General features: G+C 69.2%; 48 protein-coding genes and 1 pseudogene (2 of these 49 cut by a window edge). 15 read left to right on the plus strand and 34 right to left on the minus strand.

Going from position 1 to position 57,246, the window contains the following annotated elements; genetic code table 11:
* Positions 1-573 carry the 3' portion of a TetR/AcrR family transcriptional regulator gene (locus tag ATK30_RS10355; protein ID WP_101435407.1) on the plus strand. Its footprint begins 51 nt before the window's first position, so only the last 573 of its 624 coding nucleotides appear in the window; its start codon lies beyond the left edge, outside the window; the stop codon is at positions 571-573.
* 177 nt (positions 574-750) lie between these two features.
* Here ATK30_RS10355 and ATK30_RS10360 read toward each other — a convergent pair.
* The 3 genes and pseudogenes from ATK30_RS10360 to ATK30_RS10370 all read right to left on the minus strand — a co-directional run.
* Positions 751-1,725, minus strand: a pseudogene (locus tag ATK30_RS10360) (MFS transporter); the annotation flags it as partial.
* Between the two features lie 62 nt (positions 1,726-1,787).
* Positions 1,788-2,387 carry a TetR/AcrR family transcriptional regulator gene (locus tag ATK30_RS10365; protein ID WP_101435408.1) on the minus strand — a complete coding sequence of 200 codons (600 nt, stop codon included), beginning with the start codon at positions 2,385-2,387 and terminating at the stop codon, positions 1,788-1,790.
* A 42-nt stretch (positions 2,388-2,429) separates the two neighbouring features.
* Positions 2,430-3,449: an AraC family transcriptional regulator gene (locus ATK30_RS10370; RefSeq protein WP_101435409.1), complete on the minus strand. Its 1,020-nt coding sequence runs from the start codon at positions 3,447-3,449 to the stop codon at positions 2,430-2,432.
* An 80-nt stretch (positions 3,450-3,529) separates the two neighbouring features.
* Between ATK30_RS10370 and ATK30_RS10375 the strand changes: the two genes are divergently transcribed.
* Positions 3,530-4,621: a winged helix DNA-binding domain-containing protein gene (locus tag ATK30_RS10375; protein ID WP_101435410.1), complete on the plus strand. Its 1,092-nt coding sequence runs from the start codon at positions 3,530-3,532 to the stop codon at positions 4,619-4,621.
* 81 nt (positions 4,622-4,702) lie between these two features.
* Positions 4,703-6,178, plus strand: coding sequence for a flavin-containing monooxygenase (locus tag ATK30_RS10380; RefSeq protein WP_101435411.1), 1,476 nt, complete (start codon positions 4,703-4,705; stop codon positions 6,176-6,178).
* Here the strand turns inward: ATK30_RS10380 and ATK30_RS10385 are convergent.
* The gene (locus ATK30_RS10385) at positions 6,150-7,643 is read right to left on the minus strand and encodes a chitinase (RefSeq protein WP_208637314.1); all 1,494 of its coding nucleotides are present in this window, start codon (positions 7,641-7,643) and stop codon (positions 6,150-6,152) included. The two genes, ATK30_RS10380 and ATK30_RS10385, sit on opposite strands and share 29 nt — an antisense overlap.
* 168 nt (positions 7,644-7,811) lie before the next feature.
* Here ATK30_RS10385 and ATK30_RS10390 point away from each other — a divergent pair, with 168 nt between their 5' ends.
* Positions 7,812-10,181: a Tex family protein gene (locus ATK30_RS10390; RefSeq protein ID WP_101435412.1), complete on the plus strand. Its 2,370-nt coding sequence runs from the start codon at positions 7,812-7,814 to the stop codon at positions 10,179-10,181.
* A gap of 111 nt (positions 10,182-10,292) precedes the next feature.
* On the opposite strand, the gene ATK30_RS10395 is transcribed toward ATK30_RS10390, so the two are convergent.
* Entirely contained in the window at positions 10,293-12,020 is a 1,728-nt protein-coding gene (locus tag ATK30_RS10395; RefSeq protein WP_101435413.1) for an acyl-CoA dehydrogenase, read from the minus strand.
* A 12-nt stretch (positions 12,021-12,032) separates the two neighbouring features.
* Positions 12,033-13,361: a serine hydrolase domain-containing protein gene (locus ATK30_RS10400; RefSeq protein WP_101435414.1), complete on the minus strand. Its 1,329-nt coding sequence runs from the start codon at positions 13,359-13,361 to the stop codon at positions 12,033-12,035.
* Positions 13,362-13,639: 278 nt separating this feature from the next.
* Here ATK30_RS10400 and ATK30_RS10405 point away from each other — a divergent pair, with 278 nt between their 5' ends.
* The gene (locus tag ATK30_RS10405; RefSeq protein WP_101435415.1) at positions 13,640-15,172 is read left to right on the plus strand and encodes a DEAD/DEAH box helicase; all 1,533 of its coding nucleotides are present in this window, start codon (positions 13,640-13,642) and stop codon (positions 15,170-15,172) included.
* A gap of 62 nt (positions 15,173-15,234) precedes the next feature.
* Here ATK30_RS10405 and ATK30_RS10410 read toward each other — a convergent pair whose 3' ends face one another.
* The gene (locus ATK30_RS10410; protein ID WP_143271362.1) at positions 15,235-15,516 is read right to left on the minus strand and encodes a hypothetical protein; all 282 of its coding nucleotides are present in this window, start codon (positions 15,514-15,516) and stop codon (positions 15,235-15,237) included.
* A 41-nt stretch (positions 15,517-15,557) separates the two neighbouring features.
* Positions 15,558-15,950, minus strand: a complete 393-nt coding sequence (locus ATK30_RS10415) for a hypothetical protein (RefSeq protein ID WP_143271363.1) — start codon at positions 15,948-15,950, stop codon at positions 15,558-15,560.
* A gap of 51 nt (positions 15,951-16,001) precedes the next feature.
* On the opposite strand from ATK30_RS10415, the gene ATK30_RS10420 reads away from it, so the two are divergent.
* Positions 16,002-16,217 (plus strand): cold-shock protein, encoded by a 216-nt coding sequence (locus tag ATK30_RS10420; protein WP_101435418.1) that lies wholly within the window; start codon positions 16,002-16,004, stop codon positions 16,215-16,217.
* On the opposite strand, the gene ATK30_RS10425 is transcribed toward ATK30_RS10420, so the two are convergent.
* From ATK30_RS10425 to ATK30_RS10455, 7 genes are all read right to left on the minus strand, one after another.
* Positions 16,218-17,207, minus strand: a complete 990-nt coding sequence (locus ATK30_RS10425) for a YdcF family protein (protein WP_101435419.1) — start codon at positions 17,205-17,207, stop codon at positions 16,218-16,220.
* A 47-nt stretch (positions 17,208-17,254) separates the two neighbouring features.
* Positions 17,255-18,139, minus strand: a complete 885-nt coding sequence (locus ATK30_RS10430) for an ABC transporter permease (protein ID WP_101435420.1) — start codon at positions 18,137-18,139, stop codon at positions 17,255-17,257.
* On the minus strand, positions 18,126-18,902 hold the full coding sequence (locus ATK30_RS10435; protein ID WP_101435421.1) for an ABC transporter ATP-binding protein: 777 nt from the start codon (positions 18,900-18,902) through the stop codon (positions 18,126-18,128). Before ATK30_RS10435 ends, ATK30_RS10430 begins: the two co-directional genes overlap by 14 nt.
* Before the next feature lie 25 nt (positions 18,903-18,927).
* Positions 18,928-19,983: an ABC transporter substrate-binding protein gene (locus tag ATK30_RS10440; protein WP_101435422.1), complete on the minus strand. Its 1,056-nt coding sequence runs from the start codon at positions 19,981-19,983 to the stop codon at positions 18,928-18,930.
* A gap of 114 nt (positions 19,984-20,097) precedes the next feature.
* On the minus strand, positions 20,098-21,123 hold the full coding sequence (locus ATK30_RS10445; RefSeq protein ID WP_101435423.1) for an S-adenosylmethionine:tRNA ribosyltransferase-isomerase: 1,026 nt from the start codon (positions 21,121-21,123) through the stop codon (positions 20,098-20,100).
* Entirely contained in the window at positions 21,120-21,794 is a 675-nt protein-coding gene (locus ATK30_RS10450) for an SDR family NAD(P)-dependent oxidoreductase (RefSeq protein ID WP_101435424.1), read from the minus strand. The genes ATK30_RS10445 and ATK30_RS10450 overlap by 4 nt, the downstream gene beginning before the upstream one ends.
* 44 nt (positions 21,795-21,838) lie before the next feature.
* Complete coding sequence (locus tag ATK30_RS10455) at positions 21,839-23,212, minus strand: purine-cytosine permease family protein (protein ID WP_101435425.1); 1,374 nt, start codon at positions 23,210-23,212, stop codon at positions 21,839-21,841.
* Positions 23,213-23,314: 102 nt separating this feature from the next.
* On the opposite strand from ATK30_RS10455, the gene ATK30_RS10460 reads away from it, so the two are divergent.
* A complete protein-coding gene (locus ATK30_RS10460; RefSeq protein WP_101435426.1) occupies positions 23,315-24,535 on the plus strand; it encodes an MFS transporter in 1,221 nt (406 codons plus the stop codon).
* 56 nt (positions 24,536-24,591) lie between these two features.
* Here the strand turns inward: ATK30_RS10460 and ATK30_RS10465 are convergent, their stop codons facing one another.
* Positions 24,592-26,553, minus strand: coding sequence for a S53 family peptidase (locus ATK30_RS10465; RefSeq protein WP_244194575.1), 1,962 nt, complete (start codon positions 26,551-26,553; stop codon positions 24,592-24,594).
* Between the two features lie 829 nt (positions 26,554-27,382).
* Between ATK30_RS10465 and ATK30_RS10470 the strand changes: the two genes are divergently transcribed.
* Both ATK30_RS10470 and ATK30_RS10475 read left to right on the plus strand, forming a co-directional pair.
* Complete coding sequence (locus tag ATK30_RS10470; protein ID WP_101435428.1) at positions 27,383-30,259, plus strand: AfsR/SARP family transcriptional regulator; 2,877 nt, start codon at positions 27,383-27,385, stop codon at positions 30,257-30,259.
* A 154-nt stretch (positions 30,260-30,413) separates the two neighbouring features.
* The gene (locus ATK30_RS10475; protein ID WP_341867343.1) at positions 30,414-31,100 is read left to right on the plus strand and encodes a hypothetical protein; all 687 of its coding nucleotides are present in this window, start codon (positions 30,414-30,416) and stop codon (positions 31,098-31,100) included.
* Positions 31,101-31,103: 3 nt separating this feature from the next.
* Here the strand turns inward: ATK30_RS10475 and ATK30_RS10480 are convergent, their stop codons facing one another.
* On the minus strand, positions 31,104-31,562 hold the full coding sequence (locus ATK30_RS10480; RefSeq protein WP_101435430.1) for a DUF4396 domain-containing protein: 459 nt from the start codon (positions 31,560-31,562) through the stop codon (positions 31,104-31,106).
* 231 nt (positions 31,563-31,793) lie between these two features.
* Between ATK30_RS10480 and ATK30_RS10485 the strand changes: the two genes are divergently transcribed.
* On the plus strand, positions 31,794-32,807 hold the full coding sequence (locus ATK30_RS10485) for an autoinducer 2 ABC transporter substrate-binding protein (protein ID WP_101435431.1): 1,014 nt from the start codon (positions 31,794-31,796) through the stop codon (positions 32,805-32,807).
* A gap of 5 nt (positions 32,808-32,812) precedes the next feature.
* On the opposite strand, the gene ATK30_RS10490 is transcribed toward ATK30_RS10485, so the two are convergent.
* From ATK30_RS10490 to ATK30_RS10500, 3 genes are all read right to left on the minus strand, one after another.
* Entirely contained in the window at positions 32,813-34,378 is a 1,566-nt protein-coding gene (locus tag ATK30_RS10490) for an esterase-like activity of phytase family protein (protein ID WP_101435432.1), read from the minus strand.
* A gap of 91 nt (positions 34,379-34,469) precedes the next feature.
* The gene (locus ATK30_RS10495; protein ID WP_101435433.1) at positions 34,470-35,699 is read right to left on the minus strand and encodes a DUF6923 family protein; all 1,230 of its coding nucleotides are present in this window, start codon (positions 35,697-35,699) and stop codon (positions 34,470-34,472) included.
* Between the two features lie 3 nt (positions 35,700-35,702).
* Positions 35,703-36,464, minus strand: coding sequence for a bestrophin-like domain (locus tag ATK30_RS10500; protein WP_101435434.1), 762 nt, complete (start codon positions 36,462-36,464; stop codon positions 35,703-35,705).
* A 507-nt stretch (positions 36,465-36,971) separates the two neighbouring features.
* Between ATK30_RS10500 and ATK30_RS10505 the strand changes: the two genes are divergently transcribed.
* Complete coding sequence (locus ATK30_RS10505) at positions 36,972-37,994, plus strand: family 2 encapsulin nanocompartment cargo protein polyprenyl transferase (RefSeq protein ID WP_101435435.1); 1,023 nt, start codon at positions 36,972-36,974, stop codon at positions 37,992-37,994.
* Between the two features lie 334 nt (positions 37,995-38,328).
* Here the strand turns inward: ATK30_RS10505 and ATK30_RS10510 are convergent, their stop codons facing one another.
* On the minus strand, positions 38,329-39,369 hold the full coding sequence (locus ATK30_RS10510) for an epoxide hydrolase family protein (RefSeq protein ID WP_101435436.1): 1,041 nt from the start codon (positions 39,367-39,369) through the stop codon (positions 38,329-38,331).
* Positions 39,370-39,406: 37 nt separating this feature from the next.
* Here ATK30_RS10510 and ATK30_RS10515 point away from each other — a divergent pair, with 37 nt between their 5' ends.
* Positions 39,407-39,967 carry a TetR/AcrR family transcriptional regulator gene (locus tag ATK30_RS10515; RefSeq protein ID WP_101435437.1) on the plus strand — a complete coding sequence of 187 codons (561 nt, stop codon included), beginning with the start codon at positions 39,407-39,409 and terminating at the stop codon, positions 39,965-39,967.
* Between the two features lie 138 nt (positions 39,968-40,105).
* Here the strand turns inward: ATK30_RS10515 and ATK30_RS10520 are convergent, their stop codons facing one another.
* The 6 genes from ATK30_RS10520 to ATK30_RS10545 form a co-directional block, all read right to left on the minus strand.
* Positions 40,106-41,227 (minus strand): CapA family protein, encoded by a 1,122-nt coding sequence (locus ATK30_RS10520; protein ID WP_463672403.1) that lies wholly within the window; start codon positions 41,225-41,227, stop codon positions 40,106-40,108.
* A 79-nt stretch (positions 41,228-41,306) separates the two neighbouring features.
* Positions 41,307-42,626 (minus strand): DNA polymerase IV, encoded by a 1,320-nt coding sequence (locus ATK30_RS10525; protein WP_101435438.1) that lies wholly within the window; start codon positions 42,624-42,626, stop codon positions 41,307-41,309.
* 1 nt (position 42,627) lies between these two features.
* Positions 42,628-42,933 (minus strand): winged helix-turn-helix domain-containing protein, encoded by a 306-nt coding sequence (locus ATK30_RS10530; RefSeq protein ID WP_101435439.1) that lies wholly within the window; start codon positions 42,931-42,933, stop codon positions 42,628-42,630.
* Positions 42,926-43,573 carry a hypothetical protein gene (locus ATK30_RS10535; RefSeq protein ID WP_101435440.1) on the minus strand — a complete coding sequence of 216 codons (648 nt, stop codon included), beginning with the start codon at positions 43,571-43,573 and terminating at the stop codon, positions 42,926-42,928. The genes ATK30_RS10530 and ATK30_RS10535 overlap by 8 nt, the downstream gene beginning before the upstream one ends.
* 54 nt (positions 43,574-43,627) lie before the next feature.
* Positions 43,628-44,362, minus strand: a complete 735-nt coding sequence (locus ATK30_RS10540; protein WP_101435441.1) for an ABC transporter permease — start codon at positions 44,360-44,362, stop codon at positions 43,628-43,630.
* Positions 44,359-45,261 (minus strand): ABC transporter ATP-binding protein, encoded by a 903-nt coding sequence (locus ATK30_RS10545; protein WP_101435442.1) that lies wholly within the window; start codon positions 45,259-45,261, stop codon positions 44,359-44,361. Before ATK30_RS10545 ends, ATK30_RS10540 begins: the two co-directional genes overlap by 4 nt.
* 395 nt (positions 45,262-45,656) lie before the next feature.
* On the opposite strand from ATK30_RS10545, the gene ATK30_RS44650 reads away from it, so the two are divergent.
* Both ATK30_RS44650 and ATK30_RS10555 read left to right on the plus strand, forming a co-directional pair.
* Positions 45,657-46,622, plus strand: coding sequence for a hypothetical protein (locus ATK30_RS44650; protein ID WP_143271364.1), 966 nt, complete (start codon positions 45,657-45,659; stop codon positions 46,620-46,622).
* A 185-nt stretch (positions 46,623-46,807) separates the two neighbouring features.
* Positions 46,808-47,974: a macrolide family glycosyltransferase gene (locus tag ATK30_RS10555; protein ID WP_101435444.1), complete on the plus strand. Its 1,167-nt coding sequence runs from the start codon at positions 46,808-46,810 to the stop codon at positions 47,972-47,974.
* Positions 47,975-48,013: 39 nt separating this feature from the next.
* Here the strand turns inward: ATK30_RS10555 and ATK30_RS10560 are convergent, their stop codons facing one another.
* From ATK30_RS10560 to ATK30_RS10575, 4 genes are read right to left on the minus strand one after another with little or no spacing between them, the layout of a single operon-like run.
* Complete coding sequence (locus ATK30_RS10560) at positions 48,014-49,741, minus strand: aminotransferase class V-fold PLP-dependent enzyme (RefSeq protein WP_101435445.1); 1,728 nt, start codon at positions 49,739-49,741, stop codon at positions 48,014-48,016.
* On the minus strand, positions 49,738-50,505 hold the full coding sequence (locus ATK30_RS10565; RefSeq protein ID WP_101440740.1) for an amino acid ABC transporter ATP-binding protein: 768 nt from the start codon (positions 50,503-50,505) through the stop codon (positions 49,738-49,740). The genes ATK30_RS10560 and ATK30_RS10565 overlap by 4 nt, the downstream gene beginning before the upstream one ends.
* On the minus strand, positions 50,498-51,391 hold the full coding sequence (locus ATK30_RS10570) for an amino acid ABC transporter permease (protein ID WP_101435446.1): 894 nt from the start codon (positions 51,389-51,391) through the stop codon (positions 50,498-50,500). Before ATK30_RS10570 ends, ATK30_RS10565 begins: the two co-directional genes overlap by 8 nt.
* Positions 51,378-52,328 carry an ABC transporter substrate-binding protein gene (locus ATK30_RS10575; RefSeq protein ID WP_101435447.1) on the minus strand — a complete coding sequence of 317 codons (951 nt, stop codon included), beginning with the start codon at positions 52,326-52,328 and terminating at the stop codon, positions 51,378-51,380. The genes ATK30_RS10570 and ATK30_RS10575 overlap by 14 nt, the downstream gene beginning before the upstream one ends.
* A gap of 99 nt (positions 52,329-52,427) precedes the next feature.
* Between ATK30_RS10575 and ATK30_RS10580 the strand changes: the two genes are divergently transcribed.
* Positions 52,428-52,814 carry a pyridoxamine 5'-phosphate oxidase family protein gene (locus ATK30_RS10580; protein ID WP_101435448.1) on the plus strand — a complete coding sequence of 129 codons (387 nt, stop codon included), beginning with the start codon at positions 52,428-52,430 and terminating at the stop codon, positions 52,812-52,814.
* 55 nt (positions 52,815-52,869) lie between these two features.
* On the opposite strand, the gene ATK30_RS10585 is transcribed toward ATK30_RS10580, so the two are convergent.
* From ATK30_RS10585 to ATK30_RS10595, 3 genes are all read right to left on the minus strand, one after another.
* On the minus strand, positions 52,870-54,081 hold the full coding sequence (locus tag ATK30_RS10585) for a GTPase (protein WP_101435449.1): 1,212 nt from the start codon (positions 54,079-54,081) through the stop codon (positions 52,870-52,872).
* Positions 54,082-54,652: 571 nt separating this feature from the next.
* Entirely contained in the window at positions 54,653-56,425 is a 1,773-nt protein-coding gene (locus ATK30_RS10590) for a dynamin family protein (protein ID WP_167441877.1), read from the minus strand.
* A gap of 97 nt (positions 56,426-56,522) precedes the next feature.
* Positions 56,523-57,246, minus strand: partial view of an IniB N-terminal domain-containing protein gene (locus ATK30_RS10595; RefSeq protein ID WP_101435451.1) — the 3' portion only. 617 nt of this gene lie beyond the right edge of the window; 724 of the gene's 1,341 nt are visible here — the last part of the coding sequence; its start codon lies beyond the right edge, outside the window; its stop codon occupies positions 56,523-56,525.

The following is a 57,246-nucleotide window of genomic DNA, read 5'->3' on the forward strand; positions in this document are numbered from 1 at the left end:
ATCCTCGCCGCGGCCCGGCGGTGCTTCGGCGCGGGCAGCTACTCTTCGGTGTCCACTTCGGACATCGCGGCCGCCGCGGGGGTCGCCCGTCCGCTGATCAACCACTATTTCGGCGGCAAACGCGAGTTGTATCTCGAAGTGGTGCGCCAAATGACGATCGTGCCCGCCCCGGTGGTCGACGCGCTTCCGGACGGTCCGCCCCGGCTGCGGCTGGAGGTGGGCATCGACCGGTGGATCGACGTCGTGGAACGCAATCGCGACGCCTGGCTCACCGTGATCGACGCGGCGCACGACCCGGAGGTCGAGCAGATCCTGCGGGAAGCGGACGAGATCGCCGCCGACCGCGTGCTCGCCGCGGCCCTGCTGCCCGCCCACGGACATCCGCAGCTGCGGGCGATGATCCGCGCGTACGGCGGGATGTTGCGCGCCGCGTCCCGGGAATGGCTGGTCCGCGGCACGCTGGACCGGGCCGAACTGCGCGCCTTCCTGGTGGAATCGCTGGTGCAGCTGCTGGAAACCACCTATCCGGCCGTGCTGGCGCAGCAGACCTCCGGAGCACGCGGCACCGGCTGAGCCGCACCCCGGCGCCAGGCGGGCAAAATGGTCAGGATTGCAGCCACGGCCATCGCGGCGCCGAGCACGATCGGCGCGCAGGCCGTACGGCTCGATCAGGCTCGCTCCGCCGGACGAGCCGAGCATGACCCCGAGCGTGATGAACGACGAATGCACCGTGTTGACCAGCGGACTGGTGTTCCCGGCCCGTTGCACCCGCACCGCCATCGCCGGGTTCATCGTCACGCCGGCCAGCCCGATCGCCAGCAGGAACGCCAGTGCCGCCGCGGGTACGTCGGTGAACAGCGCGAAGCCGGTGAGGAACGCCGCGTTCAGGAGAGTGCCGACCGCGAGCGTCAGCACGGTGTGCCGATCGGCCAGCCGGCCAACGATGCTGTTGCCGACGACGGTCGCCGCGCCGTAGCCGAGCAGCAGCACCGGAACCGTGTCCGGCGAAAACCCGCTGACCTGGGTCAGGATCGGGGTGAAAAAGCTGAACGCGGAAAACGTCGCGCCGATGATCAACGTGCTGGAGACGAGCGCGAGAATCAGCTGCGGACGGCGGAAAACGCGCAGGTCGGCGGTTTCCCGCGGCTGGGCCTGCCCGGACGGGGCGGGGTCGCGCACCTGGAACTGAGTCAGCAGCGCGGCGAGCACGGTCAGCAGGGTGATTGTCCAAAATGCCGCCCGCCAGCCGTAATATCCGCCCGCGAAGGTCGCCAGCGGCAGCCCGAGCAAAGTGCCGAGCATCAGGCCGTTCATCGCGACGCCGATCGCCCGGCCGCGCACGCGTTCTTCGACCAGCTGCCCGCACAGGGAAATCGCGATGCCGAAGAAGGCTTGCGAGGCGACCCCGCTGATCACCCGGGCGACCACCATCGCCGAGTACGTCGTCGCGAGCGCGGCCACCAGGTTGCCAGCCAAGAACACGGCGAAGACGACCATCAGCGCGGCTTTGGGCCGGATGCGCAGCAACGCCAGCGTCAGCACCGGACCGCCCACCGCCATCGCGACGGCGAACACGGTGATGAGGTAGCCGATCTGCGCGACGTCGACGCCGAGTCCGGCGGCGAGCTGCGGCATCAGTCCGGCGACCGCGAATTCGCTGGTGACCATGGCGAAGATGCCAGCAGCCAGTACGTAGACCGCGGGCGGCACTGGGGGCGTGGACATGGGAGGCCCTTTCCTGTAACGATCGGTTCAAAACTCGGCCAGCGCTAAGCCGCTCAAAGGGGTTACGGGCGAAGCGCGCGGGTGGCCGCCTGGACGATGTCGGCCAGCCGGGCCAGCGGCGCACCGCCTTGGGCGGAGATCCGCAGCCCGGCGACGCTGGCGTTCACATACGCGGCCAAGCCTTCCGCCGGAACCTCAGCGGTGACTTCGCCAGCTGCCTGACCTGCGCGTAACAGGTCGGTCAGCAGGCGCAACCGGGCCTCGGTATCGCGAGCGACCTGCTCCAGAAACTCCACATTCTCGGTGTCGCCAGCCAGCTCGGCGACGGAATTGACCGCGAGACATCCGCTCGGCGCACCGGCGCTCGACCGCTCGGCTTCCTCAAGGACCACGTTCGTCAGGTAAGCCTCGATGCGCGCCACCGCACCACCCTTCCTCGCGATCACCTCGGCCGTCGCCTGCGCGGTGGCGTCGAGATAGCGGGCGAGACACTCGGCGAACAGCGCACCCTTGCTGCCGAAGGTGTTGTACAGGCTGCTGCGGCCAAGACCGGTCACCTGGCACAGTTCTTCGGCGCTGGTCGCGTGAAAGCCCCGCCGCCAGAACAGGTCGGTGGCGGCGGTGAGCACTTGCTCGCGATCGAAAGTGCGCGGTCGAGCCATGCGGGGAGCCTACGACATTGTGTAACGAAGTGTCCATAACCACTAGCGGTGCTTGCGCCTCGCGTACGCCGCGGGCGTCGTGCCGGTCCAGCGCTTGAAGGCGTAGATGAAGCTCGACGCTTCGGCGTAGCCCAGGCGCAGGGCGACGTCGTCGACGGACAGCGCGCCGGTGTCGAGCATTTCTTCCGCGAGCGTCTGGCGAACCTCGTCGAGTAGCTGCCGGTAGCCGGTGCCCGCCTCGGTCAGCCGCCGTCGCAGCGTTCGCGTGCTGAGGGTCAGCTGACGGGCGATCTCGTCCATCCCGGCGTCTGCCCCGCCGAGCCGCACCAGCCGTTCCCGCACCAGCTGCGGGACTCCCGAGCGCGTACGGCGGCGGGCGACCAGGGCGTCGCACTGCGCGGCGCACAGCGCGACGGTTTGCTCGTTGGCTTGCGGCAACGGAAGATTCACCAGCGCCGGATCGAGGGTGACCCGGTGCTCGGCCGCACCGAAAACCGGGTCGACGCCGAAAGCAGTCCGGTAAGCGTCCACAAAGGACGACGACGGGAAGCGGAACTCCGTCCGCGCCAAGGAGATTTCCGGCAGAAGATCCCGCATGACGGTGCAGATCGCGGACAGGTCGCGCAAGGCGAGGAACCGGGCGACGTCGTCCGGCACCCGCGAATCGTCCAGCACCAGACGGAGTCCGGCCGAGTCCAGCTCGACGTGCGGAATGCAGAAGGTGAAGGACAAATCCAAGTAGCGCAAGGCGAACACCATCGCGTCGCGCATCGTCGGGCTGCTGATGCAGGCGAAACCGAAGATGCCGAACGTCGTCACGCGGTACCGGCAGCCGAGGCTGAGCGCGACGTCGTCGCCCGAGCCGACCGTCGACAGCAACGCGCGGACGACAGCCAGCTCCTGCCGAGCGTCGAGCTGACGGTCCGGCGCGCGCAGTTCCTCGACCGGCACCCCGGGCAGCGAGACGCCGTGTTCCTCGGCGAAGCGGTGCATGAGCAGCACACTCGCGGTGCCGCGCGGGAAGTCCCAGTCGCGGATGGCGGGTGCCGCTAGCTCGGCCATGGCCGAAATTATGGATCAACCGGCCATCCGCGTGCCGATCGAGGGCCAAAACTGTCCGGGTTGCTCGTTAAGCTCCCGCCGTGCACCTTTCCCACCGCGTCCTCAACCGCGCGACCCTCGACCGGCAGTTGCTCCTGAAGCCCGCCAAAATGCCGGTTCTCGACGCCGTCGCGCACCTCGCCGGGCTGCAGGCGCAAGCGCCGTTCCCGCCGTATTACGCGCTGTGGTGCCGCCTCCAGCGTTTCCGGCCGGACGATCTCTCGAGCCTGCTGCTCGACCGCAGCGTCGTGCGGATGGTGCTGATGCGCGGCACGGTGCACCTCGTCCCCGCCGCCGACGCGCTCGCTTGGCGGCCGCTGGTGCAAATCGTCATGGACCGCGCCCTGACTGCAGTCAACCAGCACCGGGAGGCGCTGGCCAAACTCGACCACGACGCAGTGGCGAAGACGACCCGCGAACTGCTGCGCGAACGGCCGTACTCGAGCGATCAGCTCGGCAAGGCGCTGGTCGAGCACTATCCGGAGACCCCGGCCGCGTCGCTGATGTTCCTGGTCCGCGCTGTCCTGCCGCTCGTGCAGATCCCGCCGCGCGGAGTGTGGGGCAAGGCCGGGCAGCCGACCTACCAGGTCGCGCACCACTGGCTCGAAGGCGTCGCCGCGCCCGAACCGTCCGCCGCCGAACTGATCCGCCGCTATCTCGCCGCGTTCGGTCCGGCGACGGTGGCGGACATGCAGACGTGGGCTGGCATCACGAAGCTTGGCGAGGTGGTCGAGCAGATGGACCTGCGCACCTACCTCGATCCCGCAGGCCGCACGCTCTACGACCTGCCGGACGCCACGATGCCCGACGAGGACACGCCCGCCCCGCCGCGGCTGCTGGGCCCGTTCGACCAGACGCTGCTGTCCTACGCCGACCGCACCCGGATGCTCAGCGACGAGCACCGCAAACGCGTCATCACCGTCAACGGCCTGGTGAAAGGCACCCTGCTGGTCGACGGCCGGGTCCGCGGGATCTGGGAAACCACGAGCACCCGCGAGTCGGCGACGCTGGTTCTCACACCGTTCGAACGCCTCCCGAAACGCGACACCTCCGCATTGGAGAGCGCCGGGCGCAAGCTGCTCGGGTGGGCCGAGCCCGGCAAGACCCACGAGGTCCGGCTCGTGCGCGAGTAGCCGCGTCCGCTGGCCGGAATTCTCGATCGAGTGGCCGTTCGTGCCCTTCCGCACCGGCGGCCGCCTGCGTAGCTTCGGGCTATGGACGACACCCCGTCGGTGCTGATCGTGGGCACCGGGTTCGGTGGAATCGGCGCCGCGATCGAGCTGAAGCGCGCCGGTTTCCCGAACATCACGATCCTGGAGCGGGCGGCCGAACCGGGCGGCGTGTGGCGCGAGAACACCTATCCCGGCGCGGCCTGCGACATCCCGTCGCCGCTGTACTCGTTCTCCTTCGAGCCGAATCCGGACTGGCCGAAGAGGTACGCGATGCAGCCGGACATCCATGCCTACCTCAAGCGCGTGATCGCGAAATACGGCATCGAACCGCACATCCGGTACGGCCGCGAGGTCACGTCCGCGACCTACGACCACGGCCGCTGGCGGATCGAGACCGCGCAAGGCGAAACCTTCGAGGCCGACGTCTTCGTGCCCGCCGTCGGCCAGCTTTCCCGGCCCGCCCGGCCGTCGATCCCCGGCCGCGAAACCTTCGCCGGCGCGGCGTTCCATTCCGCCGAGTGGAACCACGAAGTCCCGTTGGCGGGCAAACGGATCGCGGTGATCGGCACCGGCGCGAGCGCGATCCAGTTCGTGCCGGAGATCCGCAAGGAAGCCGCGCACGTCACCGTCTTCCAGCGCACCCCGCCGTACATCCTGGCCAAGAACGACGGCCGCTACGCGGACTGGCAGAAGCGGCTTTTCCGCCGCCTGCCGAAGACGCAGCTCTTCGGCCGCGCGCGGATCTTCCTGCTCGCCGAGTACGCGACCTACGGCATGACGCGGCACCCGTTGCTGACCAAGATGTTCGAACTGCGCGCCGCCCAATTGCGCCGTCGTCATCTCAGGGACCGCGCGCTGCGCCGCAAGGTCAAGCCGGACTATCCGTTGGGCTGCAAGCGGATCCTGTTCACCAACGACTACCTGCCCGCACTCGCCCAGCCGAACGTCTCGGTCGAAACGTCCTCGATCGAGGAGATCACCCCGCGCGGCGTGCGCACCGCGGACGGCGTTGAGCACGAGGCGGACGTGCTGATCTACGGCACCGGGTTCAAAGCGACGGAATTCCTCGGCCCGATGAAGGTGCTCGGCCGCGACGGCCAGTCGCTGGCCGAGGCGTGGCGCGGCGGCGCGCGGGCGTACCTCGGCATGACAGTGCCGGGATTCCCGAACATGTTCTGCGTCTACGGTCCCAACACGAACCTCGGGGCCGGTTCGATCATCTACATGATCGAGCGGCAAGCGCGCTATCTCCGCCAGGCCGTCGAGCACCTCGCGCGGCCGGACGTGGCGTCGCTGGAGGTGCGCGCCGAGGTCGAGGAGCGTTACGACCGCGAGGTGCAAGCGCGGCTCTCGCACAGCGTCTGGAGCGGGTGCACCAGCTGGTACCGGCAGGAAAACGGCCGGGTGAGCACCAACTGGCCCGGGCTGGTCACCGAATACGACCGCCGGACCAGGGCCCTCGACCCGGCCGACTACCTGGTGCGTTCGGTCAGGGCAGGTTCTTCAGCCCCGCGCTGACCGTGTTGGCGAAGGAGTAGCCGTTCGACGCGTCCCAGTTGATGGACCAGGTCATCGCGCCGCGGAACTCCGGGTACGTCGCCGACGGCTTGAAGGACGCGCAGTCGGTGCCCTTCGCCATGCAGTTCATCGCCGAGACGACGTTCGACGGCGATTGGTACCCGCCGCCGGCCGCCGAGCCTGAAGCAGGCAGCCCGAACGCGACCTGGTCGGCTCGCAGGCCGCCCTGCAGCTGGATGCACGAGAGCGCGGTGAGGAAGTCGACCGTGCCCTGGGAGTAGACGTTTCCGTTGCAGCCGTTCATCGCGCCCGAGTTGTAGTACTGCATGTTGACGACGGTGAGGATGTCCTTGACGTTCAGCGCCAGCTGAAAGTAGCCACCCTGGGTGGACTGCATGTCGATGGTCTGCGGTGCCATGGTGAGCACCGAACCGCCGCCGTCGTGAATGCTGCGCAGCGCTTGTCCCATGTAGGTGGCGTTGATGCCGTTCTCCAGGTCGATGTCGACGCCGTCGAAGCCGTACGTCGAGATCAGCTGCTTCACCGAGTTGGCGAAGTTGCTCGCCGACTGGCTGTCACCGACGCTGATCGTGCCCTTCTCGCCGCCGACCGAGATGATCACCTTCTGGCCGCGCGCCTGCACGGTCTTGATGTCCGCGCGGAACTGCGCGTCGGTGTAGCCGCCGAGCTTCGCCGACAGGTCCGGGTCGAGCGTGAAGCTCACCGCGCCGGGCGTGGTGGTGGCGTCGGCGAAGGCGACCGCGATGACGTTGTACGTCGTGGGCACGTCAGCGAGCTTCAGCGTCTTCGCGCCGTTGTCGAAGTTCTGCCAGTAGCCGGTGAGGATGTGCTTCGGCAGGTCGCCGTTGTGCGGCGGCGTACTGGTGGTCGTCGTCGGTGTCGTGGTCGAAGTGGTGGGCGTCGTCGGCGTCGTTGGGTTCGTGGACGTCGTGGGCGGGGTGCCCGGGCCGTCGAGGTTCACGTCGTCGGCGAGGTAGGCGGGCTGGCCGTACCAGCCGTGCAGGTACACCGTGAGGCTCGTGGACGCGCCAGTAGTGAAGCTCAGGCTGAGCTGCTGCCAGCCGGTCGTGCCGGGCGTCCAGGTGTTCTGCGAGGCCGAGCCGGAAACGCCGAGGTAGACGTAGCTGCCCTGGACCCACGCGGACAGCTGGTACGCGGTGTTGGGCTGCACGGTGACCTGCTGGGAGCACTGCCCGGTGTCGGAGCTGGAGGGCGCCGCGCTCAGCGAATGGCTGCCGCCGTGCGCCTGGGTCGAGACGACTGACGCGGTGCCGGTGCAGGTCCAGCCGGAGAGCGAGCCGCTCTCGAAGCCGGGATTGGCGAGGATGTTCGCGGCCGACGCGCTGGTGGTGCCGAGGACGAGCGTGACTCCGAGCGCGAGCGCGACCGAGGCCAGCAAGGACACCAGGGCAGGCAGCCGCCGGGGGGACGGGTGTGGGGACACGGGCAGACCTCCGCAGGGACAGTGAGCCAGATCACCTCAAAATGGACTAGACCAATACGGATGTCAAGGAACTTCCGGAGGTGCTTCGGCGGGCCATCCGCAGCGGGCCGGGCGGGCAGCGGCAGAATGCAGGCTCGGAGCAACCCGAGACGAAGCAGGAGCCTGGTTTTGAGCGTGCAGTCGGTCGAGCAGCGGATCGCCGAAGAGCTGGGGGTGCGCGAAGGGCAGGTCAAGGCCGCCGTGACCCTCCTCGACGAGGGGTCCACGGTGCCGTTCATCGCCCGGTACCGCAAGGAAGTCACCGGAGAGCTGGACGACGCCCAGCTGCGCACGCTCGAGGAGCGGCTGCGCTACCTGCGCGAGCTGGACGAACGCCGCGCCGCGGTCCTGGAGTCCATCCGGAGCCAGGGCAAACTGGACGAAGCGCTCGAGGCGCAGATCCTCGCCGCGGACACGAAGTCGCGGCTGGAGGACATCTACCTGCCGTACAAGCCGAAGCGGCGGACCAAGGCGCAGATCGCCCGCGAGGCCGGTCTGGAGCCGCTGGCCGACGGCCTGCTGAACGACCCGTCGACCGACCCGCAGGCGGCCGCCGCGGTGTTCGTCGACGCGGACAAGGGCGTCGCCGACGCGCAGGCCGCCCTCGACGGCGCGCGCGCCATCCTGGTCGAGCGCTTCGCCGAGGACGCCGACCTGATCGGCGAGCTGCGCGAGAAGATGTGGGCCGAGGGCCACCTCGTGTCGAAGGTCCGCGCGGGCAAGGAGACCGACGGGGCCAAATTCTCCGACTACTTCGACTTCTCCGAGCCCTACACCAAACTCCCCTCGCACCGGATCCTCGCGATGCTGCGCGGCGAGAAGGAAGAGATCCTCGACCTCACGATGGAGCCTTCCGAGCCGCCCGCCGAGGACGCTCCGCCCCGCGTCGGGCCGACCGAGTACGAACAGCGCATCGCCGCCCGGTTCGGGATCAGCCAGCAGGACCGCCCGGCGGACAAATGGCTCGGCGACACCGTGCGCTGGGCCTGGCGCACGAAGATCCTCCTGCACCTGGGCATCGACCTGCGGATGCGGCTGCGCCAGTCGGCCGAGGACGACGCCGTGCGCGTGTTCGCGGCGAACCTGCGCGACCTGCTGCTGGCCGCCCCGGCGGGCACCCGCGCGACGATGGGCCTCGACCCGGGCTTCCGCACCGGCGTGAAGGTGGCCGTGGTCGACGCGACCGGCAAGGTCGTCGACACCCACGTGATCTACCCGCACCAGCCGGCGAACAAATGGGACCAGTCGATCGCCGAACTGGCGGTGCTGGCCAAGAAGCACAACGTCGACCTGATCTCGATCGGCAACGGCACCGCGTCGCGAGAGACCGACAAGCTGGCGGTCGAGCTGATCAAGAAGCACCCGGAGCTGAAGCTCACCAAGGCGGTCGTGTCCGAGGCGGGCGCGTCGGTGTACTCGGCGTCGGCGTTCGCTTCGCAGGAGCTGCCGGGCATGGACGTCTCGCTGCGCGGCGCGGTCTCGATCGCGCGCCGGCTGCAGGACCCGCTGGCCGAACTGGTGAAGATCGACCCGAAGTCGATCGGCGTCGGCCAGTACCAGCACGACCTGTCCGAGGTGTCGCTGTCGCGTTCGCTGGACGCGGTGGTCGAGGACTGCGTGAACGCGGTCGGCGTGGACGTGAACACCGCGTCCGCCCCGCTGCTGACGCGGGTTTCGGGCATCACGACGTCGCTCGCGGAGAACATCGTGGCGCACCGCGACTCCCACGGCCCGTTCCGCACCCGCACCGCGCTCAAGGAGGTCGCGCGGCTCGGCCCGAAGGCGTTCGAGCAGTGCGCGGGCTTCCTCCGCATCCCGGACGGCGACGACCCGCTCGACGCGTCCTCGGTGCACCCGGAGGCCTATCCGGTCGTACGGCGGATCCTCGACCGCACCGGCGTCGGCATCCGCGAGCTGATCGGCAACGCCCGGACCCTGCAGGCGCTGAAGCCCGCCGAGTTCGTCGACGACACGTTCGGGCTCCCGACGGTCACCGACATCCTGGCCGAACTGGAGAAACCGGGCCGCGACCCGCGTCCGGCGTTCAAGACCGCGACCTTCGCCGAGGGCGTCGAGAAGATCGCCGACCTCAAGCCGGGCATGCGGCTGGAGGGCGTGGTGACGAACGTGGCCGCGTTCGGCGCGTTCATCGACGTCGGCGTGCACCAGGACGGCCTCGCGCACGTTTCGGCGCTGTCGAAGAACTTCGTGAAGGACCCGCGCGACGTCGTGAAGCCGGGCGACATCGTCAAGGTGAAGGTGCTGGACGTCGACGTGCCGCGCAAGCGGATCTCGCTGACGCTGCGCCTGGACGACGAGCCCGGCGCGGGCGCCAACCGCGGCGGTGGCGGCGGACGGGACCGCGGCCAGGGCGGCGGTCAGGGCGGCGGCGGTCAGCGCCGGAACCAGCCGCAGCAGCGCGGTGGCCGGGACCGTCGCGACTCCGGAGGCGGCGGCGCGATGGCGGACGCTCTCCGACGGGCTGGATTCGGCAAGTAGCACAGCGAACGTCCGTGAAGGGCTCCTTGAGGGAATCTGATTCCCTCAAGGAGCCCTTCACGGACCTCGGCGAAATCGGAGGGCCAGAGGGGCTCTAGCGAGCGGCGCGTATCAGGGGTTCATTTCGTACGCGCCGGAAAGCTCGCGCACCGTCCCCCACACGCGAGTGAACCGTTCGTGGTCCACCACCGGCTTCCGCAGCCCGGCCAGCGCCAGCTCCTGCTGCTTCTCGGTGGAGCTCGGCTTCCCGTGCAGTTCGACCGCCGCGACGCTGAAGTCCTGCACCAGCACCGCGAACAGCTGGTCCAGCACATCGTCTGACACGCCGGTCAGCTCAGCCTGCTCCAGGATCAGCTGGCCGTACACGACGAGGGTGAACAGCTCGGTCAGCGCGAGCCCGAAGTCCAGGTCCTTCTGCTGCGCTTCGTCCGGCGTCGCCTCGGAAAGCAGCCGCACCAGCACTTCGGCCTGTTCGGTGAACCGGGCGACGTTCGGCAGGTGCTTCGCGTTCTCGTACGCCGGTTTCCAGTCGTGGAACCGGATCTTCGACAGCCCGCGTGCCGGGCCTTGGCGGAACAAGAAATCGTCGTCGGAGGCGTCGTCGCGGGTCGGCACCGCCGGGTATTCCTGCGGCGCGAAGAGGTACGCGGGCATGAACTTGGCGATCAGCGCGAGGTTCACCGCGACCGTGCCCTCCAGCTTGGGCAGGCCGTCGATGTCGTTCTTGGCCATCGCGAGGTAGGTGTCGGCCTCGAAACCCTTGGCCGCCACGACATCCGCGACCAGCCCGATCACCTTCTGCGCCTCGGTGGTCACCTTCATCTTGGTGATCGGGTTGTACAGCAGGTAGCGGCGGTCCTGCTGGTTCGCCGAGCGGAAGTAGTCGATCGCGCGGTCGGAGAACAGCTTCATCCCGGTGAGCCGCGCGTAGGCCTCGACGAATTCGCGGCGCACGTGCGGGAAATCGGTAACCGGGTTGCCGTACAGGATCCGGTTCTGCGCGTGCGTTATCGCCTCGTACAGCGAATGCGTCGCCATTCCGATGCCGCCGAAGCACAGGTTGAACTTGCCGATGTTGACCGTGTTCAGCGCGGCGCTGAAGGCTTCCGGTCCAGTGTGGAGGATGTCCTCGGCGCGCACCGGGTAGTCCTCGAGCCGGAACTCCGCGACATACATCTGCGACGGCACGATGTTCTTGACGACGTGGTAGTTCGGGTGCTCGGAATCAGCGTAGAAGAATACGTACTGCTCCGGTCCTTCGACGCCGTCGATCCGGCCGAACACCGAAACCGTGCGCGCGCAGTTCCCGTTGCCGATATAGTACTTCGACCCGTTCGCGCGGTAGCCGCCCTCGCCGTCCGGGGTGAGCACGAGGTCGGACGAGTAGATGTCCGCCCCGTGCTCCTTTTCGGACAGTCCGAACGCGCCGACGCCGCCCTCGGCGAGCGCTTCCGCGGCCCGCTTGCGGGCGGCCGCGTTCCCGCTCTGCCACACCGGTCCGAGGCCGAGAACGGTGACCTGGAACGGGTACCAATAGTTGAGGCCGTAGAAGCCGAGAATTTCCGCCAGCGCGGCGATCCGGCTGGTGTCCCAGCGTTTATCCGGATCCCCGGCCGAATCCGCGGCGGGGGTGAGGAACGTGGCGAACAGGCCTTCCTTGCCCGCGAACTCCAGGAAGTCGGCGTAGAACTCGCGGTCGTGATACGCCTGCGCGAGACGGCGTTTGCCGCGCGCTTCGAACCAGTCGATCGTCGCCCGCAGGAGCCGCCGGGTTTCCGGGTCGAACTTCCGGGCGTCGTAGTCGCGCGGGTTCAGCAGCGCTGTCGCCGTTTCGCTCATCGCATCTCCAGGTCAGCCGATATTACTGCCCGGTAACTTTAGCGCGGTGCGGCCCCCGGACTCCACCGCGTCCACCCGGCCGAGGCTGTCGCGCCGGAAACGCGCGCTCGGCCTGCGGGTGTCGGAGGCACGGGCGAGCACGTCCTCGGCGACGAACGCGACCTCGAACGGCGGCGCGGAGAGGACGTCCGGCTGATCGGTGTCGAGGATCATCTGCGCCCAGAGCGAGCCGTCGCGTTCGGTGAATTCGAAGATGAGCGAGCCCGTCCGATACCGTCCAGGGCAGTCGCCCGGGTCGATCGCCTGAATCGGACGATTGCCCAGTTTCGGCAGGTCAGCCACGTTCTCCAGGCACCAGTCGACGACCCGCGGGCCGAGCGCGCCGCCGCCCGCGCTGTTGGTGAGCACGGTGACCGCGAAGTTCTCGCTCGGCACCATGACGAACTCCGACAGCTGCAGGTTGCTGACGTTGCCGCCGTGCCGCACCAGCTGTGCGTCGCCGTGGCTCAGCCGCAGCCAGGACAGCCCGATTTCCTCGAACGGCAGCGCGCCCTCGCGCTGCGCGGCGTGCATCAGGCGGCGGGTCTCGTCGCTCAGCACCTCCCCGCCGGACAGCTGGAATCGAGCCCATTTCAGCTGGTCACGGGCAGTCGACCAGAGACCGCCGGCCGGAGCGTCCGCCCGGGCGAGGCCAACGGTGTGCGCGACCGCCGGGCCGTCCTCGCGCAGCGCGTGCCCGACCGCGTGCCGCCGGGTCAGCACCTCCCAGGGCTGGAAGCACGAGTCGGTCATGCCGAGCGGCTCCAGCAGCCGGGTGCGGACCAGGTCCTCGTAGGTGCCGCCGGACACCGCCTCGGCGACCCGGCCGGCCAGCAGGAATCCGGCGTTGCAGTAGGAGGCCACCTCGCCGACCGGGAACACCTGCGGCAGTTCGTCGAACTGCTCCACCGCGCGGGCGAGCGCGTCGTCGCCCCAGCCGGTGTCGACCTCGATGTCGCCGAGGAAGCCGGGCGAGTGCGTGAGCAGGTGGCGCAGCGTCACGGTCTTGCGCGCGAGCGGGTCGGCGAGTCTCAGATCCGGGAGGTACTCGACCACCGGCCGGTCCAGTTCGAGCACGCCGTCCTCGACCAGCACGAGCACCGCGGTGGCGGCGAACGTCTTGCTGGTGGAGCCGATCATGAACAGCGTGCCGTCGTCCACCGGCGTTCCCGTGTCCACACTGGACACTCCTGCGGTCAGCAGGGTTTCCTTGCCCTCGTGGAAAATCCCGACCGAGACGCCGGGAACCCCGGCCTCCCGCGCCCATTCGCCCAGCAGTCCGCGGAGTTCGTCTGCGCTCATGCGGCCAGCCTCGCACCCGCCGGCGCGGCGGCGGTGGTGGAAACGAACGAACCTCGCGCACGCGCTTCGTCGGTTCGCGCGTGGCGGCCTGCGGGCGATATCACGTAGCCCGCTCGATCTTGGGACGGTATAGTCGGCCATGCGGTCCGCTCAGTTCTGCCTCGGGCCGCGTTTCACTGTTGTCGACGACCACGCGCCGCAGCCACCCGAGGCCGCGCCGGGCAGGACAACCGCGCTACGTACGGAGATATGGGACGCTTTCGCGTCCGCACCAGCCCATGACGACTTTCACTGAACTCGGCCTGCCCAAACCCCTGGTCGACGCACTCGCCGCGCAGGGCGTCACCGAGCCCTTCCCGATCCAGGCCGCCACGCTCCCGCACACGCTCGCGGGCCGCGACGTGCTCGGCCGGGGCCGCACCGGCTCCGGCAAGACCTACGGCTTCGTCCTGCCCGTGCTGGCCCGCCTCGCCGCCGGCCCGACGCGGCGCCGCCCCGGCCGTCCGCGGGCGCTGATCCTCGCCCCGACCCGCGAACTGGCCACCCAGATCGAGGCCGCGATCGTGCCGCTGGCGCGTCCGCTGGGCCTCATGGCCACCACGATTTTCGGCGGCGTGAGCGCGAACCCGCAGATCACCCGCCTGCGCGACGGCGTCGACATCGTCGTCGCCTGCCCCGGACGGCTCGCCGACCACATGCGCACCGGCGAGGCGAAGCTGGACAAGATCGAGATCACCGTGCTCGACGAGGCCGACCACATGGCTGACCTGGGCTTCCTGCCCGAGGTCAGGCGCATCATGGCGGCCACCCCCGAGCGCGGCCAGCGCATGCTGTTCTCCGCGACGCTCGACAACGGCATCGACGTGCTGGCGAAGCGCTTCATGAACGACCCGATGCTGCACAGCGTCGACTCGGCGCAGTCCCCGGTCTCGACGATGACGCACCACGTGCTGCACCTCGAGGAGACCCACCGGCTGCCAGTCCTGGTCGACCTGACCGCGGCTCCCGGCCGCACCCTGGTCTTCACCCGCACGAAGCACCGCGCGAAGGCCCTCACGCGCAAACTCGTCGCGAGCGGCGTCCCGGCCGTCGAGCTGCACGGCAACCTCGGCCAGAACGCGCGCACGCGCAACCTGGAAGCGTTCTCGTCGGGCACCGCGAAAACCCTGGTGGCCACGGACATCGCCGCCCGGGGCATCCACGTGGACGACGTCACGCTGGTGATCCACGCCGACCCGCCGGTCGAGCACAAGGCGTACCTGCACCGCTCCGGCCGCACCGCGCGTGCGGGCGCGTCGGGCACCGTGGTCACCCTGATGACCGACGAGCAGGTCTCGGACGTCCGCGCGCTGACCCGGAAGGCGGGGATCTCGCCGACCACCACGCGGATCTCGCCTTCGCACCCGCTGCTGGCCGAACTGGCTCCGGGAGACCGGTCGTTCACCGCCTCGCCGCGTCGCCCGGTGGTGGACAACCGTCCCAAGACGGTGACCGCTTCCGGCGCCGCACCGGGCACGGGACGGCGTCGCGCGCCCTCGGAGAACCGAGGCGGGCTCGGTGCCCGGACCGGTTCGCAGCCCCGCCGTTCCGGCGGCGGCCGGGGCGGTCCTCGGCAGGGCGGCGAGACTCGTTCTTCGGAGCGGCAGCCAGGTCAGGCCCGCCGGGAGGACCAGCGCCGCGGTTCGGGAGCCGGTCGCCGAGGTGCGGAGGGCACCGCCCGTCGTGCCTCCGGTGCCGACCGTCGCGGCTCCGGCCAGCCGCCGCGCAACCGCCGCAACGGCTCGACCGGACGGCGGCAGCCGGAGGCCTGAGTTGTGCTCCGAGCGGGCCGGGGACAAGCTTGTCCCCGGCCCGTTTTGGCGCGCGGCGGAAGTCAGCCGAACCAGTCGCCGATGTCCTTCCACTGGAAGGCTTCTTTCCAGGACTCGTCGTCGGCAAGCCATCCGGCGAAGGCAGCGGCGACCTTGTCCCGCGAGACAGTGAGCGTCTGGTAGTGCCGCGTCGGCTTCCCTGCTCGGTACTCCAGCTGGTACACGCCGTTGTCGCGAAGCCACACCTGGATGAAGACGTTGTCCGGATCCGCGTCGCTGGAGACGACCGCGTTTCCGCCGCGCGCCATGGCTTCCAGCACCGCAACGACGTTGTCCTCGGTCACGCCTTCCACCCGGACGCCGTTGGACGCCTGCAAGGCCGCCTTCACCGTGCGGGCCCCGGATCCGCCCAGAATTCCTTGATTTCGTCCGTCATGCCGTACTCCCGCGGGATTTCGAACGACGCAGCCATCGGATACGGCTCCGAACGAATGCGGCGACGCTCCTCCTCCGACAACTCCGGCAGCTTTCTCCGCCGGGCCCGCGCCAGCTTCCGCGGCTTCCCCTCGTGCACGCACACCGCGCCGATCGCCAGCGCCTTGCCGATCATCATGCTCGCGCCGGACGGCGTCGACGGCCCCTTCAGCGAGACCCAGTACGCGATGGAACCCAGCCGGAGCAACTCGTCGTCGGTGCACGAGACGACCCACTCCGCCGCGGCATCCTCGCCGTACTCGACAAGATGCCGTCGAAGCAAACCTCTTGTTGCCGAGATCATGTCCCCTCCTCGAGGCCAGGATATCGGTGCGGCGTCCCTAAACTGGCTGCTATGGAGCATCGCGGGAAAGTCGTGCGCTGGGAAGTCGACGAGGGCTGGGGAATCCTCGAATCACCCACCGTCGACGGTCCGGTCTGGGCGCATTACTCGATGATCGAAGCCGACGGGTTCCGGTCCCTGACCGCCGGGGAAGACGTGCGGTTCACCGTCGAGCGTGCCGAACAGGACGGCTGCCACTGGCGCGCGATCCGGGTGCACTCCCTCTGATCAGCTGATCAGAAAAAGCAAAAACGGGCCCACGCCCAAAAACAGCACCACAGCCGCGTTCGTCTTCCGGTACTGCAGCAGCAACGCCACGAACTCCCGCAGGAACGCGCTAGGCACGAAGTACGACGCCGTCTTCGCCCCGATCACGTTGAGCCGCAACCCCAACTGCCGCGCCAGCACCGCCGTGCGAAAGACGTGGTAGTTGTTCGTCACGGCCAGAATCGGCCCGGAAAACCCGCGCTGCTCAAGCAAAGCGACGCTGAACCGCAGGTTCTCGCTGGTGGTCGTCGCCCGGTCCTCCAGCACGATCTGGTCCGCCGGGACCCCGGCCGCCTGGAGATACCGCGCCATCGCGTCCGCCTCCGACGTCAGTTCGTCCGCGCCCTGCCCGCCGGACACCACCAGCAACGCCCCTGGCGACCGCTGCTGCACCTGCACCGCCCGGTCAAGCCGGCTGGCCAGCAGCGGCGGGACCCGGTCGCCTTGCAGCCCGGAGCCGAGGACGACCACCGCTCCGGCGCTGGCGCGGCGGGTGACCCGGCTGTAGAGAATCGAGTACAGCAGCAACGCGGTGAACAAAAACGCCAGATAACCGGTCACGAACAGCACGGCCATCGCGGCCACCCGCAGCAACGGCTGATCGTCGAAGACCAGTGAACTCACCGCGAGAGCGAACACGGCGAGCAACCCCAGCCCCGCCAGCAGCGACAGCAGGTTCGCCAGCCGCCGCCCCTCGCGGCGCAGCATCACGACGCCGTTCGCGATCAGTGCCCACGGCAGCGCCAAAGCGCCGAGCCCGCCGACGAGCGCCACCATCACGATGATCGCGATCTGCGCCCATTCGACGTGCCTGAAGAACGTCAGCAGCCACAATCCGGTGAAGCCGAGCGCGACCAGGAACCACACCGCGTTGCCGACCCGCCGCGGCTCGCGCGCGAACCGTACGACGAACACGAGCACGGAAGCCAGCGCGAACAGCCCGGAGGTCATGGTCGTGCATTCTGTCGGGCACGCCTGCGCGTCGCGCGAGCAGGTACTCAGAGTGACGCCGTCAGGCCCCGCGCACGCAGCACCGACCGCTCCAGCGGACGGAACACGATCAGCTCGATCGCCACCCCGACGAACAAAATCAGGAAAATCGCCGCGATCACCTTGGGCATCGAGTTGTACGACGAACCGTCGTTCAAATAGGTGCCCAGTCCGACGCCGAGGCTCGGCGAGCGCGCGATCAGTTCCGCGGCCATCAGCGAGCGCCACGAGAACGCCCAGCCCTGCTTCAGCCCGGCCAGGAACCCGGGCAGCGCGGCGGGCAGCAGGATGTGCCGGGCCGCGGCGAACCGCCCGGCGCCCATCACCTTGCCGACGCGCGGCAGGATCGGCGGGATCTGGTCGATGCCCGACACGAGGCCGTTCGCGATCGACGGGACCGAACCGAGCAGCACGACGAAGTAGATCGCCGCGTCGTTGATGCCGAACCAGATCACCGCGGCGGGCACCCAGGCCACCGACGGCAGGCTTTGCAACCCGCTCAGCAGCGGGCCGATCGCGGCGCGCACCACGCGGACCTTCGCCACCAGGATGCCCAGCGGCGTGCCGATCACGACCCCGGCGGCGAAGCCGAGCGCGGCGCGGTGCACGGAGGTCCAGATGAAGCCGAACACCGAACCGTCGGTGACCGTGCTCCAGAACTCGGCCCAGACGTCCAGCGGCGCGGGCAGCGTCGTCTCCGGCCAGAACGCGGCGGCCCACAGGATCTGCCAGAGGATCACCAGCAGCACGAGCGCGCCGAGCGGCGGCAGGAATCCGCGCACGAACCGGCGGCGCAGCGACGCCGGCCGCGCTCCGGCGGGGGTGTCGAGCCGGTCCAGGCCGGCGCCGACGGCTTCGTCGAGGTCGGGGGCCGCCTGGTCAGGCTGCGGCATGGGTGCTGATCACCTTTCGCAGATCGGCCGTGATCTCGTCGGCCAGCAGTTCGGCGTCGGCGGACGGGACGTCGTGCCATTCGCGCACGACGCGGCCCGGACGCGACGACAGCAGCACCACTCGCTGTCCAAGCCGGACAGCCTCGCGCACGTCGTGCGTCACGAACAGCACCGAGGTGCCGGTGCTGCGCCACACCCGCAGCAGCTCGCTCTGCAGCACGTCGCGGGTGATCGCGTCGAGCGCCGCGAACGGTTCGTCCATGAGCAGCAACGCGTTGCCGTCGTCGCCGCCGACGCGGTGGGTCGCGGCGAGCGCTCGGGCCAGCGCTACCCGCTGCCGCATCCCGCCGGACAGCTCGTGCGGACGCTTGCGCCCCGCATCGCTCAACCGGACCAGGTCCAGCAGCTCAGCGGCTTTTTGCCGACGCTCGGAGCGGCCGAAGCCGGCGAGCCGCAACGGCAGTTCCACGTTCCGGGACGCGGTCAGCCACGGCATCAGCGCGGCTTCCTGGAACATCACCGCGGGCCGCGAAGTGGTGAGAGTGATCTCACCGGCGGACGGCCGGTCGAGACCGGCGACGAGGTTCAGCAGCGTGCTCTTGCCGCAGCCGGACGCGCCGAGCAGGCAGACGAACTCGCCCGGTTCGACGGTGAGGTCGACCCCGTCGAGAGCGGTCACCGCGCTGCCGGCGGAGCCGAACACCTTGCCCACGCGGTCGAGGTGGACGGCGGCGGTCACTGGTCGCGCCAGGGTGGTGGTCATCGCGGATCGCCTTCCGGTCGGGAGGTCACTTGGCCAGTTCGGGCGCGTTGACGACGGGCAGCTGCTGCGCCTTGAGGACTTCGTTGAGCGGGCCGAAGTCGGCGAACCCCTTCAGGTCCACCACCTTGTCGACCACGCCCGCGGTCACCGAGTCCTTGGCCAGCTGCGGGAATTGCGCGGGCACCGGGTCGGTGGTCAGTTCGATGTTCGCGAACGAGCGGTCGAGCACGGCCGGGCTGAGCGAACTGCCGGACAGCTCCTTGAGCGCGCCGTTGACCACGGTCTTCGCTTCGGCCGGGTTCTTCTTCGCCCAGTCGATCGCCTGCAGCTCGCCCTTCAGCAGCGCGCGCACGGTGTCCGGGTGCTGCTTGAGGAACTCGCTGCGCACGATCGCGACGGTGGTCGGGAACCGGCCTTGCGGCCACAGCGACTTCTCGTCCACCAGGACCTTCGCGCCCGCGTCGGTCACCAGCCGCGACGACCACGGTTCGGGCAGCCAGCCGCCGTCGACCTCGCCCTTGCGGAACGCGTCGAGCGTCTTCGGGTTGTCCAGGTTGGTCACGTTCACCTGGCCGGTCAGATGCTTCTCGGCGAGGAACTTCTTGAGCGCGACGTCCTGGGTGTTGGCCAGCTGCGGCGTCGCGATCGTCTTGCCCTTGAGCTGGTCGACCGAGGTGATGCCGGGCTTCACCACCAGCTGCGCGCCGCCGGTGACCGCGCCGGACACGAGCTGGATCTCGCCCTTGGACTTGGTGAAGGCGTTGATCGCCGGTCCGGAGCCGATGAACGCGACGTCGAGCGAACCGCCGAGCAGCGCGTTCACTTCGGACGGACCGGCGTTGAACGTCTGAGTCGTGAGTTTCGTGCTGCCGAGGTTCTGCGCGAAGAAGTTCTTCTTGACCCCGATCAGCGCGGGCGTGTGCGTCACGTTCGGGAAGAAGCCGACGCGCACCTCCCCGGCGGCGCCCTCGTTGGTCGCGGCCTCGGTGCGGTCCGCGCGGGAACACCCGGCGAGCGCCCCGAGCACCGTCAGCGCGGCGAGTGCGGAAGCGAGCAATCGGGTTCGCGGAAATGTACGCACAAATGGCCCTTTCGCGGTCAGCGGAACGGGGCGAGAATGACACGTTCACCCGCGAGACTGCATATGCATCCGCATCCCGGGAAATTGTGTGGGATTACTTGACAGGCGTGGGCCTCACCTGCTTGTCAGGAGCGAGACGTCACCGAACTCGTGCCACAGATACTCGCGTCGCACCGCCGCGTCGTAAGCCCGTTGCACCAACTCCGGACCCACCACCGCTTCGAGAAGCAGCAGGTGAGACGCCTGCGGCGCGTGCAGGCCGGTGAGCAAACCGTCGACCGCGCGGGCCGGCCGGTCCGGACCGAGCACCAGTTCGGTCCAGCCCGCCGCCGCGGTGACGAGCCCGCCGGGATTCGCGGCCGATTCGATCGCGCGCACCGCCGTTGTCCCTACCGCGATAACGCGTCCACCCTGGTCACGCACCCAATTGACCAACGCGGCAGTCGTCGCCGGAACGCGAAATCGCTCACCGTACGGCGGTTCCCCGGCTTCCGGCGACGAGACGCCGGTGTGCAACAAGATCGGCGCGAACAACACACCGCGCGAGACGAGTTGTGTGACCAATTCCGCAGTGAACGGCCGTGCCGCGCTCGGCATCTCCGCCGAACCCGGGTCGAGCGCGAACACAGTCTGGTAGTTCGGCAACGGCCACGCGCGCGGGACATAGCCGTAGCGAATCGGCCGCCCGACCTTCGCGAGATACCGCGGGACCTCGCCTTCCACTTCGATCTTCGCGCGCCACAAGCGTTGCGCACCGGCGACGTGCGGCTCCCGCAGCGTGACGACGGCGCCGGCGGGCAGACTGAGCCGCTCCCCCGCGTGGCCGTCGAGGAGCGGGCCGTCGGGCGCGCGGAGTTCGACCACCCAGGTGCCGTCGTCCAGTTCGGTGGAGAAATGGACGGCGATGACGTGGTCGTCCCGGACGGCGTCCACGGCAGCGGGGAGCGTGCCGGAAGTGTTGATTACCAACAGATCCCCGGGATCCAAGAACGCCGCCAGGTCGCGGAAGACGGCATGCCGCACGCCTTCAGGGCCGGCCGCGAGCAGCCGCACCTCGTCGCGGGCGAGGCCGCGCGCTTCGGGCGGCGCGGACGCGCTCCGGTCCTCGGCCAGGTCGAATCGGGTGCGCGGTGCGGTCATGACCGCACCCGCAAATCCGCCGCCTTGAACCGGCCGCTCGGCGGACGCTCCTCCAGGAGCCGCAGGAAAGCCGGTACCGCGGTCTCCGGCAACGGCCGGTCCGAAATGTCCTCGCCCGGGAAAGCGGCCTGGTGCATGGCCGTGCGCAGATCCCCGGGATCGACGGCGTACACCGCGAGGTCCGGGTTCTCCACGCCGAGCACCGCGCTCACGTGGTCCAGCGCGGCTTTCGCCGAACCGTAGCCGCCCCAGCCCTCGTACGCCTCCACGGCGGCGTCGGAGCTGATGTTCACCAGCACTCCCTTCGCCGCGGTGAGCGCGGGCAACAGCAGCCGGGTGAGCGCGAGCGGCGCGAAAACGTTGGTGCGGAAGACAGTCTCGAGCTCGTCCGGCGGATACTCGGCCAGCGGCGGCAGCGGGCTGACGCCGAGCGTGCTGGCGTTGTTGACGAGCAGGTCGAGCCGCGGCCCGGCGGCTTCGGCGAGCCGGGCGCGGTGCGCGGGGTCGGTGACGTCGCCGGGCACCGGCGCGAACCCGGCCTCGGCCGCGGCGGCGCGCAGCGTCCCCGGGTCGCGTCCGGTGCCCAGGACTGTCCATTCGCGACGGACGAGAGCCGCGGCGAGCGCCCGGCCCAGACCGGCGGAAGCGCCGGTGACAACAGCTGCTGGCATTGGTCCCTCCAGAAGTAGGCACCTGCCAGCGTGCGACCTCTACCTTACTGGAGGTCAACCGGCCGGCGGCCGCGCAGCAGCGTGTACGCCACCAGCGAAACCACGAACCCGGCGTAGTACGCCAGGTCCGCCCCGTGCAGCGCGGCGGCGACCGGTCCGGTGTAGACAGTCGTGTTCATGAACGGCACCGCGGCCGCGAAACCCACCACGAACGCCACGATCGCGGCCCAGCTGCGCACCGGACGTCGCAGCTCAGCCAGCACGTCGACCTCCCGGCTACGCCGCGTGCGGCGCAGCCAGTCCGGCACCACGACACCCAGGAACGGCGGGATCCAGTAACTCACCACCAGGAGCACGTTCTGGAACTTCGCCGCCAGGTCGCCGCTGTGCATCCAGAGAATCAACGCGAACGCCAGCACCGTCACGACCACTGCCGACACCGGACGACGCACCCGCACGCCGACGGTCTGCAGCGCGAGCGAGCCGCTGTAGTCGTTCATCGCGTTGGACGACACCGCAGCCAGCGCGATCACCAGCAACGCCACCGCACCCAGCACGCCGCCGCCGAGCAGCGTCGACACTCCGGCCGCGGTCTGGTCGCCCAACGCGGTACCGAGCGCGAGCCCAATGCCCTCGCCGAGCGCGTACGACGCGGTCAGGCCGAGCAGCGTGAACCAAAAGACGCCGCTCGGCCGCGTCGAAGCGGGGAGGTAACGGCTGAAATCCGAGGCATAAGGAGCCCACGAAATAGCGAGGCTGAGCGTAATAGTGGAAAACAGCACGACGGCACCCGCGAAATCGCCGCCCGTCGCGGAATCGGCAAAAGTAATCGGGTGATCAAGCACCACCTTTACGGCGAGCGCGACAAATGCGACAACCAGCACCACGCTCATCACGGCCTGGACGCGGTGGATCACCGCGTAGCCGAACACGCCGAGGGTGCACTGCAGCACCAGCACCACGAGCACCGCGGCCCAGAACGGCAATCCGGTCAGCTGGGCCAGCGCTTCGCCGCCGAACAACCCGACCAGCGCGTCCCACGCGATCGAGCCGAGCCATTGCACCAGGCCGGGCAGCACGACGCCGCCGCCGAACGGAAGCCGCGCGAGCGGCAGCTGACCGGTTCCGGTGCGCGGACCCCAGGTGGACAGCCACGCGACCGGCAGCGAGCCGACCACGGTGCCGATCAGCGCGATGACGAACCCGGTGGTGAAGCCGAGCCCGAGCGTCGCGCCGAGGGTGCCGGTGAAGACGGCGGTCATGGTGAGGTTCGGCGCGAACCACACCCCCGCGAGCCGCCACGGCCTGCCGAACCGGTTCGCCGCCGGGATCGGGGTGATTCCGTGTGTTTCGATCGCGAAATCCCCTGCTCCGGACGGCATCCGGCCCCCGAAGACGTCGGCGTCGATCCCGCTCATTTCGTGCCCTTTCTCCCGGCTGACCCGTGAGTCTGAACCGGAGTACCCGGCCGCGCCACTACTCTGTGGCGTTCCCGACCCGTTCTCGGCAGGATCGCGAGAATGGGGGAAGGACCGCGCTCGCCGCTGCGCCATCGCGCGTTCGCCGTTTTCTGCACCGGACGGCTGGTCTCGCTGCTGGGCAGCGCCATGACTCCGGTGGCGCTCGCGTTCGCCGTCCTCGGCAGCAGCCACAGTCCCACCGACCTCGGCGTCGTGCTCGCCGCCGGGATCGTGCCGCGGCTGGCCTTCCTGCTCGTCGGCGGCGCGGTCGGCGACCGGTTTCCGCGCAACCGGGTGCTGCGGCTGTCGAACCTGGGCGCGGGAGCGGCCCAGCTGGCGGCCGCGGCCATCCTGCTCACCGGCGCCTACTCGCTGGCCGCCGTCGCGGTGACCGAGTTCCTCGGCGGGGTCTGCACCGCGTTCACCACGCCGGTGCTGCGCGGGATCGTGCCGCAGATCGTCCCGGCGGAGGCGCTGCGCCCGGCGAACTCGCTGCTGTCCACCAGCAAGAACGTCACCAAGATCGCCGGTCCGGCCGTGGCGGGCGTGCTGGTCGGCACGGTCGGCGGCGGCTGGGCCATCGCCGCGGACGGGATCTCGTTCGTCCTCGCCGCCTTGCTGTACCAGATGGTCACCCTGCCCCCGGTGCGCGCGAGCGAGCAGATCGGCTTGCTGCACAGCGTGCGGACCGGCTGGCGCGAGTTCTGGCGAATCGGCTGGCTGTGGCGGGTGGTCACGGCGTTCACCGTGTACAACATCGTCTTCACCGGCGGCTGGCTGGTGCTCGGGCCGGGCATCGCGCAGACCACCATCGGCGCGGCCGGATGGGGCGCGGTGCTGAGCGTGCGCGCGGTGGGCGCACTGCTGGCCGGGCTGGTGATGTACCGGCTCGCGCCGCGACGCCTGCTGCCGCTGGGACTGACGAGCGCCGCGTTGACCGTGCTGCCGCTGCTCGCGCTCGGCCTGCACGCGGGTTTCGCGGTGCTGGCGGGGTCGACGTTCGTCGCCGGGTTCTGCGCGGGCGTGATGAGCGTCGCCTGGGACACGACGATGCAGGAGAACATCCCCGGGTACCTGCTGTCCCGGATGGCCGCGTTCGACGACTTCGGGTCCTACGCGGGCATTCCGGTCGGCGAACTCCTGGCCGGACCGCTCGGTGCGGCGTTCGGTGCGCCGCAGGTGGTCCTCGCCGGCGGGATCCTGATCGCCGTCGCCGCGCTCTCCCCGCTGCGCTCTCCCGCCGTCCGCGCGCTGCGGCATCCGCCGGTCCGCGTGCCGTGAACGCAAGAAAGGGCCTGCCCGGGAAATCCCCGGCAGGCCCTTCCTTCACCCCTCGGTCACACCAGCAACAGGAACGCCACTCCGTTCGGCGAGCCGAGGCCCGTCACGTCGTCGTAGCCCTTGGTCGTGTGGATCGTCAGGTTCGGGTAGTCGAGCACCCGGGCCGAGGTCTTCAGCCCCTGCGAGGCGTCGACCCCGTTGACGAAGTCCACGCGCTGCACCGCGCCGTCGACGTGCTGGACGTCGTGGATCGCCGACGTGCGCGACGTCAGCTGGTACAGCACCGGGTTGATGAACCCGTGGTGGAAGTGGTCGAGGCTGTCGGCCACCGCCATCACGCCCGCGAACACCGGCGACGCCAGGCTCGTGCCGCCGATCCGGTACTGGTCGTAGTAGACGCCGTCCGGGAAGGTCTGCGTCTGGCCGACCAGGAAGCCGGTGTTCGGGTCCGCGACCGCGGAGATGTCCGGGACCACGCGTCCCTTCGCGCCGCCGGTCTGGTTCTTCGTGGACAGTGCGTCGGGCACGATTCCCTTCTGGTAGAAGGGCTGGCCGAACAGCCGGCTCGTGCCGCCGCCCGCGCCGCCGTTGAAGGCACCCGGGTACGCCGGGGCGTAGGCGCCGTTGACCAGCGTCGACTTGCCGGTCTCCCATCCGGTTTCGAACATCCGCTTGCCGTCCTGGCCGACCGCCAGCGACGTGCCGCCGACCGCGGTCACCCACGGAGCCGAGGCCGAGAAGTCCGGCGACGGCGTGCCGAGGCGGGCGACCTCGTCCCCGTTGTCGCCGGAGGAGAAGTACACGCCGATGCCCTCGAGCACCGCCTGCATCGAGATCTGGTTGAACACCTTGACCTCGGAGGCCGGGATGTCCTCGCCGGTGTCGCCGTAGGAGTTGGAGATGATGTCGGCCTTGTGTCCCGCGACGACGTAGTTCAGCGCGGTGTCCAGCGACAGGTCCTCGCAGTCCTGCCCGCCGACGTACAGGATGTCCGCACCCGGCGCGAGTCCGTGCGCGGCCTCGACGTCGAGGGTTTCCTCGCCGTACCAGCCGGAAGCGTCGCACTGGTCCGGCGGCTCGAGCGCCTGGTTCGGCGGGAAGATGTGCTGTTTGAACTGCTGTTTGGTCAGCGGGTGCGCCGGGTCGTTGCGCTTGGCGTACTCCGCGGCGTCGGAGTAGATCGTCGGCGACGCGAACGCGTCCACGATGGCGATCGTGGTGCCGCGACCGTCCGCACCGACCTGCGCGACCTGGTCCAGACCGTACGCCGAACGCAGCTGCGCGGGCGTGTAGCCGCACGGCGCGTACGGAAGCTGCTTGCCGTTGTACGCCGGGTCAGTCGTGTCGGTCTTCTCGCCGTAGTAAGCGCTGCACGGACCCGAGTTGCGGAACCCGTTGCTGGGCGGCGCGGTCGACGGGCTGCCCTGCACGCGGGACTGCTTCGTCGCCGAGGGGTCAGCCCCGTCGGTGTGGTCCGGTTTGAACAGGTTCGTCGCCTGGTCGACGCCGACCACGCCGAGCACGTCGCTCGCCAGCGCGGCCGGAACGGACAGGTCCTTGTCCGCCGCGCGCAACGTCTGTCCCTTGACCTGGTACTTGCCCAGGGTCACGGCGAACGCGCGCTGCACCTGATCGGCGGTACCGGTCGCCTCGACGTACGCCCGGTTGGACGGCACCTCGCCGATGCTGAATCCGCTTGCGGAGAGCCAATTCTTCACCGCGGACACCGTCTGGTCGGTGGCGGCGAACTGGTCCCGCACCTGGTCCGGCGACAGATAATGCCGGTAGCCGCGACTGTTCGGATCGGACACCGACTGCGCGGCCGCCTCCGCCGCGCCCTGGTCCTTGAGGTTCAAGTAAACCCGAAAGTCCATAGTGGACGACGCGGCCGTGTCGGCCACCTTGGACTGCGGATTGGCCCAAGCCGGATGCGATTGCGGAATGTCCGCCCGCCCCTGAGCCGACGCCACGGCAGGCGAAGCGGCCAAGCCGCCCACCACCGCCAGCGAAAGAAACATGGTGACGCTTCTACGCACAGCAACTCCCTCGTGTTGCGCGGCCTGGACCCCGCCCGCCGCCGGAACGAGACTAGGACTCCCCCGCCCGCCGGGGAAGCGTCCGGCTCCCCGGTGCGGAACCGTTATCTGCTCCCTTCATCGCGACACAAGGGACAAGTGCGACCAAAGTCCGTTTCATCCGCACTGTCCACAGCGGATTGTGCCGAAATCAGCGAAACGCCCGTTTTCCCGCTCTCCCCTCGGAGCACTAGACAGCCCGCGACGCCACCTACGAAGGTCGCACAATCCTGATCACCCGCACCCCGAACTCACCCTCCTGCCCGCCCCGCACCACCCCACCGCACCAACGCGGGTCCGGCACGCCCCATGCACCCAACGCCACCTTGGAGGTCAAGCCCCACCTCAAACCCGAAGCCGATGCACCCAACTCGCCAGGCACCCAATCCCCACCCGAAACCGCACCAACGCACCCAACTCACCAAACACCCACACCACCCCCGCACCCCGATACGAAGCCTCCCTGCGGTTCGGGAGTGCTTGTCAAGGCATCTTTCCCGCCTTGACAAGCACCCCCGAACCGTCAGCACACTCGGCTTCGGGGTGCCCCACGCAACCACCCACCTGCAATGTCGCCGCCAGGCGACGAGCCGCCCGCGACCCCCCACGGGAAACACGTGAAAACAATTCACCCCGCCCAACCCGAACACCCCGTGACATCCGCCCTCGATATCACCCCTTATGGGGTATTCCTCCCCGAGTGGATCTAGCTAACCGGCGCGAACGCTCCTAGCATGCCGACCATGGGGACCTTGCCGCCAAGGCGGGTAAATTGATTTCGCTGACCTTCCGGATCCTGGGGCCGCTGGAGGTCGTCGCCGAGGGCCGGGCCGTACCGCTGGGCGGTCCGAAGCCCCGGCTGCTGCTGGCCGCGCTGGCGCTGCAGCCCAACATCGTCGTGTCCACCGAAGCGCTGGTCGAAGTCCTCTGGCCGACCACCGCCCCGCGCTCGGCGGCCGCCAACATCCGCACCTACGTCCACTCCCTGCGCAGACGCCTGGCCGAAACCTCGCCCGACCTGGCCGATCGCATCACCAGCCGAGCCTCGGGCTATCTCCTCACCGTCTCGGAAGACGAACTGGACCACCTCGTCTTCACCCGCCTCGCCACCCAAGCCTGGGAATCCCAGGACCATCCGGAAACCGCATTGGCCCTGCTGGACGAAGCACACTCGCTGTGGCGCGGCGAAGTGCTGGAAGGCCTCCCCCACGACCCGACCTGGGGCCCGACAGTCGCCCGTCTGAACGAGCTTCGCCTGGCAATACAGGAACAACGCCTCCGCGCCCGGTTAACCCTGGGCCGCCACAACGAAGTCATCGCCGAACTCCGCGCCCTCGTCACGGAACACCCGCTGCGCGAAGAACTTTGGCATCACCTCATCACCGCGCTACGCGACGCGGGCCGAACGACCGAAGCCGCGGAAGCGTACGAACTAGTCGAGCACACCCTCGCCGACGAACTGTCCGCGAGCCCCGGCGCGGCACTGCGCGAACTCCGCGCCACTCTCGAAGTTCCCTGCGCCAAGCTCCCGCCGATCTGTCAGCTCCCCCTGGATCTTCCGGATTTCACCGGCCGCGGCGAGGTCATCGAGCACCTGGTCGCGAAACTCCGCCGCCACGCCGAAGCGGAACGCCCCACGGTCGTCGTCCTGTCCGGCGCGCCAGGCATCGGCAAATCCTCCATCGCCGTACGGATAGCGCACGAAGTCCGCACGGTTTTCCCGGATGGACAGTTGCATGTGGACCTTGCCGGAACCTCGTCGTCGCCGCGCTCGCCGATGAGCGTCCTGGCCGAACTCCTGCGCGCCCTGGGCATTCCGGATTCGGGCCTTCCCCGGGATCTGGCGGAACGCTCGGCGCTCCTGCGTTCCCAGCTCGCCGGACGCCGGATGTGCATCGTCCTCGACGACGCGGGCAGCGCCGCCCAGGTGCGCCCGCTTCTCCCCGGGGCGGGCGCGTCCGCCGTACTGGTCACCAGCCGGATCCGCCTGCCCGACCTCGCCGGCGCGCTGCCCGTGGACGTCGACCTGCTGCCCGAGCCGGAAGCCGCGCGCTTGCTGGAAGGCATCGTCGGCCCCGAACGGGTAGCGGCCGAACCCGAAGACGCCGCGGCGATCCTGCGCCAATGCGGACATCTGCCGCTGGCGATCCGGGTAGCCGGGGCCAAGCTCACCCATCGGCCGACGTGGTCCCTGCGCGTTCTCGCCGACCGGCTCCACGACGAACACCGCCGCCTGGACGAGCTGCGCGTCGGCGATCTGGCCGTCCGGGCGAGCGTGACCCTGAGCTACGACCTCCTGCCCATGTCCGCCGCCGCGGCCTTCCGCCGGCTGGGCGCGCTGGGCCCGGTCCAATTCCCTGCCTGGGCGGTCGCCGCCGTCCTCGGCCGCCAGTCCGCCGACGACGTTCTCGACGTACTCGTCGACGCACACCTGGTGGAACTAGTCGCCACAGACGTCGCGGGCCAACCGCGGTACCGCCTGCACGACCTTTTGCGCGTGTACGCCGCGGAGCTGGCCGAGCCGGAGGAAACCCGCGCGGCGATCGGCCGCGTGCTGGAGGGATATCTGGCGCTGGCAGTGGAAGCCGCCGAACGCATGCCGATCCACTTCTTCGGCCAGTACCACGACGACACGGACCTGGCCCTGCCGCCGGACGCGGACCGCCTGCTGACCGACCCCGCCGCCTGGTTCGCCGCCGAACGCGCCACGTGTGTCGCCGCCGTCGGGCTGGCCGCCGAACGCGGTTTCGACGACCTGACCTGGCGGCTCACCGTCGCCCTCACGCCGTACTTCGACCTTCGCGGCCACCAAGACGACTGGCACGCCACCCACTTGGTCGCGCTGGGAGCCGCACGCCGGGCCGGCTCGGTCCGCGGCGAGGCAGTCGTCCAGCGCAATCTCGGCCAAGTCCTGCTGTACCAGGACAACGACGCGGACGCGATGGTCGCCTTCGAGGCAGCACGCGAGCTGTACCAACGGATCGGCGACCAGCAAGGACTCGGCGAGGCCTACGCCGGCATCGGCACCGTGCTGCGGATGCAAGGCCAAACCGACCGCGCGCTCGAACCCTGCCACGAAGCGCTCCGGCTGTTCGGCGAAGCGGGCGACCCGCACGGTGAGGCGGTGATCCGGATCGCGATCGGCTCGATCTGGGTCGCGCGCAAGTGCTACGCGACCGCGCGCCGCTGGTACACCGACGCGCTCGAGCTGTCCTGCGAAATCGGCGACCGGCACCGGGAAGCCCATGCGCTGCAACGACTCGGGCTCCTGCACCAGCGCGAGGGCAACCTGGCCGAAGCCCGCGAACACGTCACGCGCGCCATCGCCGTGTTCACCGATCTCGGCGACGACCATTGCGTCGGCTACGCGAACCAGAACCTGGGCGCGCTGTGCCTCTACAGCGGCGATCTCGCGCACGCGCAACTGCTGCTGGTGAACTCGTTGAGCGTGCACCGCCGCAACGGCGACCGCCGTTCCGAAGCCGAAGTGTCCCAGCTGCTCGGCGAACTCCATTCCGCGCTCAGTCAGCCCGAACGGTCCCGCAGCTACGCCGAACGCGCGCGGGCCATCCGCCGGGAACTGTCCGTCGGCGCCCTGGTCGAAGACCAGCCGCACCGGACCGGACCGCAGCGCATCGTGTCCGCCTGACGCGCGGGCCCGGTTGCGCGGCCAAACCCGCCCGCCGGGCCACGATGCGCTCATGAACACCAGGAAAGCGGCTGGTCACGTCCTTCTGACACTGGCGGTTATCGCTTTGTCGACTCCGGTGTCCGCCTCGGCCAAACCTCACCACGGCAGAAGGGTGCTGGAAAGACCGCTGACCTACCGCCTCTACGCGACCCGCGAAGGACTCGTCGGCGGCACCACCTCGAGCGGGCACCGGATCACCGAACGAGACCATTTCGTCGCGCTCCCGTCCACGAAAACGGTGTCCTCCAAAGGAAGAGGGACCTTCACCGTCCGGGTGTGCCGCACCGACGGCGCGCGCTGCGAGTACGCGCCGGTGTGGGACGTCGGTCCGTGGAACGAACACGACGACTACTGGAACCCCGCCGACCGTCGCGCGAACTTCGGTTCGCTGCCGCAAGGCGTGCCGGAAGCACAGGCGGCGTACCAAGACGGCTTCAACGGCGGCAAGGACGAACACGGCCGCACGGTGCGCAACCCGGCCGGTCTCGACCTGGCCGACGGCACGTTCTGGGACGGCCTCGGCCTCAAGGGCAGCAGCTACGTGGACGTCACTTTCCTGTGGACCGGCAGCGCTCCGGCCACCGGCGTGGTGACCGGCGGCGCTCCGCTCGTCGTGCGCACGTCCGCGAACAACGACGCGCCCCCGGCCGGATTGGCCGCCGACTCCGCTCAGGTGCCGATCGAGTGTTCCGTGCCAGGCGATCCGGTGGACGGCACCACGCGCTGGAACCGGATCGGCCCCGGACACTATGTGCCCGAGGCCTATCTCCGAGCCGATGCGGCTGTGCCGTCCTGCTGAAACTCAATGATGGTGGTGGGCATGCACGACGGCGTGCCCACGACCGCGGCCGATCATCCACTTGTTGACCGGGACCGTGACCACGAAGGCGATCGCGAGCGACAACGCCAGCGACAGCCAGAACAATCCGCTCGACAACCCCGCGTCCATCGCACCCGGGATCGCCACGACGACGGTGTTGTCGATGACCTCCATGACCGCGATCGACACCGTGTCGGCGGCGAGCGCGACCTTGAAGGCGGCTCCGAGCGCGAGACCCGACTTGAGCACGCCGCGCATGGTGAGGGCGTAGCCGAAGACGAACGCCAGCACGATGGACAGCACCACCGTGGCCGCGTTGTGCAGGCCGAGCGCGGTGCCGAGGACCATGCCGAGCACTTCGCCGATGGCGCAGCCGGTGAGGCAGTGCAGCGTCGCCTGGGCGGCGGTGGACCAGGAAGCTCCGTGCTGATGTTCGTTCATGCCGCTGACTATACCCCCTAGGGGTATCAACAGCGCAAGGTCGCCCGATGTGAGGACGGTCCCCCGGCGCGTCCGGCATGGATTCAGGGCACAGCCGGCGGGCGGAGGGCAGGCTGCGCCGTCCGGCGGTTGAACTCTCTTGCGTAACCGTTTGGTCGCGTTCGGTTGACCCCTTGCCGCCGCTGGCCCTACCTTCGGCTGCCAGGCCACATAGCCGGGGAACGGTGGGGGATGCGAGGGCGGACCAAAACGCTCGTGCTGGGCGCGGCGCTGGTGGCGACCGCGGCGGCACTGGCGGGCAGTTGCTCGCCGGTCCTGTCGGACTCGGCCCCGGAGCCGGCGAAAATCGCCTTCGTGCCGAAAATCGGCGGCATCCCGTACTTCGACGCGATGAACGCCGGGGGCATGCTGGCCTCCGAACGGCTCGGCGCGAAGTGGTTCCTCCGCGCCCCGGCGTCGGTCGACCCGGCCGCGCAGACGGCGATCCTGCGGCAGCTCATCGCCGAACGCGTGGACGTCATCGCGGTGGCCCCGAACGATCCGGCGGAGCTGGCCCCGACGATCGCGGAAGCGCGGGCGAAGGGCATCCACGTGCTCACCACGGACACCGACGCCGCCGATTCGCAACGCGAGGTGTTCGTCAACCAGACGACGGCCGAGGGCATCGGTTCCGCGCTGGTCGACTCGCTGATGAAGAAGACCGGCGGCACCGGCGAGTACGCGATCGTTTCGTGCGGGCGCACCGCGGCGAACCTCAACTCGTGGATCGAAGCCGAGAAAACGTATGCGGCGCAACGCTATCCGCAAGCCAAGCTGGTCGAGACGGTGTACGCCGACGAGGACACCACCACCGCCACGAAGCTGGCGAAAGACATCCTCAACCGGCATCCGAAGCTCACCGGCATGATCGGCCAGTGCACGACGGCCACGCCGGGCATCGCGCGAGCGGTGCGTGATCAGCAGAAGATCGGCCAGGTCTACACCGTCGGCACGGGCACGCCGCAAACGATGAAGCCGTATCTGGTCGACGGTTCCTGTTCCATGACGGTCCTGTGGAACGTCGAATCCCTCGGCTACCTCACCGCCTGGACCGCCGAGCAGCTCGCGACCGGCACCCCGCTCCGGCCCAAGAACAACGTGAGCCCGGAGCTTCCCGCGGTGCGCTACAACGCGGCCTCCCGGACGGTCCTGCTCGGCGATCCCCTGCTGATCACGCAGAACAACGTGGATCAGTTCAAGTACTGACGGGCTCAGCGCACGTCGACGGTCACCGTCAGCGTGCGCGTCCGCGCCGGCAGCTTCGCCATGTCCACCTGCAGGTACTCGCCGTCGTCCTGGCGGCCGTTCGGCTGTGTCTTGGCGTGCAGCGTGTAGGGAGCCGCCGAGTTCGCCACGCCGTCGATGCCGAAGTCGCTGTCGTTGCTGATCACCACGGTACGGCCGCTGTCGCTCGTCGCGACGCCTTCGACCTTGTCGTGGCCGAAGAAGCCGCCGCTCGGGTCCAGCCCGGTCACCAGGCCGCCGACGTCGAGGAACAGCTTCTTCGCCACCGGCGTCACGCCGACTTTCGCCAAGGCGTCGGCAGCCTCCGCGGTGGTGGCCTTGCCGACGTACGCCTCGATGCTCTTGCCGCCGTCGACGAGCAGGCCGCCCTTGGCCGCGTCGTACGTCGCGCCCGGCACCTTCGCCGCCGGGCCGAGGTCAGTCGCCTTGCTCAGGTCGACCTCGAACAGTTTCTTGTACGCACCGGGCTCGGCCTTGCCGTCCCGCTCGTCCACGAGGAACCGGGTCGAGGACAGAGCGGTGATCTCGGAAACCGCGGTGCCGGTCTCGTCCGGGTTGTCGAGCAGGTAGGCGTACTCGTGCGTGGCGCGGGTCTTGAGATCGACCGTCACGATCCGCAGCGCGGGAACCTTGCTGGGCTTCTTCGTGAGGTCCGGCTGCTGCAGCGCGGACTGCATCATGCCGACGAGCGTCCCGCCGTCCGGGGTGAGCGTGAGCCCCTCCATGCCCTTGTTCGGCACGCGGTTCTTCAGTTCCTTCGGCAGCGAACCGTCGAACGGCGAGAGGCGCTCGATCGCGCGGCCGTCCGCGCGGAAGTGCGTGATGAACGGGCCGTACTCGTCCGACACCCAGAACGTCCCGTCGCGTTGCGCGACGAGGCCTTCGGAGTCGTAGCCGTTCGGCGACGCGGGCAGTTTGGCCCCGTTGAGATCCACAATGGTCTCGCCGGTGCTCGCCAAGGTGTTGACCTGGCCGTTGTACGGCGAACCGTCGGCCGCGCGCAGCGGAATGTTCTGCTCCAGCACGGCTTTTCCGCCCCTCAGCCGGAATTTGCCGATGGCGGGCGTGAACGACGGGAGCGGCTCCACTTTGGACCCGTCCGGCGCGTCGACGTTCGGGCCGCGATCGGTGAGCCCGTAGAACTCGTCGCGCGATCCCGGCACCGGAGTGAGCGCGGACCCGTACCCGCCGCCGGTGATCTTGACGCCGCCGACGGTGCCGAGCGGCGGCAAATCCGTCGGGTACAGGCGGACCGCGTCGCTGACGGTGTAGGTGAACGTGTCGCGTCCGGTGAACCCGGCGGCGGGGGTGTAGCGGAACGATCCGTCCGGGCCGATGGTCAGCGCGCCGTGCCCGGGGTCGGTGTGCCGGACCACTGCGCCGTCGCGCTGCGCGTCGCCGCGTACCTGCAGCGTGTGCCCGGCCCGCACCCGGTAATGGTCGTCCGGGCGGTCCTTCGCCTCGGCCGGGCCCGCGGCGGCCAGCGGCAGCACCAGCGCCCCGGCGACCAGCCCGATCTTCACGCGTCTCATCGGCTTTCTCCTCCTCTGGCGTCGTTTTCGACGCCCGACGGAGTCTCGACGGCCGAGTTGGACAGCGTTGGTCATCGAGACGACTGCCGCGTTAACGAGCGCGCCGTGCTCGAGCCGCTACCGCACCTCCTCCGACGATCAGCAGGACTGTGGCGAGGCCCCAACGCCGCTGCTTCTTGACGTTGTCGTGCGCCTTCGTCGTGCGTTTCTCGGGCGGTTTCCGGACTGCCTTCAGCGGGGCTGCGCGGGACGGTGCCGGGGGTTGGGGCATCGGGATGGGCTGGATGATCGCGTCCGGCGGTCGCGGGGTTGGGGTGGGCGTGATCGGGTTCGGCTGGGTTGGCACGGGGGAGGACGATGGTGGCGTCGGCGCGGGTGGACTGGAAGACGGCGTGGGGGTGGCCGAGGTCGTCGGGGTCGAGGACGGTGCCGGTGCCGGTGTCGGAGAAGGCAAGGACGACGGCGGTGGCGGGGATGGCGCAGGCGGTGGCGGGGGTTCCGCCAAACACCCGGCCCCGTCGGACGTCACCAACGGCGGCCCAGTGCTCACCTCGACCGCCGAACCGCCGTCCATCCGATACGTGACGCTCCGCCCGTCGATCCAGTTCGCGGTCGCGTAGAGCTTGTGGTCCGGTCCGAACACGACGGAGCCGTAAGTCGCGTCCGGAAACCGCTCCCCCGGCACCTTCGCGACCTGTCCGCTCACCGGATTCACCGTGACCACCGCGCCCTCGGCAGCGGACGAAACCCCGTACAGCAGACCGTCTTCCGGGTTGTACGCGAAATCGTCGATTCCCGAGGCGAGCCACCACGGACGCAGCAACACCGGCCCGGTCGCGGTGAGATACCCGGAGCCGCGCGGATCAACGTCCACTGTGTACAGACTGGTTCCCCGCTTCACATACCAGGAATTGCCGGACATCGCCCCGGCCGTCGCGCCGGTCACCCAGCTCCACACGCCGTGGTGGGTGTCGCGGCCGACCGGACCGAGGTCGGTCAGTTCGCCGTCGGAATCGATCCGCACCGCGTGCCAGCCGTCGTGGAAGCGGCCGTCAGCGACGCCGTACGTCACGTCCTGCGCGGCCGAATACGCGATGGCATTCAGCGCGAAAGGACTGTGGTGCAACAGATGCCGCGCGCCGGCGGGCAACGTCAGCCGCACGATGTCGGACGACCACCCGTCCCGGCTTTCGACCTGCAGCACCCGGCAGGACGTCGCGGCCGCGCGCTGGCGGGCCGGAGCCAGCCAGCCAGACGCGACGAGCAGCCCGGCGACCGCGGCCGCGGCGGCCACCACAGTCAGGTACCGGGAACCTCGCACCGGTCAGCCGAGCCGCGAGATCGCCGTGGTGAACGCGTCCGGACGCACGTTCGCGCCTCCGGCATAGGGGTTCTGCAGCTGGTAAATCGCATACAACAGCAGGACGATCGTGCCGGCCAGCGTCGACACGATTACGAGATGCGCGGCCATCCGCGTGCCGCCGAAGAGGTTCGGCAGCAGAATCGAGATCACGCTGCCCAGAACGAGCGCGAACCACATGACCGAGCCGACGCCGTCGGTTTCCGCGCCGGTGAGCCGGGTCTGCCGGGCCTGGTAGACCTGCCAGAGCTGGGCGGCGGCGTCCTCCTTCCGGCTGTTCGTCCAATCGTCGCTGGCCTGCGCGTCGGCGACGACGCGGCGCATCTGGTCGAGCTGCGTCCAGCCGGTGTCCGGGACCGGCCCGTCGTCGACGAGCCGGGGCCACTCCTGCTTCGACACCGTCGTCGCGTACGCGATGGCCAGCCGCCGCACCTGCTCGCCGGTGTCCCCGGGCAGCGCCTGCGCCGACCAGGTGGCGGCGACCAGACCCTCCGCCTCGGTGTAGGAACCCTCGCGCGTGGCCGTGACGGCGTCGAAAAGCGAGATCAGCACGAACGCGACCAGCACCGCGTGCAGCCCGCCGACGATGGTGAACACCTGGCCCGCGGCGTCGTTGTTGTCGCGGCGGCCCTCGTCCCAGCCGAAGCGCCGGACGAGATAGCCGATCACCGCGGCCGCGATCGCCGCGCCGACGACCCAGAACACCCCGGTCACGTAGACGTTCATCCGGTTCCTTTCGCGGGGAAATGCGCTGGCCGACGCTATCCAGCCGATTCCGGAACGGACAACGGCGAAACCCGCGATTCAGCCGGGTGGCCGTCCGCCGTCGCCGTGGTTCGCCGGATCGGAGCAGCCGTCCGGGCACGCGTTCCCCCGTTTGCTCTTGCTCGGCAAGGAAAACAGCTCGGATACCAGTCGTCCGCACTCGACCGGGTTACGGCAGCAGACCGACGGTGACGCGCTCTTGATTGTCAGCCGGACAACAGCACCGGCAATGTCCGAAAAGGAGCTTCGGCAAACAGGTGAATCGAGCTCGGCTACCCGATCGAGTGATTGTCGGGATCGTCCATCTTGCTAAGTTGATGCGCGGTGCCGCTCACGATTCGCATTCTTCACCCCCTCCCGGAAAACCTCTCCGGCGTTTTCGACGTAAGGTGGTTTAGCAGTGACCGTTCCGATCCCCTCCGCACTGTCCACTTTGGCCATTGCGCCGCGTCCGGAAGCGAAAGAACGATGACGACGGTGGACGCGCGGACCGGGGCCCGCTCCGTGGCCGAGGTGCTGGACTGGAGCCGGAGCAGGTGGGAACCGGCGATGCGGGCGGCGGTCGACCGGCTGCCCGTGTCGATGCGCCGGATCGCCGGCTACCACCTCGGCTGGTGGGACGAGACCGGAACGCCGACGACCGCGTCCGGCGGCAAAGCCTTGCGCCCGGCGCTGGTGCTGCTGTGCGCGGAAGCCTGCGGCGGAGACCCGGAGGACGCGATCCCCGCCGCGGTGGCCGTCGAACTGGCGCACAACTTCTCGCTGCTGCACGACGACGTCATGGACGGCGACCGCACCCGGCGGCATCGCCCCACCGCGTGGACCGTGTTCGGCACCGGACAAGCGGTCCTGGCCGGAGACTCTCTGCTCGCCCTGGCCTTCGACGTCCTGTCCCCCGACGGCCCAGCCGCCGCGCGCCTCCTGAGCACCGCGGTGCTGGACCTGCTGCACGGCCAGCACGAGGACCTGGCGTTCGAACAGCGGACGAACGTCGAAGTGGCGGAATGCGTGCGGATGGCGCGGGGAAAGACGGCGGCCCTGCTGAGCGCGGCGTGCACGCTCGGCGTGCTGGTGGTCGGAGGCCGCGGCGAACACGTCGAACGCTTCGGTCGGTTCGGACGGTCGCTCGGCCTGGCCTTCCAACACGTCGACGACCTCCTCGGCATCTGGGGCGACCCGGCGGTGACCGGCAAGCCGGTCTATTCAGACCTGCGCAGCCGCAAGAAATCGCTCCCGGTGGTCGCGGCGCTCACCTCAGGCACCTCAGCCGGACAGGAACTGGCGATGCTGTACCGGCAGCCCCTGCCGGACGACCGCCTCGCCAAAGCCGCGGCACTGGTCGACGAAGCCGGTGGCCGGTCGTGGAGCCACACCCAGGCAGACGAGCTGCTCACCGACGCGTTGACCGCCCTGACCGCCGCCAACCCAGCCCCGCGAGCGACGGCCGAGCTGACCGCACTGGCCGAGCTCATCACCCGCCGAGACCACTGACCCGGGCCGTCGCCCGACCCCGAACGATCATTCGCCCCAGGCAATCGCGCGAGCTTGACGATCGCCCGGCCTAAACCGTCGTCTGCCCAAGCCGCCAGCCGAGCCAAGCGACCCAACCAGTGCGGTCGCCTGCCCAGGGCAATCGTCCTGATGCCGCTTCGAAGCACATCCCACGGCGGCCCGGATCGCCTGCAGGGTCTGGCAACCGACTTCATTTTCTCGTCGGCCGATTCATGTCGCCCTCACAAAGAAAGGGAAAGCGACTTCGCTTGTTCGAGCGTGCTGGAAGTACGTGCGGGCGGAGTGCCCGCGGTGACGTGTCCGCAAGCTCTGTTCAGCGGCCCAGTTCGACCGCATGGCGTAGGTCGCTGGCATAGGCATCCGGTTGTTCCCAGGCTGCGAAGTGGCCTCCGGCGCGGTGTTCCACGTAGGCGCGGATGTTCAGGAATGCCTCGGCGTAGCTTCGCGGCTCCGGTTTGATGTCGCGCGGGAACACCGACAGCACGGTCGGCGTGTCGATCCGGTCGGGGAGGGTGGCCGGTTCGGCGTAGGTGGCGAATGAGGTGCCGATCGTGCCGGTGACCCAGTAAGCGGTGACCCAGGTGAGAAGTTCGTCCGCGGTGAAGGCCGATTCGTCGGACCAGGACTCCAGTTTCTCGACGATCCATGCCGCGAGGCCGGCGGGTGAGTCGCCGAGAGCGACGGCGAGCGTGTTCGGCCGCGTCGACTGCTCCGCGATGTACCCGCCCTCGGTCCGGAACCACTGCGCCGCTCGGTCGAGGTAGGCCTTCGCGTCGGCCGCGAGCTTCGCCGGGTCCGCCGTGAACGCGTGCTGCGGGGCGACGTTCGTGAGGTGCAGGGCGGCCACCCGGTCCGGGTGTTCGGCCGCGAGGAGTTCCGCGACGGTGCCGCCCACGTCGCCGCCGGACACCGTGTACCGCGCATAACCGAGTTCGTCCAGAGCGTCCGCGACGATTCCGGCGATCCGGTTGACCGACATGCCGGGCATCGTGAGCGGAGCCGCGAACGGGAAGCCCGGCAGCGCGGGAACCACCACGTGCAGGTCCGCGAGGAGAGGCAGGACGCGCTCGAACCGCAGCACCGAGTCCGGCCAGCCGTGCAGCAGCACGACCACCGGCGCGCCGGGATCCGCGGCCCGCTGGTGGATCACCCGCAGCTCGGTGTCGCCCGCCCGGACGGTCTCCCAAGGGAATTCGCCGATGCGGCGCTCGTGCACGCTCCAGTCGTACCCGTTCGCCCAGCGTTCGAGCAGTTCATCGAGGCGAATGCCGGTGATGCCGCGCGTCCCGTCGGCATGCCACGGGGTCGCGACGCGCCGCGTCCGCCGGAGTCGTTCCTGCGTTCCGCTGTCCATGTGTATCAACGTACACAAGATGTGTATGCTCGTACACATGAGCTCGCGCAATGCCGCCGCCACCCGGCAGCGGATCCTGGAGCACGCACGACGCCAGTTCGCCCGGCACGGATACGCGGCGACCACGGTCAAGGGCGTGGCCGATGCGGCCGGTGTGTCGCCCAACCTCATCACGCGTTATTTCGGCGGCAAGGACGGTCTTTTCCTGGCGGCGACCCGGACGGAGATCCCAGTCGTGGACTCCTTCGACGGCGACCGTTCAGCGTTGGGCTCGCGTCTCGCGGCAAGCATCGTCCAGCGCTGGTTCGCCGCGGCGGAGGAGGATCCGCTGCTCGCGCTGCAACGCGCGTCCGGCGAGCGCCCGGAGGCGGCGGAGGCGTTGGCCGCCTTCCTCGACACGAACTCGCTGGAGCCGCTGCACCGTTACCTGCGCGGCAGCGGCCTTGACGACGCGGACGCCCGCGACCGAGCCGCGGCGATCGACGCCTTCGTGCTCGGCGTCTCGACCCGCCTCCGGGTCCTGCGTTCCGAACTCGGCGACCCCGCCGAACTCCAGGCATGGCTGAGCACCACCATCCAACGCCTCGCCGACGGGTAACCACGACAAGCGACAGGCGCTGAAACTCGTTTCCGGTCGCCCTATGTTGTCCCAACTCAGCATCGGCCACACGCGAGGACGACCCAAGGCCGTTCGGCGCACCCGACGCCACCGTCAGGCAGCACCGGCCTGGAACCGTCACCGGCCCGGGCGGTTCAGCCCTTCCTCCCCAGCACCCCGGGAAAGCACCACCTCATCGGTATTCGCGAGCGCTTCCTTGCCGCGCTGACTCGACGGCGCGGTCGTGAGGTCCCGCAGGCGAATCGGTGGCCCCAGATCGATCAGCGTCGGCACATACTCGGCCTTGTCGACCGTCCATTTCCCGCCAGTCCGGCTGAACCGGAACCGCGCCGCGACCCCTTCCTCGGCGGACCCGCGAGGTTCGTCGTGCCGCGCGACCTCATTGCCGAGCCCGAACGCCACCCACTTGCCGCCGATCTTCTGGAACGGCTGCACCACGTGCGCGTGATGTCCGACGATCAGGTCGAGATCCGGCGACGCCGTCAGCTTCCGCGCCAACTGCGTCTGCTCAGCAGTCACGTCATGCTGATACTCGACGCCCCAGTGCAGGCTCGCGATCACGACCTCCGCCCCGGCCGCCTTCGCCTCGCGCGCCGCGGAGAGGATCTCGTCGGGGTCGATTTCGTTGGCCAGCCACGGTTTCCCGGCCGGCCGCTTGATCCCGTTGAACCCGAACGCGTACGACAGCTGCGCGACCTTCACCCCGTGCACGTCCAGGATCAGCGGTTTCCCCGCCTCTTCGGACGAACGCGCGGAGCCGGTGTGCTTCAGCCCGGTCTCGTCGAGCTTGTCCAGCGTCCGCTGGACACCCGCCGCACCCTGGTCGAGCGTGTGGTTCGACGCGGTCGAGCAGGTGTCGTATCCGGTGTCCTTCAACGCGTCCGCGATTTCCGGCGGCGCGCTGAACGACGGATACCCGCGGTACGGCCCGCCCTCCGGCGCGAGCGGCGTTTCGAGGTGGCAGATCCCCAGATCCGCGCCGGACACCAGCGGTTTGACCCCGGCGAACAGGTGTCGGTAGTCGATCTTCCCGCCGCCGTCCGCCTCGGCCTGCTCGGTGAGCCGCGGGTGGATCAGCACATCCCCGGTCGCCACGACCGTGAACGAGTCCGGCGAGGCGGCCGTCGCCGACGACGGTTCGGCCGAGGACCGGGGCGGGGCGGCTTCGCTCCCACACGCCGTCAGCATCAGCGCGACCCCAGCGAGGGCGGCGGCGCGGCGTATGTTCGTCATGATCATCCCCTTTGCCCGACTGCCCGGCACATCCTTCCGCATCACTCGTGTGGGTTAACACCCTGGTCGTGACCAGGCAAAACGCTCAGGCCAGGCAGTCGGAGGGCTCTCCGCGAGTCAGCGCCGGGTCGGTCTGGTCGAAAGTCCGCGCGACGCCGGGGCCGGACGTGCGCGTCTCGAACCGCACGGTCACCCGCCCGTGCCCCGCGCCTTGCACCCAGCCCGTGCCGTACTCGGCATGCACCACGTCGTCTCCCGGACGCCATCCCGACGAGGACACTGGCGCGCTCCCGCCCGGAGACGGCGCCGAAGTGACCACCGGCTCCTCCGTCGCAGCAGGCACGGTCAAGCTGAACAAGGCGTCCTGATGCGGCACCGAAAGCCCGCTGAACGCCACGCCGGCCAGCCGCACTCCGCCGAACTCCTGCGGGTCGAGCAGCAGCCGTTCCGCAGTAGCCGCAAGCTGTTCGAGGTCGTCCGTGGGCGACGCGGTGGTCTCGGAGCGGGTCACCGTGCTCATGTCCGTATGCCGCAGCTTGATCACCACCGTGCGCGCGACGCGGCCCGCCTTCACCAGCCGGGCGTGCGCGCCAGCCGCGATTTTCCTTACCTCCGCGCGCAATCGCACGAGGTCGACCACGTCGACGTCGAAGGTCGTCTCCGCGCTCACCTGCTTGGCTTCGCCGCGTTCCGCGACCGGACGGTCGTCGAATCCGCTCGCCAGCCGACGCAAATCGCGGCCGACCACGCCGCCGAGCGTCGACACCGCGTCCGGCTCCGGCAACGCCGCCAGCTCGCCCAGGGTGAGGACGCCGATCGTGCGCAGTTTCGCTTCCGCCACCGGGCCGATCCCCCACAACGCACGCACCGGCAGCGGAGCCAGGAACTCGCGTTCAGTTCCCGGCGGCACGACGAGCAGGCCATCCGGCTTCGCGCGGTCCGAACCTATTTTCGCGACCTGCTTGCCCGTTCCCGCGCCGATCGACGCGGTCAGCCCGGTCTTTTCCCGGATCCGCGTCCGCAGGTTCTCGGCCCATTCGGTCACCTGCCCGACCGACGCGCCGGCCAGCGCGGGAGGTTCGGCGAACGCCTCGTCGAGAGAAATCCGTTCCAGCACCGGCGCGACCTCGCCGACGACGTCGAAGACCTCCTTGCTCAGGATTTCGTACAACCGGAACCGCGGCGGAAGCACCACGCCGCCGGCCGGAAGCAGCCGCCGGGCCTGGGACATCGGCATCGCCGAACGCACGCCGTACTCGCGGGATTCGTAGCTCGCCCCGGCGACGACGCCGCGGTGTCCGGTGCCGCCGACCACGACGGCGCGCCCGCGCAGCGTCGGGCGGGTGAGCTGCTCGGCGGAGGCGTAGAACGCGTCGAGGTCCAGGTGCACGACCCAGCGGGACATGTCAGGTTCCAGCGTCCAGGAGTCGTTGCAACGCCTTGGTGTAGCTCTCGAACGCGGCGCGGCCCTTGCTCGTGAGCCGCACCAGCGTGACCGGCGTGCGGTGCTCGTAGGCCTTGGTGATCTCGACGTACTCGGCGTCCTCGAGTTTCCGCAGATGCGTCGAAAGGTTGCCCGCGGTCATCTCCAGCAACTGCTGCAGCCGCGGAAAGGTGATCTGGTCGGCGGAGCGCAGCCCGGCGAGCGCGACCGTGACGCGCAGCCGCGCCTGGGCGTGGATGACGGGGTCGAGCTCGGGCAGATCAGTCACGGGGCCGCACCACGTAGACCAGCGCCGCGACCGCGAATCCGCCGCCGCCGGCGAGCGAGAGGACCAGGAAGTTGCCCGGCACGCCGACCAGGACGCTTGCCCCGCCGCACACGATGATCCAGCCGCCGAGGAAGTACTGCCGCAGGTCCTGCCACAGCATTCCGCCCGCGAGGTAGAGCGCGCCGGTCAGCAGCAGCGACGTGCCCGACCACAGCAGCGGCACGAGATCCGAGCCTTCGGGGAGGAGTTTGGTGATCCGGATGTCGATCAGGCACATCGCGGCGAACGAGATTCCCCACGACCAGCCGTACATCGCGCTGATCCGCCGGGACGGACCGCGGATCCCCCGGCTGGGTTTGCTGCCGTGCCAGGCGGAGTAGGCGATCGCGCCCATCATCAGCACCGCGACGACGATCGCCGCGACCCATCCGGGCAGCAGCGCCGCCGATCGCTCGTCGGAGAGATAAACGAGGCCCCAGCCGACGAGCCAGGTGAAGGCCCAGACGCCGAACAGACGCGCCGGGCTGACTCGCAGCTCCCGGCGCGTCCGCTCGTGCTGAAGGGCGATGAGTTCGAGCGACTCCGCCGCGGACAGCGGCTCGCCCTCGTCCTCGACGGGGTCTCCCGCGTCGTCGTTCACCCCGGACCGCCCTTCCCCCGTACTGACCCCGCATGCAGCACGGAAGCTAACACGTCACGCGACCTTCACCGGGCCCAGCCGGAACCGCCGCACCACCACGAGCGCGGGCACGACCAGCCACGCCGCCAGCACGCCGACCGCGAGACCGAGCCCGCCGGCGTGGTCCACCGGGAGCGTGCCGACGCGGCCGAGCCAGTACGTCGGGAAGAAGTGCGCGAGCGCGGTCATCCATTCCGGCAAGAACGCGAGCGGCATCCACAACCCGCCGAACACACCGAGCGGCAGCATCAACGCGCCGGTCATCGCACCGACCGTGTCGCCCTTGCCGAACAACCCGAGCAGCAGCCCGAGCACCGCGAACGGCAGCGCGCCCAGCCACAACGAGACGCCGCTGAGCAGCCACTGCGCCGCGGTGAGCTGCACTCCCCGCAGCGCACCCGCCGCGAAGATCACCAGAACCACCGGCAACGCCATCGCCATCGAAGACGCGATCTTCACCGCGAGGTAGCCCGGTCCGCGCATGGGTGTGAGCCGAAGCTGCCGCTGCCAGCCGTCGGTCCGCTCGGTCGCGACGCGGGTTCCGGTGAACAACGCGCCGCTCATCGCTCCGTACGCACCCATGTTGATCATCGTCGTGACACTCGCCTTGATGCCGCCCGCCCCGACCTGGTCGCCGAACAACCCGCCGAACAGGAGAAACATGCCGAGCGGGACCGCGATGGTGAACAGCGCGAACTGCGGGCTGCGGATGATGCGCAGGATCTCCAAGCGGAGGTAGACGAGGTTCATCGGAGCGCTCCCTGCGGCTCGTCGGAGGTGAGGGCGAGGAACGCTTCCTCAAGCCCGGCGGAGGTGATCTCGATCGAACTAGTCTGCGGAAACGTCGTGAGCAACGCCCGGATCGCCAGGTCGGAGTCGGTACAGCCCAGTTCCGTGCGATCGCCCTGAACACGTGCGCTGGCGACCCCGTCCAGCACAGCCAGGTCTTCCTCGCGGGCGCCCGGTACGACTGCCCTGATCAATCGCCCGGACACGTTCGCGCGCACCTCGTCGACCGCGCCGTCCGCGACGACCTTCCCGTGCCGCATCAACACGACCCGGTCCGCGTAGTCCTCCGCCTCGGCGAGGTAATGCGTCGCGAAGAGCACGGTCCGCCCCGCCGCCGTGAACTCGTGCATCGACGCCCAGAACTCGCGCCGCGCGTCGACGTCCAGCGCCGCCGTCGGCTCGTCGAGAATTAGCAACTCCGGATCGCCGGTGAGCGCGAGCGCGTACCGAACCCGCTGCAACTGCCCGCCAGGCAGCTTCCCGCACCGCCGCCTGGCGAACTCCCCAATCCCGGCCCGGCCGTAAACCTCCTTGGCCGACAACGGATTCCGGAACATCGACCGATGCAACTCGACCAGCTCGGCCGGCGTGACATCCCGCAGCAAGAACCCGTTCTGCACCATCGCCGCGAGCCGCCCGGAATCGAGCGCCGCCCGAGGCGCACCGCCGAACACCTGCACGCTCCCCTCGTCCGGCGAGGCAAGCCCGAGCAGCATGTCGATGGTGGTCGACTTGCCCGCACCGTTCGGCCCGAGCAGCGCGACGACCTCGCCCCGCCGCACCGCCAAGGACACGCCGTCGACCGCGCGGACCTGCTTGAACTGCTTCACCAGGCCGGTCAGCCTGAACGCTTCCGTCATCTCGTCCCCCAGTGTTCCGCTGTGCTGAACTTTGTAACACAAAGTTGGTTGTGTTGAAAAGTGGTGGGCAATGCCGAGTTGTTCACCGTGGCAAGCATGGCCCCCGACCCTCCGCCCAAGCGGGTGCCAGGGACAACGCAAGACGACCCACACCCCCACAGCCCGGATGCAACGGTGATCCCGCCTCACTCACACGAACCACGGTTCACTAAAAAGCAGCAGCATTCCGCCCCGCATTCCATTTCCCTCACCGTGCGCAATTCGCCGAACCAGCGGTACGGAAATTCCCCATCGGCACGGATGATCGACTGTTGCCGCGGATCCGAGGGGGACTAGTGAAACACTGGGCCAGTTGCGAGCGCGCGGGAAGCCAGCGCTGCGCTTGCAAGATGTGCATGGGCGCGAAACACGGTTGGACTGGGGCGGTCGCGCTGGCCAAGGACAACACTCCACACAGGCGCGACGACCTGCGCGACGCCGCTGACGAGAGGTGGCGAGCCGCATGGGTCGGACACCGACCGGAAAACCGCCGGATCAGCTACCCTAAAAAGAGCGCCGCGATAATCTCCGTAGTCGCTGATATCGTCGACTGGCTCGCCGCCGACTACGAAATTCACGGTCGCTCGACTGATTCTCGGCGCTCATCCGGAGAGCGAGCCGCCGAGCACGTCGAGACCGCGGGACCCGACGACTTGGCAGCGCAGTCAGCAGCGAGTGGTCAATCATCGCTGCAGGCTTCTGCGCTAGGAGACACAGCGGCCCGACCACCTGCGGCCAAGGAGAGCAGCCGGGTCGCGGCAGGCCCGGGCGAGCCGCCGAGACTCAGCCTGGTCGACCAGGTCGAGGAACTCGGCAACGCGCTCACCAACGTGGTCCTCCGTGATATAGAGCGGGCTCATCACGGCCCGATCCCGGATACGACGAAGGTGGCGCTGGCAGACCACTTCTGGTGCGACTTGCTCGCACAACTGGCGCACGTGCTCTCCGAGGGAGTCACTACCGTCGAGAGGCTGACCGGCAAAGTTCCGGAGCTGGTGACTCAGCTCGTTCTGGAGTCCCGGCGGGAGGCCGACCGGCTTCCGCTCGAGGAATTCGTGGTGCGGACTGCGGTGAACAGCCTCTGGAAGCACTTGACGGTGCTCATGCCGTTCGGCTGGCTGGTGCTGGTCAAGCGGATGGTGCCGATCGTCCGGGTTCTGGCGGTGCTGATGTGCAAGGCACCGGAACGGCATGAAGCGGTGGTGCGCTATTGCGTCGATCCGCTCGCCGGGCAGCTGCGCGAAGAGACCAAACGGCGTCTGCTCAAAGTGCTCGGCAACTGGCTGACTGGCTTGGAAGGGCACGACGACGAGGCAGCCTGAACTACCAGTGCCCGGCAAATCCGGTTGCTCCCGACGACCGACCGCACTACCGTCCCGGTCCATGACGATCTTCGCCCGCTGCCGCCTGTTCTGATCCCGGCACGACTTTCCGGGCCGCCCGCCACCGGGCTGCCCCTTCCTTGCGTGCCGGACCGCAGCTCGTCCGGAAAGGACACTTTCGCCTTATGGGCAAGCACATCGTCATGGTCGGCTGTTCTGCGCCGAGCCACGTCTATCCGTCGCTGGGGATCATCCGCGAACTGGTGCAGCGCGGGCACCGGGTCAGTTACGTTGTGGGGGAACCGCTCGCCGGATTGGTCGAGGCGACCGGCGCGGACATCGTCGCGCATCCCACGATCTTCCCGCTCGGCCCGGACGCGGAATGGCCGGAAGACCCGGCCGATGCGATGCGCGTCTTCCTCGACGAGGCCATCGCGATCCACCCGCGGCTGACCGAAACCTTCGACCAAGACCGGCCCGACCTGCTGCTCTACGACATCGGCGGCCTAGGCGCACCATTGCTCGGCCTCCGCTACGACGTGCCCGCGGTGCAACTCTCCCCCACCTACGTCGCCTGGGACGGGTACGAGGAAGAACTCGCCGATGTCCTCAAACCGATCCGCACCTCACCGTCCGGAATGGACTATCACCGGACGTTCACCGAGTGGCTAGCGGAACACGGTGTCACCGAAGACGCCTGGACATGGCTCGCCCGACCGGTGCCGATCCTGTCGCTGATCCCCCGCGCGATGCAGCCCAACGCCGACCGCGTGCCGGAGGACCGCGTCCAGTTCGTCGGCCCGTGCCTCGACCCGGCGCGCGCAGCCGAACGCTGGACTCCGCCGTCCGACGGGAAACCCGTGCTGCTCGTATCCTTCGGCACCGCGTACAACGACCAGCTCGACGTTTACCGGCACTGCATCACCGAATTCCAGGACTGGCACGTCGTGCTCTCCATCGGCAAGCACGTTTCGAAAGACGACCTCGGCCCGCTGCGGGAGTCGGTCGAGGTCCACGAAACGGTGCCACAGCTGGCGATTCTCGACGCCGCGTCCGCCTTCATCACGCACGCCGGAATGGGCGGCTGCACGGAATCCCTGTGGTACGGCGTGCCGACGGTCGCCATCCCGCAAGCCGTCGACCAGTTCGGCAACGCCGCGCAGCTGGAGGCGTTGGGCGTTGGCAAACATCTGCCCGCGGACCAGGTGACCGCCAAGTCCCTGCGCGAAGCCGTCGACGAAGTCAGCAGTTCGCCGGACGTCGCCGCGCGGTTGGCCGAGCTGCGTGCGGAAATCCGTGCCCACGGCGGGATCGCCGCAGCCGCGGACGCGGTGGAGAAGTTCCTGAACTGACTGCCCGCCCGGGCTTGGCGGCAAGCCCGGGCGGTCCGGCTATCCAGCCCGGATCTCGTTGAGGTAGTTGTAAATCGTGTACCGCGTCACCTCGAGCTGCGTGGCCAGATGGTCCACCGCGTCCTTGATCAGGAAGTACCCGGCCTCGTCCAGTTCGCGGACCACCGCCGATTTGTGCCGCTTCTTCATCAGCTCGACCGGAATCCCGGATTTCCCGATCGCGCGCCCGACGAGGAACCGCTGCAGGCTGTCGACGTCCGGCAGGAACGTCTCCTCCCGCCGTTCCTCCGACGTCTGCGCCGCGGCGGGCAGTTCGCTGTTCACGCACAGACACCCGATCGCCGTCCCGTCGGCGTCGCGCAGGAACAACGTGGACGACCGGATCTCGCGACCGTCCGGGCTGTGCGTGCGGTAGTTGGTCAGGTCCTGTGTCGTGCCGCGCCGGACGAGCCCGAGCAGCAGATCCGTCATCGGACCGCCGACCGAGCGGCCGGTGAGCTCCCCCGCGATCGCGACGATCGAATCCGGCAGCCGCGACAGGTCGTGCAGCAGCACCTCGTTGCCCGGCCCGAGCATCGCCGCCAGGCCGTCCACCGCCGGAATCAGCGCGGTGAGCAGCTCATGCGTCGCCGTGCCCGAAGCCGACGCGACCGGCACGACCCGGCGAGGCCGCAGCAGCGTTTCCAACGCGTCCCGCACCAGATCCGCGGCCGCCGCCGGGGTCGACGCGTGCGGGGACAACCGGACGTGTTCCGGACGCACCGTCGCCGCGATCCCGGCAGCCGTCAACGCCGCCCCGACCTGCTCCGCCGGCTTGTCCGGCAACGAGAACGCGAGGATTCCGGCCCGCCGTTCAGTCGCCGACACGATCTCGGCACCGAACGAACGCAGCACTTCCTCAAGCTCGCCGACGCGTTCGGTGATCCGGCCCGCGATCGCCTCGACGCCGGTTTCCTCGACCAGTTCCAGCGCCGCCGCGAACGCGCCGGACGTGACCGGGCTGAGGTTCGAGATCGACCAGCTCGCCGCGGTCGGGTCGGCGGGGTGGATCTCGTTGTCGAACAGACCGGGGTCGCGCGCGCCGGTCCAGCCGGACAGGATCGGGTCCATCCGCGCCAGCGCCCGGTCGGACAGCACCGCGAACCCGGTGCCCCAGCCCGCCCGCAGCCACTTCTGCCCGCCGACCACGAGCACGTCGGCGACTCCCCACGGCTCGTCGACAACCCCGAAGCCCTGGATTCCGTCAACCACCAGCAGCCGATCGCCCACCACCTCGCGCAACGCGGCGAGATCAGCCCGATAACCAGTACGGAAATCGACCGCGCTCACCGAAACGACAGCGGTTTCGGGCGTGAGCGCTTCCGCGAGACGGTCGGCAGTGACGTAACCGCCTTCCAGCCGCCGCATCCGCACCCGCCCGGCCTGCTCCGCGCGCGCCCACGGATACGTGTTGGCCGGGAACTCCGCAGCTGACACGAGCACTTCGCCGTGGCTGTTGAACGCTGCCTGGAACAGGCCGAGGCTGGTGTGCGGGAGCAGCACGGTGTGGTCGGTGTCGCTGCCGCAGAGCCGCGCGGCCGCTGCTTTCGCGCGGATCTCCTGCCGCATCAGTTCGTCCACTGTGGACGGACCAGCCTTGGTCGTGGCCTCCAGCAGCCGCGCGGTGGTGTCGAGCACAGCGTGCGACGGCGGCCCGAACCGCGCGAAGTCCAGGTACCCCGCGGGCTCGTCGAACTGGAGCAGGTACCGGGGCGGGATCCGGGTCACGAGAGGACCCGCGCGAGGAACTGGCGCGTCCGCTCGTGTTCCGGGGACTTCAGCACCCGCTCCGGCGGCCCGGTTTCGACCACCGCGCCGTCGGCGAGGAACACCACCTCGTCGGCAGCCTCCGCGGCGAAGGCCATCTCGTGCGTCACGACCACCATCGTCATCCCCTCCCGAGCCAACGTACCCATCACCGCGAGCACCTCCCCGACCAGCTCCGGGTCCAGCGCGGACGTCGGCTCGTCGAACAGCATGAGCTTCGGCTTCATCGCGAGCGACCGCGCGATCGCGACGCGCTGCTGCTGCCCGCCGGACAGTTGGCCCGGGTAAGCACCCGCCCGGTCCGCGAGCCCGACCCGGTCGAGCAGGTCCAGTGCCTCTTTCCGGGCCTTCTCCGGACCGACGCCGAGCACCCGGACCGGCCCTTCGACCACGTTCTCCAGCGCGGTCCGGTGCCCGAACAGGTTGAACCGCTGGAAGACCATGCCGATGTCCCGGCGCTGCCGTGCGACGTCCTTCTCCCGCAGCTCGTACAGCTTGCCGCCGCGCAGCTTGAACCCGATCGGCTCGCCGTCCACCCAGACCTGGCCGCCATCGATCGTCTCGAGATGGTTGAGGCAGCGCAGAAACGTGCTCTTGCCCGCCCCGGACGGCCCGAGCAGGCACACCACCTGTCCTTTGCGGACCTCCAGGTCGATGCCCTTGAGCACCTCGGTGTGCCCGTAGTTCTTGCGGACCCCGACAGCTTTCAGCAGCGGTTCAGACACGCGCACCCCTCACCAGCGGCATCCCCTTGAAGGCCTTCCCGACGCGCGCGACGGGACTCCGGTCGGCTGCCCCGAACGAGCGCTCGAGGTAATGCTGGCCGACGCCGGCGACGGTCACCACGACCATGTACCAGATCGCCGCCGCGATCAGCGTCTCCATCACCAGCAGATTGTTGGACGAGATGTTGTTGGCCGCGTGGATCAGCTCGGTCACGCCGATCACCGACGCCATCGACGTGCCTTTGAGCATGTTGATGAAGTCGTTGCCGGTCGGCGGGATGATCACGCGCATCGCCTGCGGCAGCACGACCCGGCGCAGCGTCGCGCCCGGCGTCATGCCGATGGATTTCGCCGCCTCGGTCTGCCCGGTGTCGACGCTGGTCAGCCCCGCGCGGACGATCTCCGCCATGTACGCGCTCTCGTTCAGCGCCAGGCCGAGCAACGCCGCGGTGAACGCGCTGATCAGCACGTTCGTCGGCTCGTGGACGAGGTAGCCGCCGAACGGCAGCGGAATCGAGAAGGTCGGGAAGATCAGCGCCAGGTTGTACCAGATCAGGATCTGCAACAGCACCGGAAGCCCGCGGAACAGCCAGATGTAAGCCGCCGCGAACCACTTCGCGACCGGGTTGGCGCTGAGCCGCAGCAACGCGATCAGGATGCCGAGCACGATCGCGATCGCCTGCGCGATCACCGCCAGCACGACGGTGTTGAGCAGCCCGAGCGCCATCACGCGGTAGAAGACGAAGCCGGGTACCGAACCCCACTCGATCTGCGCCTGCGCGAGCGCGAAACCCAGCAGCACGAGCAGTGCGACGATCACCGCCGCACTGACCCAGCGACCCCAATGCCGCAGCCGGACGATCGGCAGCGGTTCAGCTTCCGCCATTGACGCCCGCCTCCTTGATCGCACCCTGCTCGACGCCCCAGGACTGCAGGATCTTGCCGTACGTCCCATCGGCGACGAGCGACTGCAACGCCTGCTTGACGGCGTCGCGCAGCTTCGTGTTGCTCTTCGCGAAGCCCATTCCGTACGGCCCGCCCTCGATCGGCTGGCCCGGCACGACCTCGAAGAACTTGCCGTCGCCCGCGGTGCGCGAGATGTAGACCGCGCTCGGCAGGTCGTTGAGAATCGCGGCGACGCGACCGGTGCGCAGCTGGTTCTGGTTCTGGTTGTCGCTGTCGGTCGCGGTGACCGTGATCGCCGGCTTGCCCGCCTGCGTGCATTTCGCGCTCTGCGCGGCGGCGAACTTCTGGTGACTGGTGCCCTGCACGACTGCCACGTTCTTGCCGCACAACGTGTCCGGTCCGGTGATGCCGTCCGGGTTGCCCTTGCGGATCATGATCGTGATGCCGGACGAGAAGTAGTCGACGAAGTCGATCTGCTTCTGGCGTTCCTTGGTGTCGTTCATCGCGGCCATGGTCAGGTCGACCCGGCCGGACTGCAGGCTCGTGATCAGCGAACCGAAGGCGAGATCCTGGTACGCGACGGTCACCCCGAGCTTCGCCCCGACCGCCTTCGCCAGATCGACCTCGTAGCCGATCGGCGTCTTGCCGTCCGGCGCGTAGAAGTTGTTCGGCGCGGACTGGATGTTGGACGCCAGCCGCAAAGTCTTGGCCTGCGCGACAGCCGGCGGCAGCACCCCGGCGAGCTGCGGGTCGGCCTTGATCGCCCCGAGCAGCGCCGTGTTGTCCGGAACAGCGCTCGGCTTCTGCTGTTGCTGTCCGCCGCCTGCCCCGTCAGGGCCTCCTCCACAGGCAGTAGCGAACGCGAGCAGGCCGCCGAGCAGCGCGGCCTGCCAGGCACGGGAACGAAGCGACCACATGCGGACCCTCCAGGACGTCGTTGGTTCCGCGGGACGCTACAACTGGTTGTTAAAGAGGTCAACAAGCAGTTGAATTTCTGTCTCGTCTAGCGTGCGGACATGACACTCGTCGAGAGCTTCCGCCAGTTCTGGACCGAACGGCGGCTCGCGTCGCTCACGACGGTGCGTCCCAGCGGAACGCCGCACGTGGTAGCGGTAGGAGTGACCGTCGACTTCGAGCAGGGCATCGCCCGCGTGATCGCCTCCGGCACCTCGTACAAGGCCCGCCTGATCCGCGCCGCCGGCGACACGGGGCTGGCTGCCGCGGTGTGCCAATTCGAGGGGCGGACCTGGTCCACGTTGGAAGGCCGAGTCCGGCTCCTCGACGATGCTGCTTCAGTCCGCGACGCCGAGGAGCGCTACGCGCGGCGGTACCGGAAACCGCGTGAGAACCCGCAGCGAGTCGTGCTGGAACTCACCATCGGGCGGGTGCTGGGCAACGCCTGAGGTTCCGAGGTTCGGCCGACCGCCCCGGTCTGTCATCCGCGGCCAACCGTCTCGGTCAAACGAACTGCGCCAGCAAGCCTTCGGCACTGCGCACCACAACCTGGGCCGCGGCCCGCTCCGCCAGCGCCCGGTCCGGCCGCTCCGCCTCGTGCCGCCACCGCATCACCGCGTCGAGACCGGCTTCATACATCTCCCGCGGATCCGTGCCCGCCGCAAGCCCCAGCCGCTCCTCTGACGCCGTCCCCTCGGCACCCAGCAACCGCACAGCTTCCTCCGCCGACTCCCCCGCCAACGCAGTACGACCGCCGCGAATGTCCGCGATCAACCGCAACTCGCGGAAGTCGTGCGCGCTGGCCGAAAACCGCTCGACCCGCGCAGCAAGTCGATCACTGTGCGGACGAGGCTCCGCGTTCAACACGGTCTCCAACCGAATCAGCGCCGTCCGCGCACGCAACGCGTCCGCACGCGCGGCGAAACAACCCGCAATGGTGTCGCGAAGCTCGCCAAGACCACTACGCCGCACCAGTTCCGCCGACAGCTTCACGCGGTCATCGCAGCCCGTACGGATCAGAGTCAGCGCGAGCTTCACCCCGAACAACCCGAAGCGGACCACCAACGACCGTCGCGTCTCGACCGACACTGGCCCCGGAAACGCCGGATCAGTAAAGGTATCCACCGACAGCAGATACCGCTCCAACTCCTCGCGCGGCACAGCCGCGAAGGCCGCGAGAAGCTCGAACTCGTCATCAGTGAACGCGCGCGCCCCGTACGCAAGCTGCGCCGCCACCGCGATCACGCCTTGGAACCCGCTGCACAGTGGGTCTTCGCGCCACGCGCGCCGCGCGATCTGCTTCGCGGTGAGCAGTGCGTCAATCCGCCCCGCGCCGGTCTCGTCCGCGCGCGCGAGCACAAGGATCGTGTCAACGGCCGTCTGCCGCGCGAACGCCGAAGGCGCTGTCGGACGCAGCGTCGCCAACTGGTCGGGCTCAAGGTGACGGAGCAGCTGTACCGACGCGTCAGTGAGCGTCGACGGATGCGGCGCATCGAGGAACTCCAGATCGCGCAACGCCCGCGTCGGCCAATCCCCCAACGCGGCAGCCAGCGTGGTCTTCCCCGTCCCCGCAGGCCCTCCGATGCCTACCCGAAGCGGCTCGTCGAGGTGGTCAAGAGCCTCCCCCAGCAACGCCGAAGCCCGCGGACTGTCACGGTAGTACGCACAAGCATCCGCCAGAAGAGCCCGAACGTCCTCAACCACGCGCGACACCACTCCTCGCTCGATTCACCGGTACAGCCCCGAACATCCTCGACTACCCGGCAATACGCCGCTCACCGAAGCCCGCTGTTGCGAACCCAGCCGACGTCAGCCGCCCAAGTACGGCACATTTCCGACGACCGAGCCCTCCGCATCTCCCGCGACCGAAGCGATTCAACCCCACCGAAGCAAGCCACCACTCACCTAACGCGGATTCGCCACACAAGACTCGTCCCGGCCCACCAAACCGCCTTCGCCACGACAAAACGGCTCAACGCGCCAGATGCCCCATGATGCGGAACCCGCTCCGCAGCGACTCCGAAGCCCAGTACCGAACCCCATCGGAGATTCAGCTCACTCAAGCCCGAAGAAAGCCACGAGCACGGTTAAACGCCCCGCACCCAGCCATCAAACCGAAGCCACGCAACCAACTCCTCAGGCACCCGTTCGGCCAGCATTCCCTCTCCGCACTCTTGTACGCGGAGCCATCTCGACCGACGTCGCACAAGCAGTCACTCAGGCGACCGGTTGCCCAGCACCCCCGCCCGCGGAGAGCCACCGGGCCACCGTGCTCTCCCAGCCGAGGTCACGCAGGCAACTCCTTGGGCACCCGGCTGGCCAGCATCCCCAATTCCCCAGCCCGCTTGTGCAATCCCGCGAGCCGGTCGATCTCCCGCCGCAGCGCCGCACTGCGCCGTTCCCGCTCGGCCGACCCGGCGATGATCATCTCGCGTTCCCGCGTCAGCTCGTCGGCAAGAGCGTCCGCGAGCTCGGTGAAGTGGTCGCGCAACCGTCGCTGCACATGCCGGATCGCGTCGCGGCATTCCTTGCTGAACCGCAGGAACACGTCGTCGACGTGCCGTTGCGCGGTCATCTTGGCCACCGCCTGCCGACGTTGCAGCCGCATGCCGCCCTCGTCGCTGATCGTCTTCGCCGCGAACGCGACGCCGGCGCCGATCGACACCGGGTTGATCAACGGCAACCCCGCCAATCCGGTCACCAGGCCGAACATCAGCACGCCGCCGTACGAACCGCGGAGGCCGGTGAACGCCTTCTGCCCGATCTTGAACCGTTCGATCCGCGGCTGCCGTACTTCGGCGATCCGGTCCGCGCCGGAGTCGGCCAAGGCCAGTTCCGGCAGGTCGTACTGCGCGCCGAAGGCCGCTGCCACGGCCTGCGCGATCCATTCCGCGCGCTCGGCCGCGAACGTGTAGGTCGTCTCGACGGCTTCCGCGAGCGTGCTGTCCAGCCACGGCCCGAACTCGTCCCACACCTTCACCGGGTCCCCGCGGTCGAAGGTCTCGTCGATCGTCTCGACGATCTTCCGGGTGCGTTCGCGCAGGTCGTACTCCGCGTCGGACTGCAGGTCAGCGATTTCGTCGGCCAGCAGGTTCTGCCAGCGACTGTTGCGTCGGCGCAGTTCGTCAGCGCGACGTTGGGAGCGTTGCAGCAACGTCGTCTGGTCGACGCCTGCTTCCTGCCCCGCGGCCTCGGCGCGTGCCCGGAGCGTCTCGACCAACTCGGCCGCCGCTGCGCGCACGCTCACCGCGGCGAGCAACGCGGCCGTGCTCTCCGCCGGTCGCGACACCTGCGTCGCTATCCAGGACAGCAGTTCGGGGAACCCGGACCGCGCGTTGAGGTCTTGATCGCCGCCCTTGGCCGCGGCGAAACGAACCGTCGCCGACACCGGCAGCACTGGCGAGTCGATCCCGGCCGCGGAGAGCGCGGTCCGGTTCTGTTCGGCGACCGTGCGCCATCCGGCGCTGACATCGATCTTGGTCAGCGCGATGACCACGTGCGGACACCATGTCCGGACGTGCCGAGCCAACGCCAGCTCGGCCTGGTCCAGCGGAGCGGCAGCGTCGGAAACGAGAATGACGGCGTCGGCGTCCGCGAGAACGTCGAGAGCCGCAGCCGTGCGAGGCGACCTCGGGTCGCCGATCGCGGGAGTGTCGATGAGCACCAAGCCCGCGGAAAGCAAGTCGCGCGGGACCCCGACCTCGACCCGCCGCAGCGACCCGGCCGGTCGTGCGCCGACCTCGCCCGTCAGCTTCTCGATGTCGACCGGGACGCGTTCGTCGGCGCGTCCGACCAGCGTCGCACCGGGTTCGGCCGCGTACCCGACTTCGATCGGCACCGCGGGAGTCGCCGCGTCGCCGACCGGGCAGACCGGCGCGTTGAGCACCGCGTTGACCAGGTAGCCCTTGCCTTGCTTGGGAAAGCCGAGCACAGCGACCCGCGTGCCCCCGGGCGGCCGGTCCTGACGCCGGCGAAGGCGTTGCGCCAGGTCTTCCCGGCCGTGCGTCCGGCAGGCATCCGCGGTCTCGGCGAGCACTTCGAGCCAAGCTGGAGCCGTCACGGCGAACCAGTGTCCCCCGTGTACGGGGAGTATCCGAACCGGGTGGTGGCTCCGCGGTCTCGCCCAGACCGCGGAGCCACCCGCGAATTACCCTTGCTCAGAGGGAAATGTGCAGCTCACCGCCGCCGTGCGGGGACTCCGCGCCGGCGTGCAGGTCAAGGCCGAGGCCTTGGTGCCCGAGGTCGGAGACCGACGAGACGGTGTCGTGCACCATGCCGACGCCGGCGTCGGTCCCGGTGTGCGTCTCGTTGACCGCGTCGGAACGCTCGGAGTCGCCGTGCGACATGAGCGAGTGCGCCTGCTGGGTGACACCGTTCACAGCGTGGTTCAGCCCGTTGGCGCTGAGCGTGTTGCTCAGGCTGCCGACGTTGTCGGTGGCGGTCCCGACCGCGTCGCTGACGTGCCCGGCAATCCCGCCGCCGGCCTCGGCCGCGTGGTTGGCGAACTGTGCGCCGGAGTTCGCGACCGGCAGGTCGCCGACGTTGACCGGCGAAGCCGCCGCCAGCTCGCCGCCGGCGTGCTGCACCTGCGAGACAGCACCCTCAGCCGCGGTGGCCGCCTGGCCGCTGGCCTGCGCGACGGCGTTGGAGTCCAGGCCGCTGGCCAGGTCGTTGCCCAGCGCGAGCGCACTGGTCGGGTTCTGCGCGAGGGCGGTGACGGACGCGGCGGCGTTCTGCACCTCGCCGAGACCCGGCGCCGCGGGCAGCCCCGGAACGGACGGCAGCTCACCGGCGGAGGGAAGCGCCGGAATCGCGCTGGCGACGTCGCCGACACCAGGCAGCGAACCAACGCCCGGAAGCGCACCGGCACCCGGAAGCTCG

The organism is Amycolatopsis echigonensis (genome assembly GCF_002846615.1).
Taxonomy (GTDB): domain Bacteria; phylum Actinomycetota; class Actinomycetes; order Mycobacteriales; family Pseudonocardiaceae; genus Amycolatopsis; species Amycolatopsis echigonensis.

What these genes read in the sequence shown, in the direction of transcription:
- ATK30_RS10520 (WP_463672403.1), bottom strand. Translation starts at nt 41,227, where the DNA reads ATGATCATGACGAACATACGCCGCGCCGCCGCCCTCGCTGGGGTCGCG.
- ATK30_RS10430 (WP_101435420.1), bottom strand. Translation starts at nt 18,139, where the DNA reads ATGCCGCAGCCTGACCAGGCGGCCCCCGACCTCGACGAAGCCGTCGGC.
- ATK30_RS10555 (WP_101435444.1), top strand. Translation starts at nt 46,808, where the DNA reads ATGGGCAAGCACATCGTCATGGTCGGCTGTTCTGCGCCGAGCCACGTC.
- ATK30_RS10490 (WP_101435432.1), bottom strand. Translation starts at nt 34,378, where the DNA reads ATGAGACGCGTGAAGATCGGGCTGGTCGCCGGGGCGCTGGTGCTGCCG.
- ATK30_RS10525 (WP_101435438.1), bottom strand. Translation starts at nt 42,626, where the DNA reads ATGTCCCGCTGGGTCGTGCACCTGGACCTCGACGCGTTCTACGCCTCC.
- ATK30_RS10435 (WP_101435421.1), bottom strand. Translation starts at nt 18,902, where the DNA reads ATGACCACCACCCTGGCGCGACCAGTGACCGCCGCCGTCCACCTCGAC.
- ATK30_RS10545 (WP_101435442.1), bottom strand. Translation starts at nt 45,261, where the DNA reads ATGACGGAAGCGTTCAGGCTGACCGGCCTGGTGAAGCAGTTCAAGCAG.
- ATK30_RS10460 (WP_101435426.1), top strand. Translation starts at nt 23,315, where the DNA reads ATGGGGGAAGGACCGCGCTCGCCGCTGCGCCATCGCGCGTTCGCCGTT.
- ATK30_RS10500 (WP_101435434.1), bottom strand. Translation starts at nt 36,464, where the DNA reads ATGAACGTCTACGTGACCGGGGTGTTCTGGGTCGTCGGCGCGGCGATC.
- ATK30_RS10425 (WP_101435419.1), bottom strand. Translation starts at nt 17,207, where the DNA reads ATGACCTCCGGGCTGTTCGCGCTGGCTTCCGTGCTCGTGTTCGTCGTA.
- ATK30_RS10540 (WP_101435441.1), bottom strand. Translation starts at nt 44,362, where the DNA reads ATGAACCTCGTCTACCTCCGCTTGGAGATCCTGCGCATCATCCGCAGC.
- ATK30_RS44650 (WP_143271364.1), top strand. Translation starts at nt 45,657, where the DNA reads ATGGGCGCGAAACACGGTTGGACTGGGGCGGTCGCGCTGGCCAAGGAC.
- ATK30_RS10365 (WP_101435408.1), bottom strand. Translation starts at nt 2,387, where the DNA reads ATGGCTCGACCGCGCACTTTCGATCGCGAGCAAGTGCTCACCGCCGCC.
- ATK30_RS10395 (WP_101435413.1), bottom strand. Translation starts at nt 12,020, where the DNA reads ATGAGCGAAACGGCGACAGCGCTGCTGAACCCGCGCGACTACGACGCC.
- ATK30_RS10505 (WP_101435435.1), top strand. Translation starts at nt 36,972, where the DNA reads ATGACGACGGTGGACGCGCGGACCGGGGCCCGCTCCGTGGCCGAGGTG.
- ATK30_RS10485 (WP_101435431.1), top strand. Translation starts at nt 31,794, where the DNA reads ATGCGAGGGCGGACCAAAACGCTCGTGCTGGGCGCGGCGCTGGTGGCG.
- ATK30_RS10415 (WP_143271363.1), bottom strand. Translation starts at nt 15,950, where the DNA reads ATGATCTCGGCAACAAGAGGTTTGCTTCGACGGCATCTTGTCGAGTAC.
- ATK30_RS10480 (WP_101435430.1), bottom strand. Translation starts at nt 31,562, where the DNA reads ATGAACGAACATCAGCACGGAGCTTCCTGGTCCACCGCCGCCCAGGCG.
- ATK30_RS10510 (WP_101435436.1), bottom strand. Translation starts at nt 39,369, where the DNA reads ATGGACAGCGGAACGCAGGAACGACTCCGGCGGACGCGGCGCGTCGCG.
- ATK30_RS10380 (WP_101435411.1), top strand. Translation starts at nt 4,703, where the DNA reads ATGGACGACACCCCGTCGGTGCTGATCGTGGGCACCGGGTTCGGTGGA.
- ATK30_RS10450 (WP_101435424.1), bottom strand. Translation starts at nt 21,794, where the DNA reads ATGCCAGCAGCTGTTGTCACCGGCGCTTCCGCCGGTCTGGGCCGGGCG.
- ATK30_RS10370 (WP_101435409.1), bottom strand. Translation starts at nt 3,449, where the DNA reads ATGGCCGAGCTAGCGGCACCCGCCATCCGCGACTGGGACTTCCCGCGC.
- ATK30_RS10515 (WP_101435437.1), top strand. Translation starts at nt 39,407, where the DNA reads ATGAGCTCGCGCAATGCCGCCGCCACCCGGCAGCGGATCCTGGAGCAC.
- ATK30_RS10580 (WP_101435448.1), top strand. Translation starts at nt 52,428, where the DNA reads ATGACACTCGTCGAGAGCTTCCGCCAGTTCTGGACCGAACGGCGGCTC.
- ATK30_RS10400 (WP_101435414.1), bottom strand. Translation starts at nt 13,361, where the DNA reads ATGAGCGCAGACGAACTCCGCGGACTGCTGGGCGAATGGGCGCGGGAG.
- ATK30_RS10570 (WP_101435446.1), bottom strand. Translation starts at nt 51,391, where the DNA reads ATGGCGGAAGCTGAACCGCTGCCGATCGTCCGGCTGCGGCATTGGGGT.
- ATK30_RS10575 (WP_101435447.1), bottom strand. Translation starts at nt 52,328, where the DNA reads ATGTGGTCGCTTCGTTCCCGTGCCTGGCAGGCCGCGCTGCTCGGCGGC.
- ATK30_RS10465 (WP_244194575.1), bottom strand. Translation starts at nt 26,553, where the DNA reads ATGTTTCTTTCGCTGGCGGTGGTGGGCGGCTTGGCCGCTTCGCCTGCC.
- ATK30_RS10420 (WP_101435418.1), top strand. Translation starts at nt 16,002, where the DNA reads ATGGAGCATCGCGGGAAAGTCGTGCGCTGGGAAGTCGACGAGGGCTGG.
- ATK30_RS10445 (WP_101435423.1), bottom strand. Translation starts at nt 21,123, where the DNA reads ATGACCGCACCGCGCACCCGATTCGACCTGGCCGAGGACCGGAGCGCG.
- ATK30_RS10455 (WP_101435425.1), bottom strand. Translation starts at nt 23,212, where the DNA reads ATGAGCGGGATCGACGCCGACGTCTTCGGGGGCCGGATGCCGTCCGGA.
- ATK30_RS10405 (WP_101435415.1), top strand. Translation starts at nt 13,640, where the DNA reads ATGACGACTTTCACTGAACTCGGCCTGCCCAAACCCCTGGTCGACGCA.